The sequence below is a fragment of the Embleya sp. NPDC059237 genome (genome assembly GCF_042754105.1).
In the GTDB taxonomy this organism is placed as follows: Bacteria; Actinomycetota; Actinomycetes; order Streptomycetales; family Streptomycetaceae; genus Embleya.
This window is the reverse complement of sequence record NZ_JBHZAE010000008.1, coordinates 284,922-325,355: the sequence shown is the minus strand read 5'-3', so window position 1 is coordinate 325,355 and position 40,434 is coordinate 284,922. Positions and strand designations below refer to the sequence as shown.

General features: G+C 68.4%; 38 protein-coding genes, 1 tRNA gene and 1 pseudogene (1 of these 40 cut by a window edge). 20 read left to right on the top strand and 20 right to left on the bottom strand.

All coding sequences use genetic code 11. The annotated features are described in order from the left end of the window. Positions 1 to 161: 161 nt before the first annotated feature. From ACFXKZ_RS26250 to ACFXKZ_RS26230, 5 genes are all read right to left on the bottom strand, one after another. A complete protein-coding gene (locus ACFXKZ_RS26250) occupies positions 162 to 563 on the bottom strand; it encodes a hypothetical protein (protein WP_380003421.1) in 402 nt (133 codons plus the stop codon). Between the two features lie 353 nt (positions 564 to 916). Further along, a complete protein-coding gene (locus ACFXKZ_RS26245; RefSeq protein ID WP_380003420.1) occupies positions 917 to 1,879 on the bottom strand; it encodes a hypothetical protein in 963 nt (320 codons plus the stop codon). A 1-nt stretch (position 1,880) separates the two neighbouring features. Beyond that, complete coding sequence (locus ACFXKZ_RS26240; protein ID WP_380003419.1) at positions 1,881 to 2,738, bottom strand: hypothetical protein; 858 nt, start codon at positions 2,736 to 2,738, stop codon at positions 1,881 to 1,883. Positions 2,739 to 2,841: 103 nt separating this feature from the next. Further along, a complete protein-coding gene (locus tag ACFXKZ_RS26235; protein ID WP_380003418.1) occupies positions 2,842 to 3,828 on the bottom strand; it encodes a hypothetical protein in 987 nt (328 codons plus the stop codon). Further along, positions 3,825 to 4,880, bottom strand: coding sequence for a hypothetical protein (locus ACFXKZ_RS26230; RefSeq protein ID WP_380003417.1), 1,056 nt, complete (start codon positions 4,878 to 4,880; stop codon positions 3,825 to 3,827). The genes ACFXKZ_RS26235 and ACFXKZ_RS26230 overlap by 4 nt, the downstream gene beginning before the upstream one ends. Before the next feature lie 348 nt (positions 4,881 to 5,228). Between ACFXKZ_RS26230 and dnaK the strand changes: the two genes are divergently transcribed. The 5 genes from dnaK to ACFXKZ_RS26205 all read left to right on the top strand — a co-directional run bounded on the left by dnaK (position 5,229) and on the right by ACFXKZ_RS26205 (position 11,401). Further along, entirely contained in the window at positions 5,229 to 7,076 is a 1,848-nt protein-coding gene (gene dnaK / locus ACFXKZ_RS26225; RefSeq protein WP_126636603.1) for a molecular chaperone DnaK, read from the top strand. Continuing rightward, positions 7,073 to 7,666 carry a nucleotide exchange factor GrpE gene (grpE, locus tag ACFXKZ_RS26220; RefSeq protein ID WP_380003416.1) on the top strand — a complete coding sequence of 198 codons (594 nt, stop codon included), beginning with the start codon at positions 7,073 to 7,075 and terminating at the stop codon, positions 7,664 to 7,666. The genes dnaK and grpE overlap by 4 nt, the downstream gene beginning before the upstream one ends. 121 nt (positions 7,667 to 7,787) lie before the next feature. Beyond that, a complete protein-coding gene (gene dnaJ / locus ACFXKZ_RS26215) occupies positions 7,788 to 8,960 on the top strand; it encodes a molecular chaperone DnaJ (RefSeq protein WP_380003415.1) in 1,173 nt (390 codons plus the stop codon). Between the two features lies 1 nt (position 8,961). Next, positions 8,962 to 9,432: a heat shock protein transcriptional repressor HspR gene (locus tag ACFXKZ_RS26210; protein WP_380003414.1), complete on the top strand. Its 471-nt coding sequence runs from the start codon at positions 8,962 to 8,964 to the stop codon at positions 9,430 to 9,432. Between the two features lie 139 nt (positions 9,433 to 9,571). Then, a complete protein-coding gene (locus ACFXKZ_RS26205) occupies positions 9,572 to 11,401 on the top strand; it encodes a TIGR03767 family metallophosphoesterase (RefSeq protein ID WP_380003413.1) in 1,830 nt (609 codons plus the stop codon). Between the two features lie 54 nt (positions 11,402 to 11,455). Here ACFXKZ_RS26205 and ACFXKZ_RS26200 read toward each other — a convergent pair whose 3' ends face one another. Further along, positions 11,456 to 12,121 (bottom strand): nucleoside/nucleotide kinase family protein, encoded by a 666-nt coding sequence (locus tag ACFXKZ_RS26200; RefSeq protein ID WP_380003412.1) that lies wholly within the window; start codon positions 12,119 to 12,121, stop codon positions 11,456 to 11,458. Positions 12,122 to 12,286: 165 nt separating this feature from the next. Here ACFXKZ_RS26200 and clpB point away from each other — a divergent pair, with 165 nt between their 5' ends. The 4 genes from clpB to ACFXKZ_RS26180 all read left to right on the top strand — a co-directional run bounded on the left by clpB (position 12,287) and on the right by ACFXKZ_RS26180 (position 19,527). Continuing rightward, positions 12,287 to 14,905 carry an ATP-dependent chaperone ClpB gene (clpB, locus tag ACFXKZ_RS26195; RefSeq protein ID WP_380003411.1) on the top strand — a complete coding sequence of 873 codons (2,619 nt, stop codon included), beginning with the start codon at positions 12,287 to 12,289 and terminating at the stop codon, positions 14,903 to 14,905. Between the two features lie 372 nt (positions 14,906 to 15,277). Beyond that, a complete protein-coding gene (locus tag ACFXKZ_RS26190; RefSeq protein ID WP_380003410.1) occupies positions 15,278 to 17,506 on the top strand; it encodes a (Fe-S)-binding protein in 2,229 nt (742 codons plus the stop codon). A 469-nt stretch (positions 17,507 to 17,975) separates the two neighbouring features. Continuing rightward, positions 17,976 to 18,641: a Yip1 family protein gene (locus ACFXKZ_RS26185; protein WP_380003409.1), complete on the top strand. Its 666-nt coding sequence runs from the start codon at positions 17,976 to 17,978 to the stop codon at positions 18,639 to 18,641. A 283-nt stretch (positions 18,642 to 18,924) separates the two neighbouring features. Continuing rightward, positions 18,925 to 19,527 carry a bifunctional DNA primase/polymerase gene (locus ACFXKZ_RS26180; RefSeq protein ID WP_126636613.1) on the top strand — a complete coding sequence of 201 codons (603 nt, stop codon included), beginning with the start codon at positions 18,925 to 18,927 and terminating at the stop codon, positions 19,525 to 19,527. Positions 19,528 to 19,560: 33 nt separating this feature from the next. On the opposite strand, the gene ACFXKZ_RS26175 is transcribed toward ACFXKZ_RS26180, so the two are convergent. Both ACFXKZ_RS26175 and dcd read right to left on the bottom strand, forming a co-directional pair. Next, positions 19,561 to 20,058, bottom strand: a complete 498-nt coding sequence (locus ACFXKZ_RS26175; RefSeq protein WP_078976193.1) for a phosphoribosyltransferase — start codon at positions 20,056 to 20,058, stop codon at positions 19,561 to 19,563. 125 nt (positions 20,059 to 20,183) lie between these two features. Next, a complete protein-coding gene (gene dcd / locus ACFXKZ_RS26170; protein WP_020557430.1) occupies positions 20,184 to 20,765 on the bottom strand; it encodes a dCTP deaminase in 582 nt (193 codons plus the stop codon). Positions 20,766 to 20,892: 127 nt separating this feature from the next. On the opposite strand from dcd, the gene ACFXKZ_RS26165 reads away from it, so the two are divergent. Next, a tRNA-Gly gene (locus ACFXKZ_RS26165) sits at positions 20,893 to 20,963 on the top strand. A 65-nt stretch (positions 20,964 to 21,028) separates the two neighbouring features. On the opposite strand, the gene xerC is transcribed toward ACFXKZ_RS26165, so the two are convergent. The 5 genes from xerC to ACFXKZ_RS26140 form a co-directional block, all read right to left on the bottom strand. Next, on the bottom strand, positions 21,029 to 22,183 hold the full coding sequence (xerC, locus tag ACFXKZ_RS26160; protein ID WP_380003408.1) for a tyrosine recombinase XerC: 1,155 nt from the start codon (positions 22,181 to 22,183) through the stop codon (positions 21,029 to 21,031). After that, on the bottom strand, positions 22,183 to 22,398 hold the full coding sequence (locus tag ACFXKZ_RS26155) for an excisionase family DNA-binding protein (protein WP_380003407.1): 216 nt from the start codon (positions 22,396 to 22,398) through the stop codon (positions 22,183 to 22,185). Before ACFXKZ_RS26155 ends, xerC begins: the two co-directional genes overlap by 1 nt. 213 nt (positions 22,399 to 22,611) lie before the next feature. Next, the gene (locus ACFXKZ_RS26150) at positions 22,612 to 22,788 is read right to left on the bottom strand and encodes a hypothetical protein (protein ID WP_380003406.1); all 177 of its coding nucleotides are present in this window, start codon (positions 22,786 to 22,788) and stop codon (positions 22,612 to 22,614) included. 143 nt (positions 22,789 to 22,931) lie between these two features. Beyond that, positions 22,932 to 23,174 carry a hypothetical protein gene (locus ACFXKZ_RS26145; protein WP_380003405.1) on the bottom strand — a complete coding sequence of 81 codons (243 nt, stop codon included), beginning with the start codon at positions 23,172 to 23,174 and terminating at the stop codon, positions 22,932 to 22,934. After that, on the bottom strand, positions 23,167 to 23,703 hold the full coding sequence (locus ACFXKZ_RS26140; protein ID WP_380003404.1) for a hypothetical protein: 537 nt from the start codon (positions 23,701 to 23,703) through the stop codon (positions 23,167 to 23,169). The genes ACFXKZ_RS26145 and ACFXKZ_RS26140 overlap by 8 nt, the downstream gene beginning before the upstream one ends. 169 nt (positions 23,704 to 23,872) lie before the next feature. Between ACFXKZ_RS26140 and ACFXKZ_RS26135 the strand changes: the two genes are divergently transcribed. Continuing rightward, on the top strand, positions 23,873 to 25,252 hold the full coding sequence (locus ACFXKZ_RS26135; protein ID WP_380003403.1) for a hypothetical protein: 1,380 nt from the start codon (positions 23,873 to 23,875) through the stop codon (positions 25,250 to 25,252). A gap of 7 nt (positions 25,253 to 25,259) precedes the next feature. Here ACFXKZ_RS26135 and ACFXKZ_RS26130 read toward each other — a convergent pair whose 3' ends face one another. Then, a complete protein-coding gene (locus ACFXKZ_RS26130) occupies positions 25,260 to 26,117 on the bottom strand; it encodes a phosphotransferase enzyme family protein (protein ID WP_380003402.1) in 858 nt (285 codons plus the stop codon). Positions 26,118 to 26,553: 436 nt separating this feature from the next. Between ACFXKZ_RS26130 and ACFXKZ_RS26125 the strand changes: the two genes are divergently transcribed. After that, positions 26,554 to 27,369 carry a DUF4231 domain-containing protein gene (locus ACFXKZ_RS26125; RefSeq protein WP_380003401.1) on the top strand — a complete coding sequence of 272 codons (816 nt, stop codon included), beginning with the start codon at positions 26,554 to 26,556 and terminating at the stop codon, positions 27,367 to 27,369. Positions 27,370 to 27,454: 85 nt separating this feature from the next. Here the strand turns inward: ACFXKZ_RS26125 and ACFXKZ_RS26120 are convergent. From ACFXKZ_RS26120 to ACFXKZ_RS26110, 3 genes and pseudogenes are all read right to left on the bottom strand, one after another. Beyond that, positions 27,455 to 27,673: pseudogene (locus ACFXKZ_RS26120) on the bottom strand (ISNCY family transposase); the annotation flags it as partial. Between the two features lie 1,427 nt (positions 27,674 to 29,100). Further along, complete coding sequence (locus ACFXKZ_RS26115) at positions 29,101 to 29,652, bottom strand: YceI family protein (protein WP_380003400.1); 552 nt, start codon at positions 29,650 to 29,652, stop codon at positions 29,101 to 29,103. A 426-nt stretch (positions 29,653 to 30,078) separates the two neighbouring features. Then, positions 30,079 to 30,429 carry a hypothetical protein gene (locus ACFXKZ_RS26110; RefSeq protein WP_380003399.1) on the bottom strand — a complete coding sequence of 117 codons (351 nt, stop codon included), beginning with the start codon at positions 30,427 to 30,429 and terminating at the stop codon, positions 30,079 to 30,081. A gap of 173 nt (positions 30,430 to 30,602) precedes the next feature. On the opposite strand from ACFXKZ_RS26110, the gene ACFXKZ_RS26105 reads away from it, so the two are divergent. The 6 genes from ACFXKZ_RS26105 to ACFXKZ_RS26080 all read left to right on the top strand — a co-directional run bounded on the left by ACFXKZ_RS26105 (position 30,603) and on the right by ACFXKZ_RS26080 (position 36,830). Beyond that, on the top strand, positions 30,603 to 31,529 hold the full coding sequence (locus tag ACFXKZ_RS26105) for an alpha/beta hydrolase (protein ID WP_380003398.1): 927 nt from the start codon (positions 30,603 to 30,605) through the stop codon (positions 31,527 to 31,529). A 1,003-nt stretch (positions 31,530 to 32,532) separates the two neighbouring features. Next, entirely contained in the window at positions 32,533 to 32,823 is a 291-nt protein-coding gene (locus ACFXKZ_RS26100) for an MTH1187 family thiamine-binding protein (RefSeq protein ID WP_078976209.1), read from the top strand. A gap of 180 nt (positions 32,824 to 33,003) precedes the next feature. Next, positions 33,004 to 33,519, top strand: coding sequence for a SigE family RNA polymerase sigma factor (locus ACFXKZ_RS26095; protein WP_380003397.1), 516 nt, complete (start codon positions 33,004 to 33,006; stop codon positions 33,517 to 33,519). Positions 33,520 to 33,675: 156 nt separating this feature from the next. Then, positions 33,676 to 34,992 (top strand): hypothetical protein, encoded by a 1,317-nt coding sequence (locus tag ACFXKZ_RS26090; RefSeq protein ID WP_380003396.1) that lies wholly within the window; start codon positions 33,676 to 33,678, stop codon positions 34,990 to 34,992. A 457-nt stretch (positions 34,993 to 35,449) separates the two neighbouring features. Beyond that, positions 35,450 to 36,280, top strand: coding sequence for a hypothetical protein (locus ACFXKZ_RS26085; RefSeq protein WP_380003395.1), 831 nt, complete (start codon positions 35,450 to 35,452; stop codon positions 36,278 to 36,280). A 76-nt stretch (positions 36,281 to 36,356) separates the two neighbouring features. Then, entirely contained in the window at positions 36,357 to 36,830 is a 474-nt protein-coding gene (locus ACFXKZ_RS26080) for an RrF2 family transcriptional regulator (protein WP_380003394.1), read from the top strand. Here ACFXKZ_RS26080 and ACFXKZ_RS26075 read toward each other — a convergent pair. Then, on the bottom strand, positions 36,760 to 37,752 hold the full coding sequence (locus ACFXKZ_RS26075; protein ID WP_380003393.1) for a LysR family transcriptional regulator: 993 nt from the start codon (positions 37,750 to 37,752) through the stop codon (positions 36,760 to 36,762). The genes ACFXKZ_RS26080 and ACFXKZ_RS26075 overlap by 71 nt on opposite strands. 134 nt (positions 37,753 to 37,886) lie before the next feature. On the opposite strand from ACFXKZ_RS26075, the gene ACFXKZ_RS26070 reads away from it, so the two are divergent. After that, positions 37,887 to 38,885 carry a nitrilase family protein gene (locus tag ACFXKZ_RS26070; protein ID WP_380003392.1) on the top strand — a complete coding sequence of 333 codons (999 nt, stop codon included), beginning with the start codon at positions 37,887 to 37,889 and terminating at the stop codon, positions 38,883 to 38,885. Between the two features lie 35 nt (positions 38,886 to 38,920). Here the strand turns inward: ACFXKZ_RS26070 and ACFXKZ_RS26065 are convergent, their stop codons facing one another. Next, a complete protein-coding gene (locus ACFXKZ_RS26065; protein WP_380003391.1) occupies positions 38,921 to 39,130 on the bottom strand; it encodes a hypothetical protein in 210 nt (69 codons plus the stop codon). Positions 39,131 to 39,273: 143 nt separating this feature from the next. Continuing rightward, a complete protein-coding gene (locus ACFXKZ_RS26060; protein ID WP_380003390.1) occupies positions 39,274 to 39,798 on the bottom strand; it encodes a PadR family transcriptional regulator in 525 nt (174 codons plus the stop codon). A 101-nt stretch (positions 39,799 to 39,899) separates the two neighbouring features. On the opposite strand from ACFXKZ_RS26060, the gene ACFXKZ_RS26055 reads away from it, so the two are divergent. After that, positions 39,900 to 40,434: the 5' portion of a hypothetical protein gene (locus ACFXKZ_RS26055; RefSeq protein ID WP_380003389.1), read on the top strand. It continues 8 nt past the right edge of the window; the window shows 535 of its 543 coding nt (coding positions 1-535); it begins with the start codon at positions 39,900 to 39,902; its stop codon lies off the right edge, out of view.

Here is a 40,434-nt window from a genome sequence, read left to right as displayed (position 1 = left end):
CGCCGCCCCCCCGCCACCCCGCCCCCCGGGCGGCCCCCCCCCCCCCGGGGCCCCCGCCCCCCCGGGGGGGGCGGGCCCCCCCCCCACGACGTGCTCAAGCAGAAACCGCTCTCAATCGAGCGACAACCACGCCCCTTTGCTGCAGGGGCGCACAGGCTCGATCAGTGGGACCGCGACAAATCGTCGGCTTCGATGAGTTGGTATCGCGCACTGTCCTCGGCAACCATCGCGGCCTCACGTTGCCATGAGGAATGCAGATCACCGGCTTGTTCCAAAGAGTGGCGAGCCGCCCAGAAAGCATCGCCGGCCTCTTCGGGGCAAGTCCCCTGTGTGACGGCAACGTAATTGGCCAGGTCGTATGCAGCACTCGCCATCGAACCGCCGGATGCCCCATTGACGCTATTGGAATGCAGCTGCGCCAATTCGAATTGGCGATCCGCTATGCCACTGAGACACTGAGGGGTACCCGCAGAAGCGGATGGAGCCAGAACCAGTATTCCGGAAGCCGCCAAAATAATACCGCCGGAAAGCATGGAGAGCTTGAATGTCAGTGTGCGCTTCATTCGTCCTCGTTCTTGAGTTCGGAATCTCGCATCCAACATTCGACACGGTACGCGACTTCAGCAAACCAACCAGGTATATTTCCAGCCATACTCCGGGCGATTAATTTTCGGAGAATATGCGGATAAATGACGGCGGGGGTTTCCCACGACTGCCACGATGTGTTGTGAACAGGTGCGAGACCAGCCAACGAGACTCAGCGGTCGGTCACGCGGACAGCCCGAAGCATGGTGTCCGGGCTGCCCGCGTGCGCGTTTCACCGCCGCAGCAAAGTAGGCGCCTCCCGAGTCGGCTCACGCCACGCGCCCGACCGAGAGGATTCCGCCCGCTGCGGCACAGCACCCGGTGCTCGAAATCAAATCTTGGCAGCAATACCGGGAACGACCTTGGGCAGTGCGGTGGGCAGCCAGTCGCTGCCCTTGACAAATTTTCCGGAAGCATCGGTCCCGCTGCCGCCGCCGGTCCTGGTGAACTGGAGGTAATACCCGCCCTTGCGCATGTACAGGCCATCACCCTTGTAATGGGCGGCATCCATGCCGAGCGTGGCCCCGTAGTCCTTGAATTGCATGAAGGCCGGGCCCTTTTGTCCACTGGACAACTCACTCGCGTATTGGCTTTGGGCATACGCAGGGTCGCCGGCGAAGGAAAGTCGCACTTCCAGCTTGAGCGGACTCAGCTCGTCATTGAGCGCGTCATCGTCCACCGTGTACTGGCAAATCGTACTGCGGATCGGCGGGTTTTCCTGCTTCCAGTAACCCTTGGAAGCGATCGTGCCGTACTTCTCGATTTTCCCGGCCTTCGGTACCGCGAGCTTGATCTGCTCGTCCGTGACGAGGTCGCACGCGTCGGGCCAGGTCTTCGGGTCGTCGGTGGCGGCGAACTTGCCGCCGGACTTTGGCGCCGGCGGCGCCTCCGGCCGCGAGGGGGCCTGGGATGGCGCCGCCGTCGAGGTGTTGTTCACCGCGTTCGGGTCGAAGCTTTCGAGCTTTCGGGCGCTCTCCGTGGGAGGGAGCTTTACCGCCTCGTTCTTCTTGCCGTCCGTGCCGTTGATCAGCAGGGCCGCGACCACCGTTGCCGCCGTGCCGCCGGCAACCACGGCCACCCAGCTGAAGATCTGCTTGCGGCGGTTGGGGCGCGGCGGCTGGGGCGGGGGGTATCCGGGCGGACCATAGCCGGGCGGCGGGCCGTACTGCCCCGGCGGGGGGCCGTACTGGCCCGGCTGTCCGCCACCGTACTGGCCGGGAGGCGGGTAGCCGGGGCCGGGACCCTGAGGGCCGGGATACTGGCCGGAGTTCGGGCTGTTGTATTGGCCGGTCATCTCAGTCGTCCGTCATCTTGATGTTGAGGACGCGCACCAGCGCGGGTCCGGACTTCTTGGTCCACTCCTCGCGCGGCTCGGCGGCACCCGCCGAGTCCTTGGTGCTCTGCATACCGGCGTCCACGTCGAGCACCACGTAGTAGGCCGGCGAGTCCGGCTTCGTGCCCTGCTTGAACAGGTTCAGCTTGGTGCCCTGCCGGAAGGAACTCTGCACGAACAGCTTGTTGGCCAAATCCTCGTAGCCGGTGAACGGGGCCGCCTCGCTCTTCGCCTTCTCGTACATGTCCTTGACCGGTCCGGCGTCGCCGATCGCCTTGATGGTCATGGTGAGCTTGGCCGGCGTCGCGGGATCCGCGAGATTGGGCAGCTTGATGTTGACCGTGCACTCGTAGTTCTTCGGAATCTTCGAGGCCTTCCGGCCCTGGCGCCCGCCCACGATGCTCGAGTCGGGGATCGCGTTCTGGATCTCCTTGTCGGAGAGCATGTCGCAGGCGTCCGGCCAGGTGCCGGTGTCCCCGCTGGCCCGGAACTTGGCGCCGTCGCTGTAGGCCACGCCCGGCGGCGGGGTGTAGCCGTCGGGGAACGCGACCCCGTTCTCCGCCACCGGCTTGTCGCCCTTGTCGTTCTTTTTGTTGATCTCGTCGACGATGTACGACCCCGCCACCGTCGCCAGCACACCGCCCACGACCACGCCGATCCAGCCGAGCACGGGCTTGAGCTTGCTGCGGCGCGGCGGCTGGTGGGGCGGCATCGGGCCACCGGGGTACTGCTGCTGGTACATGCCGGGCTGACCGTACGGCTGCTGCTGATGCGGCCCGCCGCCGTACTGGTTCCCCCCGGGGTTCCCGATTCGTACCATCCCCGTGCTCCTCCTGATTACCTGATCCGACGCGCTGTTCCGATGCGCTGTCGCCGCTGCTGCCGTGCCGCGCGGACCGCGGTTACATCCGTTGCATCCGTGTCTACATCCGGGCCACGAGGTAGCCGATGAGCGTCGGCCCGTACTGCTTCACCCCGTCGTCGTCCGCGAGCTTCGCGCCGCCGGGACCGGTCAGCCCGGAGTGGACGTACAACTCCACGTAGTACGGCCCCTTGTAGAAGTAGATGTAGCTGTCGTCACGGAACGCGTCGTCGGTGCCCAGCTTGGTGCCCAGCTCCTCGAACTCGCCGAACGGCTTGCGTGCCCGGTTCTTCTTGGTGTCGCCGTAGTGGCCCTTCGCGATCGCCGGGGTGCTCACCTCGTGCAGTGTGAGCTCGATCTTGGCGTACGACGGATACTTCGGATTGTTCGGGTCCGGTACGGCCAGGTCGAAGTCGCACTGGTTGTCGGCCGCGCCCGGGAAGTCGTACTTGACCGACACGGTCGTGTCCGGCTTCCTGGTCTTGACCGTGGCGCCCCTGATCACCTTCCCGATCTGCGCGTCGGACAGCATCTCGCACGCCTTCGGCCAGCTCTTGCCGTCGTTGGTCGCATTGAATCCTGGCCCGGCGTCGGCCGGCGGCGCTGCGGGGAAAACCATCGGACGGCTGAGCGGCGCCGCGCTCTGGCCTCCCGGGCCGCCGCTCTTGCCGCCGCCGGAGGCTCCCGGCGCTACGGGACCACCGGACGACGACGCGCCGGGCTTCGCGGTGTCCTTCGAGTCGTCGTCCTTCTTCAGGAACAGGAAGCCGCCGACCCCGGCCGCGATCAGCACCAGCACGACCGCGATCCACAACACCGGTCGATTGCCCCCGCGTTGCGGCCCCTGCGGTCCATAGGGCTGTCCGGGCGGGCCATAGCCGCCGCCCTGCGGCGGGTATCCGGGCTGCTGGGGCGCGTACCCCTGCTGCTGCGGCAAGCCCTGCTGCCCGGGCGGGTATCCGGGGTGTTGCGGATACTGCCCGGGTTGGCCGTAACCGCCGCCGTGTTGCCCGGGTTGTTGCGGCTGCTGCTGCCATCCCCCGCTCACAGCTTCTGCCCGACGATCGCCGCCACGGTCGGGCCGTACTGGCGCGCCAACGTGTTGTTCTTGAGCGGGTTGCCCTGCGAGTCCTCGAGTTGGGCGGAGAGAATGATCCAGACCCGGAAGCCGTTCTTGGAGATCTGCACCGTGCGGTTGTCCCGGAACGCCCCGTCCACACCGATCTTGTCGGCCGGGATGTCGTCGTACTGATCGGGGAACTGCTTGGACGTGCGCTCCTGGCTGGTCTTCTCCTTCGCGAAGGAAGCCTTCTCGTCGGCCAACGTCTTGTATCCGTACGAGGTGATGCTGATCGAGCCCGGGTAGTCCGAGGACTGGAGGTTCGGCAGGTCGAGCGTGATCTCGCACTCGTTGTCGTTGACGTTGTTGCCGAACATGTTCGAGATCCGACCCATGCGGCTCTTGCGCTCGCGGATTGTGGCGTCGGGGATGGCCGTCTTGATCTCTTCGTCCGTCAGCAGGTCGCAGGCCTTGGGCCAGGTCTTCGGATCGACCGTGATGCCGGTGATCTTCGGCCCGGAGATCGGCGGCAGCGCCGTCGGGATCTTCAGCTCGTTGGACATGTCGGCCTTCTTCGGCGCGACCGCCGCGCTGTTGCTCGGCGCGGCCGTCTTGCCGACCACGATCGGCGCCGGCTTGCTCGCCTCGGCCGCCGGGTCCTTCTTCTCGGTCGGGTCGTCGAAGCCGACCATGGCGACGACCACGGACGCGACGACGGCTCCGGTGATGCCGGCGATCCAGGTCCCGATCACCTTGCGGCTGCGCGCCCCCCGCGGCGGACGGCCGTTTGCGTCGAGCTGGATCGGGTTCTGCGCGTACTGCTGGTAGTGGCCGTACTCGCTGTACTGCGGGTACGGGTAACCGCCGGTCTCCTGGAAGCCGCCCGGCTGCCCCTGCTGCTGCGGATAACCTCCCGGCTGCTGCGGATAACCGTCCGGCGGCGGTGGGTAACCCCCCTGCGGCGGTCCGGACTGGCCCGGTTGGCCCGGCGGGCCGGGCGGCATCGGAGGTACGGGCGGATAGCCCTGACCATCGCTCATGGGGGTCCCCCTGGGATCTCGGATTTCGCCCGCCGTCGGCGCGGCAGGCAGCAGGCGCGCGAACATGCTGCCATGTGCACCCGGAGGCCGCAGAGGTCAAGGGTGTCGTTTGTGGCGACATTCACCTGAATAAGTCTCCCGAGGCGCACAACGTTTCGATGACGCCAAGCGTCCGAGCCGTTCGGCCGCGTGACATCGCGTGGACACGATCGATGCGCGGAACCCGCCCCTCACAGCCTCCGAGGCACTAAAGTTGAGCGAGGAATACTCAAGCGATTTGACCCGTTGAACCGGGCAGTTCATGCTTGAGTGACAAGCGCTCAACTCTTCCCGTGGAGGAACCGAATCATGGCACGTGCGGTCGGTATCGACCTCGGTACGACGAACTCCGTCGTCAGCGTTCTGGAAGGCGGCGAGTCGACCGTCATCACCAACGCGGAGGGGTCGCGGACCACACCGTCCGTGGTTGCCTTCGCGAAGAACGGTGAAGTCCTGGTCGGCGAGGTGGCCAAGCGCCAGGCCGTCACCAACGTCGACCGGACCATCCGGTCCGTCAAGCGCCACATGGGGACCACCTGGTCCGTGGCGATCGACGACAAGAAGTACACCGCGCAGGAGATCAGCTCCCGCATCCTGATGAAGCTCAAGCGCGACGCCGAGGCCTACCTGGGCGAGAAGGTCACCGACGCGGTCATCACCGTGCCGGCGTACTTCAACGACGCCGAGCGCCAGGCCACGAAGGAGGCCGGCGAGATCGCCGGTCTGAACGTGCTGCGCATCGTCAACGAGCCCACCGCGGCCGCGCTGGCGTACGGCCTGGACAAGGCCGACGAGCAGACCATCCTCGTCTTCGACCTCGGCGGCGGCACGTTCGACGTGTCGCTCCTGGAGATCGGCGACGGCGTGGTCGAGGTCAAGGCCACCAACGGCGACAACCACCTCGGTGGCGACGACTGGGACCAGCGGGTCATGGACCACCTGGTCAAGCAGTTCCAGAACGCCCACGGCGTGGACCTGTCCAAGGACAAGATGGCCCTCCAGCGCCTGCGCGAGGCGGCGGAGAAGGCCAAGATCGAGCTGTCCTCCTCGATGGAGACCTCGATCAACCTGCCCTACATCACCGCGTCGGCCGAGGGCCCGCTGCACCTGGACGAGAAGCTCACCCGGGCCCAGTTCCAGCAGCTGACCCAGGACCTGCTCGACCGCACCAAGGTGCCGTTCCAGAAGGTCATCGAGGACGCGGGCATCCCGCTCTCGGCGATCGACCACATCGTCCTGGTCGGCGGCTCGACCCGGATGCCGGCCGTCGCCGACGTCGTGCGCGAGCTGACCGGCGGCAAGGAGCCCAACAAGGGCGTCAACCCGGACGAGGTCGTGGCCGTCGGCGCCGCGCTCCAGGCCGGTGTGCTCAAGGGCGAGGTCAAGGACGTCCTGCTGCTCGACGTCACCCCGCTGTCCCTCGGTATCGAGACCAAGGGCGGCATCATGACCAAGCTGATCGAGCGCAACACCACGATCCCGACCAAGCGTTCGGAGATCTTCACCACGGCCGAGGACAACCAGCCGTCGGTGCAGATCCAGGTGTTCCAGGGTGAGCGCGAGATCGCCGCGTACAACAAGAAGCTCGGCATGTTCGAGCTGACCGGCCTGCCGCCGGCCCCGCGCGGGTTGCCGCAGATCGAGGTCACCTTCGACATCGACGCCAACGGCATCGTGCACGTGTCCGCGAAGGACCTGGGCACGGGCAAGGAGCAGTCGATGACCATCACCGGCGGCTCGGGCCTGCCGAAGGACGACATCGACCGCATGATGCGCGAGGCCGAGGCGCACGCGGAGGAGGACCACCAGCGTCGCGAGGCTGCGGAGACCCGCAACCAGGCCGAGCAACTGGTGTACACCACCGAGAAGTTCATCAAGGACAACAGCGACAAGGTCCCGGCCGACGTGAAGACCGAGGTCGAGACGTCGCTGACCGAGCTGAAGGACGCGCTCAAGGGCGAGGACCTGGCCGCCATCCGCGACGCCGCGGAGAAGGTCAGCACCACGAGCCAGAAGCTGGGCACCGCGATGTACGCGAACGCCCAGCCGGGCACCGAGGGCGCGGCCGGCGCGGGTGACGCCTCCGCCAACACCGCCGACGACGACGTCGTGGACGCCGAGATCGTCGACGAGGACCGCAAGGGCGGTGCTGCGTGACCGAAGGGAACGGCTCGAACCACGGCGCCGTCCCGGGCGACGCCCAAGAAACCGAGTCGAAGCCGGAAACCGGGACCGCCGCCACTGCGGCGGCCCCGGCCCCCGGGGCGGCCGAACTCGCCGAGCTGCGCAACCAACTCGGCGAGCGCACGGCCGACCTGCAGCGGCTTCAGGCGGAGTACGCGAACTACCGCAAGCGGGTCGAGCGGGACCGCAACGTGGCGGGCGAGTCGGCCGCCATCAAGGTGCTGAGCGAACTGCTGCCGGTGCTCGACGACATCGGTCGGGCCCGGGACCACGGCGAACTGGCGGGCGGCTTCAAGTCGGTCGCCGAGTCGCTGGAGTCGATCGTGGCCAAGATGGGGCTGCAGAGCTTCGGTTCGAAGGGCGACCCGTTCGACCCGACGGTGCACGAGGCGCTGCTGCACTCGTACGCGACCGATGTCACCGAACCCACGTGTGTGGAGATCCTGCAGCCCGGTTATCAAGTGGGCGAGCGGATCATCCGTCCGGCACGGGTGGCGGTCGCGGAACCCACGGCGGAGGCCGAGGGCGGTCCGGAGGAGTCGGGCGAAGCGGCCGGCAGCTGAACCGTCACCGGGAACGAGACGACGAGAAGCGGAGAGGAGGGACGCCGATGCGCGGGTGGTGTGAATCCGGAAACGGGCGCTCGGAGCACGAGGGCACCCCGACCCGATCGGCGAGGGGCGCATGAGTACGAAGGACTACCTGGAGAAGGACTACTACAAGGTGCTCGGCGTCCCCAAGGACGCCGGCACCGCCGAGATCAAGAAGGCGTATCGCAAGCTCGCCGTCGAGTTCCACCCGGACAAGAACAAGGGTGACACGAAGGCCGAGGAGCGCTTCAAGGAGATCTCGGAGGCCTACGACGTACTGGCCGACGACAAGCGGCGCAAGGAATACGACGAGGCCCGGACCCTGTTCGGCAGCGGCGGCGGCTTTCGCGGCACCGGCGGCGGACAGTCCGGCACCGGCGGCTTCCCGTTCGACCTCGGCGACATCTTCGGCGGCCAGCAGGGCGGCGCGGGCAACACCGGCGGTCTGGGCGACATCTTCGGCGGCCTGTTCGGCGGCGGTCGCCAGACCGGGCGCCAGCAGCCCCGGCGCGGTACCGACGTGGAGTCCGAGGTCACCCTCGGCTTCGCCGACGCGGTCGACGGCGCGACCGTGCCGATCCGGCTGACCAGTTCGGAACCGTGTCGGCACTGCAACGGCACGGGCGCGGCCGCGGGCACCACCCCGCGGATGTGCCCGACCTGCGCGGGCTCCGGCAACGTCAGCCGGCCGCAGGGCGGTTTCGGCTTCTCCGAGCCGTGCCGCGACTGCAAGGGCCGCGGGCTGCTCGTGGACGACCCGTGCATCGTGTGCAACGGCAGTGGCCGGGCCAAGAGTTCGCGCACGATGCAGGTCCGGATCCCGGCCGGGGTCCAGGACGGGCAGCGCATCCGGCTCAAGGGCAAGGGCGCGCCCGGCGAGCGCGGCGGCCCGGCCGGCGACCTGTACGTCGTGGTGCACGTCAAGGCCCACGCCGTCTTCGGACGCAAGGGCGACAACCTCACGGTCACCGTGCCGGTCACCTTCCCGGAGGCCGCGCTCGGGGCGGACGTCACCGTACCCACGCTCGGCGGCATCCCGGTCACGCTCAAGCTCCCCGCGGGCACGGGCAACGGCCGCACGCTGCGGGTGCGCGGACGCGGGGCGGCACGCAAGGACGGCACTCGGGGCGACCTCCTGGTCACCATCGAGGTGACGGTCCCTCAGCAGCTGAACGACAAGGCGCGCGAAGCGCTGGAGGCGTTCCGCGAGGCGACCGTCGCGCACGATCCCCGAGCCGATCTGTTGGACGCGGCGAAGGGGGCATGACATGCGACCGGGCGGCTTGGGCGGTGGCGGTATCGGTGGTGGGCACGGCTTCGAGATCGACGAGACCTCTCCGGTCTACGTGATCTCGGTCGCCGCCCAGCTGTCCGGCCTGCACCCGCAGACGTTGCGACAGTACGACCGCCTCGGCCTGGTCTCGCCGGACCGTACGGCGGGCCGGGGGCGGCGCTATTCCGCCCGCGACATCGTGCAGTTGCGCGAGGTGCAGCGGCTCTCCCAGGAGGCCGGCATCAACCTCGCCGGGATCAAGCGGATCCTGGAGCTGGAGAACCAGGTACTCGCGCTGCGCATGCGCGTGGCCGAGATGGAGCACGCGCTGCACGAGGCGACGGACGCGAGCGCCCGGCGCGAGGCGGCCGTACACGCGTCCTACCGGCGCGATCTGGTCCCGGTCCGGCCGCAGGCCGGCACCGCGCTCGTGGTGTGGAAGCCGCGGCGCGGGCGTTCGGACTGACGGCCGCGACGACGGCGAGGAGGCGGTACGGCCCCGGCCGTGCCCCCTCCTCGCCGTTTTTTGTGCGGTCTCGGCGCTTCTTCGACGCAGCCTCGACGCTTCCTTGATGCGGCTCGCTACGCGTCAGTAGGGTCGCCGCATGAAGCCGAATCGTCGGGACGTCCTGAAGTACTCGGCCGCGAGCGCGGCACTGCTCGGAGTGGCCGCGTGCTCCGACGACGACAAGGACAAGCCCGACGGGAAGTCGAGCGACGCACCCAAGTCGGGCGCGCCCAAGCCGGCCGGCGCGGCCGGCACCACGCTGGAGCGCACCCTCGTGCTCGGCCCGCCCGGGCCGGGCGGCTACCGCAAGATCGTCGCCGGACCCGGTGAACCACACCTGCTGCGCAGCGAGTTGATGCCCGGCGGCAGCTCGGGCGACAAGGCAAAGCGACGCTCCCTGGTCGCGTTCACCCAGTTGACCGACATCCACATCCAGGATTCGCAGTCGACCGCGCGCGTGGACTTCCTCGACCGGCACAGCGACAAGGACCAGCCGTTCGCCAAGCTGCTGCCCTTCCAGTCGGCGTACCGCCCGCAGGAGGTGCTGACCGCGCAGATCGCCGAGGCGATGGTGCAGTCGCTCAACCGGATCGGCAAGGGTCCGGCCCTGGGCGCGCCGCTGGCCTTCACGATCTGCACCGGCGACAACACCGACAACATCCAGTTCAACGAGCTGCGCTGGTACATCGACGTGCTCGACGGCGGCAAGAAGGTCACGCCCGACTCGGGCGATCGCAACAGGTACGAGGGCCCGATGGACGCGGTGGCGTACCACGAGCGCTACTGGCACCCCGACGGCACGCCGCCCGGGCAGAAGGACGACGTGCCGCGCGCCCAGTACGGCTATCCCACCGTGCCGGGCCTGCTGGACGCGTGTCGGCGGCCGTTCGAGGCGACCGGCCTGAAGACCCCCTGGTACAGCGCCTACGGCAACCACGACGGCCTGGTCCAGGGCAACCTGCCGGTCAGCGAACTGCTGGGCAAGGTCGCGGTCGGCGACGAGAAGGTGCTCGACATATCCCCCGGGCAGACCGTGGCCGCGCTGGCCCTCGGACTGCAGAGCGGCAAGCCGGACGCGCTGGCGGCGCTGCTGGCCGGCCCCAAGCGCAAGGTCACGGCCGACCCGGATCGTCGCCTCGTCGACCGCGCGGAGACGATCAAGGAGCACTTCAACACCACCGGCCTGCCCAAGGGCCACGGCTTCACCCAGCAGAACCTGGACACCAGGACCGCGTACTACACCTTCGACCAGGGCCCGGTGCGCTGCCTGGTCCTGGACACGGTGAACTCGTACGGCTCGGACTCGGGATGCCTGGACCCGACCCAGTTCGCCTGGCTGGAGGACCAGCTGGTCAAGGGCAGTTCGAGCCATCTCGACGAGCAGGGCAAGGTCGTCCAGGGCACCGGTCAGGACAAGCTGTTCGTGCTGTTCAGCCACCACACCATCGAGACGATGACCAACAAGACCGTGCCGGCCGGGGAGCCCGCGCGGATCCTGGGGCCGCAGGTGCAGGCGCTGCTGCTGCGGTTCCCGAACGTGGTGTTGTGGGTCAACGGGCACACCCACGACAACTACGTGAAGCCCTACCCGCGACCGGCGGGCAGCGCGGTCCCCGGCGGGTTCTGGGAGGTCAACACCGCGTCGCACATCGACTGGCCCTCCCAGGCGCGGATCGTGGAGATCGCCGACAACACGAACGGGACCCTGTCCATCTTCGGCACGATCATCGACTCGGCCGGCCCGGAATCACACGGCAACAAACTCGACTCCCCCCTGGCCCTGGCCGCCCTGGCCCGCGAACTCGCCGGCAACGACTGGCAGGAGCGAGACCGCCCCGACCCGAAGGTCGACGGCCGCCGAGGCCGCCTGGAGGACCGCAACGTGGAACTCCTGGTCCCGGCCCCTTTCAGCCCGTCCGGCGTTTGAGGACGGCGGGCCGCAGGCCGGCCGCGTCGACCCACGCCGACGAGCGCCGCGGGTTCACCACACCACCGTCACCACTCGGGCGCAGCGCGACTTCGAGCGTTTGACGAGTTCGCCGTTGGGGCGGTCGCTGCCCGCGACCCAGGCCATCGCCTCGCCGGGGCTGCGCCCGCCCCGGCGTTGGCGCCTGGTCAGCCGCTCGTCGCGGACCCGGTCCGAGGCGTGTACGTACCAGACCTCGGTCATCAGGCAGTAGGCGTCGGCCCAGCCGGGCGCGTCCAGCGCCAGGTAGTTGCCCTCGGTCACCACGATCCGCGTCCCGGGCCGCACCACGTGCCGCGCGGCCACCGGCTCGTGCAACGTCCGGTCGTAATCGGGCACGTACACGTCCCGATCCACCTCCCGCACCACCCGCGCCAGCGTGGTCGCGTAGCCCCACACGTCGAACGTGTCCACCGCGCCCTTACGATGCAGCCGCCCGATCCGCTTGAGCTGCACGTTCGAGAGGTGGAAGCCGTCGAGCGGCACGTAGGCGGCGGTACCGGACCCGACCCGCTGCTCGATCGCGCGCACCAGCCGACCGGCGAGCGTGGACTTCCCGGCTCCCGGCGGACCGGCGAGACCGAGCACGACCCGATCGGCCCCGGGCGCCGCCGGAATGAGCCGTACCGCCTCATCCGCGAGCGCGTCGAGTGTTTCGAGAGCACCGGACACATCTGGCATGTCCGCAGTGTAAGCATCCCGGGCAACGCATGGTTGAGTGGAATAGACTCAACTTAGTTGTGGTTGCGATAGTCAACGAACCGTTCGGGTGCGGTACACGCGCGGCACGGACGGGATGATGGCCGTGACAGCGCGTGCCCGAAGCGAAGGAGACGCACACCTCACATGGATGCACAGAAGCTCACCACCAAGGCCCAAGAGGCCCTTTCGGTCGCCATCCGCAAGGCTGCCGCGGCGGGACACCCCCAGGTGGAGCCCGCGCATCTGCTGCTCGCCCTGCTCGAACAGCCCGAGGGGATCGCCGTCCCGCTGCTCGGCGCCGCCGGTGTGGATGTGCCGCTGCTGAAGGTCGCGGTCGACCGGATCGCGGATCGTATGCCGAGTGCGTCCGGCTCGACCGTGGCCGCCCCGCAGCTCGCCCGGGAGACGATGCTCGCGCTGGACGAGGCGGAGAAGCAGGCCGACAAGCTCGGCGACGCGTTCGTTTCCACCGAGCATGTCCTGGTCGGCCTCGCCTCCGGCCGCTCCGGCGCGGTCGCCGAGGCGCTGCGCGAGGCCGGGGCCACCCCGCAGGCACTGCTCGACTCCTTCAAGGCCGTGCGCGGCAGCACGCGGGTCACCTCGCAGGACCCGGAGAGCACCTACCAGGCCCTGGAGAAGTACGGCCGCGACCTGACCGAGGAGGCCCGAAACGGCAAGCTCGACCCGGTCATCGGCCGCGACTCGGAGATCCGCCGGGTGGTCCAGGTGTTGTCACGGCGGACCAAGAACAACCCGGTACTGATCGGTGAACCCGGCGTCGGCAAGACCGCCGTCGTGGAGGGCCTGGCCCGGCGGATCGTGGCCGGCGACGTACCCGAGTCGCTGCGCGACAAGCGGCTGATCGCGCTCGACCTGGGCGCGATGGTCGCGGGCGCGAAGTATCGCGGCGAGTTCGAGGAGCGGCTGAAGGCCGTCCTGAACGAGATCAAGTCCAGCGACGGCCAGGTCGTCACCTTCATCGACGAACTGCACACCGTGGTCGGCGCGGGCGCCACCGGCGACGGCTCGATGGACGCGGGCAACATGCTCAAGCCGATGCTCGCGCGCGGCGAGTTGCGCCTGGTCGGCGCGACCACGCTGGACGAGTACCGCAAGCACATCGAGAAGGACCCGGCCCTCGAGCGCCGGTTCCAGCAGGTGTTCGTGGGCGAGCCCAGCGTCGAGGACACGATCGCGATCCTGCGCGGGCTCAAGAGCCGCTACGAGGCGCACCACAAGGTGCAGATCGCCGACTCCGCGCTGGTGGCCGCGGCCACCTTGTCCGACCGCTACATCACCGCGCGCTTTTTGCCCGACAAGGCGATCGACCTGGTCGACGAGGCGGCGTCGCGGCTGCGGATGGAGATCGACTCCTCCCCCGTCGAGATCGACGAATTGCAGCGCTCGGTGGACCGGCTGCGGATGGAGGAGATGGCGCTCGCCAAGGAGACCGACGCGGCCAGTCGGGACCGGCTGGAGCGGCTGCGCAAGGACCTGGCCGACAAGCAGGAGCAGCTCAGCGGGCTGACCGCGCGCTGGCAGCAGGAGAAGGCCGGGCTGAACCGGGTCGGCGAGCTGAAGGAGCGCCTCGACGCGGCGCGCGGTGAGGCGGAGCGGGCCCAGCGCGACGGGGACTTCGAGACGGCGTCGAAGCTGATGTACGGGCAGATCCCGACCCTGGAGCGGGAGCTGGCCGAGGCCGCGGCGACCGAGGGCGATCGGGGCACGGACGGCACGGCGATGGTCAAGGAGGAGGTCGGCCCGGACGACGTGGCCGACGTGGTCTCGTCCTGGACCGGCATCCCGGCGGGGCGGCTGCTCGAGGGCGAGCGCGGCAAGCTGCTGCGGATGGAGGACGAGCTGGGCCGGCGGCTGATCGGGCAGCAGACGGCGGTGATGACGGTGTCCGACGCGGTCCGCCGGGCCCGGTCCGGCATCGCCGACCCGGACCGCCCGACCGGCTCGTTCCTGTTCCTGGGTCCGACCGGCGTGGGCAAGACCGAGCTGGCCAAGTCGCTGGCCGACTTCCTCTTCGACGACGAGCGCGCGATGGTGCGCATCGACATGTCGGAGTACGCGGAGAAGCACTCGGTCGCGCGCCTGGTCGGCGCGCCGCCCGGCTACGTGGGCTACGAGGAGGGCGGCCAGCTGACCGAGGCGGTGCGCCGGCGGCCGTACTCGGTGGTGCTGCTCGACGAGGTGGAGAAGGCGCACCCCGAGGTCTTCGACGTACTGCTCCAGGTGCTCGACGACGGGCGGTTGACCGACGGCCAGGGCCGCACGGTGGACTTCCGCAACGTGGTGCTGATCCTGACCTCGAACCTGGGATCGCAGTATCTGGTGGATCCCATGCTCTCGCCGGAGCGGCAGCGCGAGATGGTGATGGAGGTGGTCCGCAATTCGTTCAAGCCGGAGTTCCTGAACCGGCTCGACGACATCGTGCTCTTCGACGCGCTCGGCACGAACGAGTTGGCGCACATCGTCGGCCTCCAGGTGGATCGGCTCGGCGCCCGGCTCAAGGACCGGCGGATCACCCTGACGGTGACCGACGCGGCGCGCGATTGGCTCGCGCTGACCGGCTACGACCCGGCGTACGGCGCCCGGCCGCTGCGCCGACTGATCCAGACCGCGATCGGCGACAAGCTCGCGCGCGCCCTGTTGGCGGGCGAGGTGGGCGACGGCGACACGGTTTTGGTCGATCTCGACGAAGCCGGCGACACGCTGGTCGTGCAACCTCGGAAGCAGGCCGTCAAGACACTGTGATCGGCCGCCTCGGCGGTCGGTGGACGCGGGCGAAACACACGGCGCCGGGACCTCTTGCGGGTCCCGGCGCCGTGGCATGGCAGCATGCATGTGTACAGATCTGACGGTGCGTCACACAACTGGCGAGCCGGATGGATCGGTGCGCCGCGTTCGGATCGGCTCGGGAGCCGGTCCGGAGTGGAGTGTGGGGTCCGACAAGATCGTCCGGCGTGGGATAAAGCGGGCAAAACCTGCGAAGCCGATAGCGTCCGGCGTGACAGATATCATCGACGCAGTGGTTAAGTTACCAGTGGGTAAGATGCCCGCACGGCCGTACGCTGTCGGCCGATACACGCCCCGGAAGGGACGTCCCACCGGAGGAGCCGAACGCCCATGCAGCTCGCAGCGATCGTGATCTCGCTGTTCATCAGCGTGATCGGGTTCGCCCTACTCGGGCGCACCGCCGCATACATCTACTCGTTCGTCAAACTCGGACAGCCCGTCCGCGGCCGGACCAATGCGGCCGGCAAGCGTCTGGGCACGATGCTGACCGAGACCGTCGGGCACACCCGGATGCTCCGTTGGGGCATCGTCGGCGCCGCGCACTGGTTCGTCATGGTCGGCTTCGGCGCGCTCATCCTGACCCTGGTCAACGCGTACGGGCAGCTCTTTACGCCCGAGTTCGCGCTGTGGGGGCTCGGCCACTGGGACCCGTTCGAGGTCTTCACCGAGTTCATGGGCCTGATGACCGTGCTCGGCATCCTGGTGCTGATCGTGATCCGCCAGCTCAGCCACCCGCGACGTGCGGGCCGCAAGAGCCGGTTCGGCGGGTCCAACTTCGGCCAGGCGTACTTCGTCGAGTTCGTGGTCGGTTCGGTCGGCGTGTGCATCATGCTGCTGCGCGGGCTGGAGGGCGCGCTCGCGGGGGTGGACTCGTACGAGCCCGGCTACTGGGTCAGCTACCCGCTGGTCTCCGCGTTCGGCGGCCTCTCCGAGAACTCGCTGGAGAACCTGGTCTACCTGGTCGCCACGATCAAGATCGTCATCTCGATGACGTGGGCGATCACCATCGGCCTCACCCCCACCATGGGTGTCGCCTGGCACCGGTTCCTGGCGTTCTTCAACATCTACTTCAAGCGCAACGCCGACGGCACGGTCGCGCTGGGCGCGCTGCAGCCGATGACCTCCGGCGGCGAGCCGATCGACTTCGAGGACCCCGCCGACGACGCGGTGTTCGGCGTCAGTCAGGTCGAGCACTTCTCCTGGAAGGGCCTGCTCGACTTCTCCACCTGCACCGAATGCGGTCGGTGCCAGTCGCAGTGCCCCGCGTGGAACACCGGCAAGCCGCTGTCCCCGAAGCTGCTGATCATGTCGCTGCGCGAACACGCCTACGCCAAGGCGCCGTACCTGCTCGCGGGCGGCGGCAAGGACGAAGAGGGCAACGAGAAGGCCACGCCCGAGCAGCTGGCCAAGGTCCCGGCGGCGGCGCTGGCCGAGGCCGAGCGGCCGCTGATCGGCACCGCGGAGGAGAACGGGGTCATCGACCCCGACGTGTTGTGGTCGTGCACCACGTGCGGCGCGTGCGTCGAGCAGTGCCCGGTCGACATCGAGCACGTGGACCACATCGTCGACATGCGCCGCTACCAGGTGCTGATCGAGAGCGCGTTCCCGTCCGAGGCGGCGACGATGCTCAAGGGCCTGGAGAACAAGGGCAACCCGTGGGGCGTGGCCACCAAGGCCCGGCTCGACTGGGTCAAGGAGCTGAAGAAGACCACCGGCATCGAGGTCCCGATCGTCGGGCAGGACATCGAGCCCGCCGAGCTGGAGTACCTGTACTGGGTCGGCTGCGCGGGCGCGCTGGCGGACGGTCCGAAGAAGACCACCAAGGCGTTCGCCGAGCTGCTCGACATCGCGGGCGTCAAGTACGGGATCCTCGGCAAGGAGGAATCCTGCACGGGCGACTCGGCGCGCCGGCTCGGCTCCGAGGTGGTCTTCCAGATGCTCGCGGCGCAGAACGTCGAGACGCTGAACGCGGCCCTCGAGGACGCGCCGAAGAAGCGCATCGTCACCACCTGCCCGCACTGCTTCAACACGCTGGCGAACGAATACCCGCAGCTGGACGGGCACTTCGAGGTCATCCACCACACCCAGCTGCTCCAGCACCTGATCGACGAGGGCCGGCTGCTGCCGGTCGGGCCGGTCGACGGCCTGGTGACGTACCACGACCCGTGCTACCTCGGTCGGCACAACAAGGTCTACACGCCCCCGCGCGAGATCATCGCGAGGGTGCCGGGCCTGCGGAACGAGGAGATGCACCGGCACAAGGAGCGCGGCTTCTGCTGCGGCGCCGGCGGTGCGCGCATGTGGATGGAGGAGCGCATCGGCAAGCGCATCAACAACGAACGCATGGACGAGGCGCTCTCGCTCAAGCCGGACATCGTCTCCACCGCGTGCCCGTTCTGCCTGGTGATGTTCACCGACTCGATCAACGCCAAGAAGCAGGCGGGCGAGGCGAAGGAGGAGCTGCAGGTGGTCGACGTGGCGCAGCTGCTGCTCCAGTCGGTCAAGCTGCCGGAGCCGCCGGCCGAGGAGGGGGTCCTGGAGGACGCGGGGGCCAAGTAGCCATTTCGGGGCGCGCTTCGGCGCGCTCGGTGTGCGGCGAGCGCCGTCGGTTCCCTCGGGGCCGGCGGCGTTCGGTTTTGTGCCCGAATTACCACCGTCCCGCGACGACGGAGGGGGGTGTGGTGCCGGTACCGTCAGGGGTGTGACTGGCAATGGACCCTACGACCCGTACCGGCAACAGCCCCCGCCTGCCGGCCAGGGTTACCCACCACCTCAGTACGGCGGGGCTTACGGCGATGGGTACGGGGGGCAGCAGGGGCAGCCCGGGCAGCCCGGGTATGGGCAGCCTGGGCAACAGGGGCAGCCCGGGTATGGGCAGCCTGGGCAACAGGGGCAGCCCGGGTATGGGCAGCAGGGGCAGCCTGGGTACGGGCAGCCGGGGCAGCAGGGGTATGGGCAGCCGGTTCCGCCGCCTCCGCCGCAGGGTGGGCAGGGCGGGTCGGGGGACTCGGGTTATGGGCCGCTGTCGTTGCCCGACGAGACGAGTCTGTACATCTACGGCGCGCCGCCGGAGGAGTACACGACGGTGACGCCGTCGGTGCCGCCTCCGCAGCCGCAGCAGTACCAGCCGCCGCCGTACGGTGGGCCGCCGAGGTACCTGCACTGGAAAGAGCTGCTGAGCGGCCTCGTGTTGCGGCCGCTGCGCACCATGAACGAGGCGCGCGACCAGGCGGTGTGGTGGCCGGCGCTGATCATGTCCGCGCTCGGCGGTGTGCTCGCGGTGCTGGCCAACGACGCGTCGCGCAAGGAGATCGTGCACTCGACGCTGAGCACGAGCGTGCCGGCGCTGGGCATCGTCGTGGTCATGGTGCCGGCGTTCTGCGCACTGCTCGGCCTGGTCTCACACGCCCTGGCCACCCAGTTCGGCGGCAACGGCTCGCCGACGCCGTTCATCACGCTGTCGATGATCGTGGTCTGGATCGCGGACGCGCCGCGCCTGGTGGTCGCGATGTTCGCGCCGGACAAGAACTCGATCGTGACCGGCGTCGGGCTGCTCTCGTTCGTGCTGACGGCGTGGATGTTGACGACGTTGATGATGCGTGTGCACGAGCTGGCGTGGCCGCGTGCGCTCGGGTGTGTGGCCGTCGAGTTGATTGCGCTGTTGTTGGTGTTGAAGCTGCCGTTGACGTCGTGACGTCGGGGCGGTCGGGGGCGTCGGAGCGGTCGGGGGCGTCGTCGCTTCGTTGCTTCGCGACCTCGTGAACCGGGTTCGGGGCGGGTGCGGGGGCTGACGCCTGGTCAGGCCGGCGGCGAAGCGTGCCGGCAGTGGACCAAGCGGACCGCAAGCGGCACGGTCGAGCCGCGTTGCGGATCTGTTCCGGGGCCGTTTCGGGCGGTGTACTCGTAGGAGTACCGGGAGTACACCTGCCGGACCACGACACTTCGTCGTGATCACGGTCGCGAGGAACGGAACGGACATGCTTGTGCGGCAACGCACCCGGGCTGCGCTCCAGGCCGCCGCCCTCTTCTACGTCGTGGATCGGGGTTGGCCCGTGCTGCCCGGAGCCTACGTCGAGGACGGCCGATGTTCATGCGGCGACACCGAATGCCCCGACCCGGGGGCACACCCCGCCGCCGAACCGGGGTTGACCCGGGCCACCCGGTCGACGGACGACGTGTGGGAGTGGTGGAGCGGCAAGCCGTACACCGTCCTGCTGGCGAGCGGGCTGGAGTTCGACGTGCTGGACGCGCCGGCGCAGGTCGGCTATGCGGCGATCCGCCAGTTGGAGGTGGTCGGATTGCCGCTGGGGCCGGTGCTGCAGCTGCCGGGCGAGCGGTTGTTGTTCCTGGTCGATCCGGGCGCGCGCAACCTGTACTGGTACACGGTGGACCACAACGACACGGCCCGGTTCGACGTCCGGCACCACGCGGTCGGCCACTTCGTACCGGCTCCGCCCTCGTCCACGGCGTGCGGGGGGCGGACCCGGTGGGCGGTGCCGCCGGACCCGATCGAGCGGGGGCTGCCGGGGGCGGTGGACGTGCTCGGGGCGTTGATGCGGTTCAGCACGCAGGCGCGGTGACGCGGGCGGAAGTCGTCCCGCACCGCTCGTCGCTCAGGCGTCGAGGATCTGGCCCTGGCGGGTGACCACGGGCGGCTCGACGGACCACGGGAAGTTGATCCAGTCGTCGGTGTGCTTCCACACGTATTCGCACTTCACCAGCGACTGCGGCTTCTCGTACACCACGGCGCAGCGCACCTCGGCCACGTTGCCCTCGCAGAAGTCGCGGACCAGGAGCAGCGTCTTGCCGGTGTCGGCGACGTCGTCCGCGATGAGCACCTTCTTGTTCGAGAAGTCCACCACGTCGGGCACCGGCGCGAGCATGACCGGCATGTCCAGCGTGGTGCCGATCCCCGTGTAGAACTCGACGTTGACCAGGTGCAGGTTCTTAACGTCCAGCGCGTACGCGAGCGCGCCGGCCGCGAACACGCCGCCGCGGGCGATCGACAGGATGATGTCGGGCTCGTACCCGTCCGCCGCGACCTGCATGGCCAGCTCGCGCGTGGCCTGGCCGAAGAGCGGCCAGGTGAGGTTTTCGCGCACGTCACTCATGTCCGGGGATGCCTATCTTCTGTTCGGGGGCGTCGGTCGCGGGGGTGCGGGCCGGAGTCGAGGTCGGGATCGGGGTCGGATCGTCCTTGACGGTCGTCCCGGACCACCCTCGCTCCCTCCCCCTCCTAATCGCGGACGTTCGTGCGGTGGAAGTCCTTGAACGACCGTGAGGGGGTTGGCCCACGCTGTCCCTGATAGCGCGACCCGTACACCGAGGACCCATACGGGAACTCGGCCGGCGACGACAGCCGGAACATGCACAGCTGGCCGATCTTCATCCCCGGCCACAACTTGATCGGCAGGGTCGCGACGTTGGACAACTCCAGCGTCACATGCCCGGAGAAGCCCGGGTCGATGAACCCGGCGGTCGAGTGCGTCAGCAACCCGAGCCGCCCCAACGAACTCTTCCCCTCCAGCCGCGACGCGACATCGTCCGGCAGGGACACGACCTCGTAGGTCGAACCGAGCGCGAACTCGCCCGGGTGCAGAATGAACGGTTCGCCCTCCGGCGGCTCGATCATCCGCGTGAGGTCGGGCTGCTCGACGGCGGGGTCGATGTGCGGGTACTTGTGGTTCTCGAAGACCCGAAAGAACCGGTCGAGTCGAACGTCCACACTCGACGGCTGAACCATGGCCGGCTCGTAGGGATCGATCCGAACCCGACCGCAGTCGATCTCCGCGCGAATGTCCTTGTCCGATAGAAGCACGGGCAAAGCGTAATCGCAGCCACCCGCATCCACCCAAACGCTCCCGCACCCACCGCCGGAACGATGCTGCGACCACACTCGACCATCCGGTAGAGTGACGGTGCAGCGCTCCAAGGAGCCCTGTATTGCGGGCGTAGTTTAATGGTAGAACATGAGCTTCCCAAGCTTAGAACGCGAGTTCGATTCTCGTCGCCCGCTCGTGAGGCTGAGGCCCAGGTCACGGACAAGATCCGAGACCTGGGCCTTCGTCGTTTCCGGGGTTCCTACGCCTCGCGTGCCAGATCCGTGCCAGATTGGCGATGATCTTGGGGCCGAGACTTCTTGATCCGCTTCGCGATCGAATCCGCGATGGCTTGGTCCCGGCCGGCGCGGGCGTGCTGGTAGATCAGGGCCGCGCGAGAGGTGGACTGGCCCATGCGGTCCATCAGCTCGCGGAGAGTGGCGCCGGTCTCGGCGGCGAGGACGTTCCCGGTGTGGCGTAGATCGTGGAAGTGGAGATCGGTCACGCCGAGGTGAAGGGTCCCGCGTCGCCACACCCGGGTGAAGTTGCACCGGCGCAGGGCCGCACCCTTCGGGCCGACGAAGAGCAAGCCGTCATCCTCCTTCTCGGCGAACCACTCCACGTGCCGACGGAGGTCAAGCAGAATCGGCGCGGGGATGGTGACGGTTCGCTTGCCGGCGGCCGACTTCGGCGGGCCGGTGATGCGCTTGCCGTTGCTCATCTCGATGGCGGAGACGTCGATGCGGATGGTGCCGGCGTCGAGGTCTACGTAATCGCGCCGGAGGGCAGCGAGTTCGCCCCAGCGCAGCGAGCCGAAGGCGGCGAGGAGGACGAGCGCCCGGTAGCGAGGGCCGACACCGTCCGCGAGCGTAAAGACCTGTTCGAGGGTGAGGATCGGCCGCTCCGGAGCCTTCTCGTCGCCGCCGCCCTTGATACGGCAGGGGTTGCGGCGGATCAGACCGTCGTCCACGGCGGTGTTCATGATCGCGCGCATGAGTCGGTACGCCTTGGCTGTGGTCGACAGGCCGAGACCGCCTTCCAGGCGAGTAGCGCGCCAGCGGCGTACATCCGCTTCCTTGATCGCCGGAATTGGCGCGTCGCCGAACGTGGGCTTCAGATGGAGACGAAGCAGGATGCTGTACAGCTCCCGTGTGCGCGGCCGGAGGTTCGGCCTCTCCTTGATCCAGGCCGTGGCAAACGTGCCGAAGACCATGTCGCCGCGCGGGTCGATCCAGTCGCCGCGTCTCATCTCCGACTCGGTGTCGGTCAGCCACTCTTCGGCGGCCGTCTTGGTGGCGAAGGTCTTGTCAGCCGTCCGCAGTTGGCCATCCGGCCCGGGGTATCGCGCCTGCCACTTCTTGGACGGAAGTTGACGGACCGCCCCGAAACGGCGACGCCGTCCCTTGCTGTTGGCCATCAGGCCACCTTTCCGCATGTCCGGCTGGGCTCGACAAGTCCAGCGCGAATGAAGGCGTCGGCCGCGTCCTGTGGAATTCGAACGTGGCGGCCGATCCGAATGAAGGTGATGCGCCGCTCTGCCATGAGGCGACGGACGAAGCGCTCGCCGACGTTGAGCCGGTCGGCGGCTTGGGGGACGGTCAGGAGCCGTCCGGGAGTGCTCTTCTCGCTCACGGGAGCAAGTCCCCTCGCAGGTCTGGACTGGTCAGGTCGCGTCCTGTTGAGGCCCGTCTGCGTGGGGACCTCGGCTGGTTGTCTCGACACCGTTGGGCGTTTGGTCGGTGCGAGCCGGCCTGTAGCGGCCGTTGCCGAATATCGGTCGGGTGGTGCGTTGGTCCGGTCGGGTGCGCGGGGAGCCGTCTTGCGCACCCGACCGGGGTGTGTGGGTCAGGCTGCTTCGTCGTGCGCGGCGAGGTGATCCAGCTCGGCACAAAGGCCGTTGGCGAGGAGCGCGGCCAGGCGGTGGACTGCGTCGGCGGGGACGGGGCCGAGGTTGACCAGGCCGTCACCGTGGACGTTCACTTCCGCCTTGAGCGCTCCGAAACCATCGTGCAGGCTGGCCATGGCGAGGCGTGCGGCGAGTTCGGTCGTGGCGTTGTTCGCCTTGCTCCAGCCACGAACGTAGGGGATGCCGCGTGCAGAACCTCGGCATGTGGCGCGCAGGTTCGCGCGTTGTCGGCGGCAGAACGCATGGCGATACCTCCTTGTCAGGTGGGGTTCTTCTCGGCTGCGGCGAGAAGTTCGGCGAGCCGGGTAGCGGCTTCCGGTGTGGTGCGGCCGAGTTCGACGAACCCGTAGCCGAAGGCGTTGACGTCGGCCCGGAGATAGGGGAAGTGCTCGGCGAGGCCGGCGGCGATCAGAACATCCCGCAGAGCGGCGACGGCGGTTCGCGCTTCGTACCACGCCGTGGTGTCGATGGGCGACCAGGAAGCCGCGTCCGGATCACTCATCGCCCGTGCCCGCGGCTGCGGCAGTCAGGTTGCGCAGCGCGATGAGGAGATGGACGGTGAGCACCGCAACCGCGTCCCGATCGAGCGTGGATTCCTCCGTGGGCTTGCTGAGCCACTGGTAGCGGTCTCCCGCTTCGGCGTCCCGCCCGGGAACCACCAGGTACCCGCCTGTCGAGAGGTAGCGGTACGGCACATCCCCACGCAGAACCGTCAACGCGCCCGCGAAGAAGGGCTCCCCGACCGGCGCGATGAGGAAAGCGACCTTCCGCGCCTGGTGGTCGATGACGGACGGCGGAGCCAAGGAACCGAGACGCCGATACCAGTCGACCGCTTCGATGCCCAGCCGGTCCGCCACGATGACCGCGTCCACGACGTGGCCGGTCGCCCACAGCCGAGGCGCCCGGGGGTGTCCGGTCCCGGCAGAGGTGCCAAGGGCTGCGAGCAGCCAGCCACCGGCGGATTCACTCGCCTGATGAAGCGTCATGTTCATCTCCCGAAGCCCGCCGGTCGTTCCGCCGGGCATCACCACGATGCGACGGCGGCACCGGTCCGAGGCAGACGGCAAGGGATGACAAGGGGTGACACAGCTTGTCACCTAAGCGCGCGTCAGCAAGATCAACTCACTGCGATTCTTTGACGACGCTTCGTGTGCGCGAGCATGATGGCTTGATCTGGCTCCGCTTCCGGGGAGGCGATTCGTGGTGTCGGCCACCACGCCGTATCAAGCCGATCTCCTACGCGCGGCCCGAACTCACCTCGGCTGGAAGAAGCCCCGTCTCGTCTACGCCCTCCGCCAGGCCGCCGCGCAGGAGGGTCGCTCTCTACCCACCGACACATCACTCCTGCGAAGCATCGCCCGCTGGGAGAACGGCCAGACCTACCCCGCCGACTACGTCGAGCTGCTGGTGAAGGTCTACGGCCAGCCGGCACACCAACTCGGGTTGGGCAACGCCCCGGCCGCTCCAGAGGCCCCTGGCACTGTCTACCCCAGCACTCCCACGGACGGCATCGAAGCACTTGCAGCGCTGTGGCATGCCGATCTCGCGCCTGGTAGCGACATGCAAGCGATGGCCCCGGACCCGACCGCCTGGAACGCGGCACCGCTCGCGTGGCTCGTTTCTGGGCAGCAAGAGCAGTTGCCGAATTCACGAGCCCGAACACAGGTGGGGGCGTCGGACGTCGAAGCCGTTCGTGCAACGGTCGACGTCTACGCCGACTTGGACAACCGCTTCGGGGGAGGGCACGGCCGCCGAGCCTTGATCCAGTACCTGAACGACGACGTCGCCGAATTGCTGACCGCACGCAGCACGGAGCCCGTGAGCCGCGCCCTGTTCGGCACGGTCGCCGAAGCCACGCTCCTCGCCGGGTGGATGAGCTACGACAGCGGCTACCACGGCTTGGCCCAGCGCTACTTCATCCAGGCTCTCCGCTTGGCCCAGGCCGCCGAGGATCGCCGTCTCGCGGGAAGCGTCCTGTCCGCGATGAGCCATCAGGCCACCTACTTAGGCCGCTTCACCGAGGCAGCCAACTTGGCCCGCGCCGCCCAGCTCGGTACCACGGGCCATGCAACCCCAACGCTGACTGCACAGTTCCTCGCGATGGAGGCCCGAGCGCTCTCCCGAGTCGGCGACCACGCCGGATGCAACACGGCCTTGACCCGGGCAACGACGATCTTCGAACGCACCAACCCGGGTGAAGACCCGGAGTGGATCGGCTACTTCGACCAGGCGGAGCTGTCCGCCGAACTCGGCCACTGCTTCCGCGACATGCGCCAGGCCCAGCAAGCCACCACATACGCGGAACTGTGTCTCGGCGGCACGGACGGCCGCTACGTCCGCAGCGACTTCTTCGCGACCATGGTCCTGGCCGAAGCCCACCTGACGGCCGGAGAACCCGAACTCGCCTGCCGCAGCGCCCTCACCGCACTGCAACTCGGGCGACAGCTCAAGTCCGCCCGATGTGTGACGTACCTGTCGGAATTCCGCACGAAGTTGGTGGTGTTCGTAACCTCAGCTCCAGTTGCCGAATTCCTGGAGGAGGCGGAGAGCCACCGCATGTGGCAGCAGACCGCGAGTTGATCCGCCCTCAGAACGGCTTCCACCCGTGCCGGTCGGCACCGGTCCGCAGGTCCGATATACGCCGCGCGACCTCCGCCGTCACCCCAGCATTGCCAGCCATGTTCTGCGTCAGCCACACCGTCATCATCAGCTCGCGCATGTCCGCCAGGACCGGGTAGCCGTACCAGTTCATGACGTCGAAGCCGTACGCGTTCACGAACGCCTCGTACTCGGCCCGGGTATGCCACCCGTACCGCTCGTAGTACATCGCAGTCAGCACCAAGTCCCACTCACGCGGCCCGAGCGCGAACCCGTCCAGGTCGATGAGGACAGCCCGCCCCGCTTCGTCGACGAGCGCGTTCCCGACGTTCGCGTCCCCGTGCACGAGCCCGAAGGGAAGCACGAACTCCAGAGCGTCGTATCGCTTCCGAAGCTCCTCAGCCCGCTGCCGCAGAAACCCACGGTCCTCATCGCCCAACACCACCGCGGCATCGATCCGCCCCCAGGTCGCCGCCAACGGCTCCAGATACGGCACCCCCAGCGACTCCGGCTCCTCCAACCAATGCAACCGCCGCAGCAACTCGGCCAGCGCAACCACACCCGCGAACCGCTCCTCGTCGGCGACAAGCTCCCAGAAGGTCACCACCCGCCCATCAACCACGAGCGGCTGCCGAATCCGCGAAACAACCCGCACCGCCGGGAACCCCACCTCGGCAAGCCACCGAGCAGCAGCCACGGTCCGCTCATGCTCATCGACCCGGTCCGCCGACCGAGCCACCCGCACCACAACCGGATCACCCAACCGGAAAACAGCATTCTCCCCAAGCCGCAGCAGAGCTGCCCCCTCAGCGCTCAGCCCGGCCACAGCACAGGCCGAGCCCAACACGTCCCGAGCATGCTCCGCAGTGAACGCCCCACCGGCCCCAGACACCCCGCCATCCGCCATACCGCGAAGCTACCCGCATCCCGAGCCCTGCCGCCCCACCAACGGCGCCCAATCGACCATTGTCGAATTTGGCTCTACTTGATCAAGGGCGCGCCCGCCGAGCTGGCCCGGGCCTGCCGCGCGTGCGGCGTAACCGCCGGTCACGTCGGGCTCCGGGCCAGCTCGACAACAAACGCCCGAGGGAGGGCCGACTGTACCAATGACCTGCCGGGCTCTGCGTTTTTCGTCCGCCTGTGCGGCAGGTTGTGGTCCCAGCCCTCTTCTGAATCTCCAGACGTGCATCAACACGTATGCGTACCCTGCCAGCAGCAGAATCATCGCAAAAACACAGACACCCGCCGCCGCAGATACAACTACCCCACAGGAGGAGGATTCAATGACATCCCCGACCAGCGCGGGACCAATCGAACTTCTTTTAAGCTACAGTCGAGAGATCGTCGAACTCCAGCACAAAGTGCACATGAAGCGATTGCAGTTGCGATTCATGTACGGCTCTGGGGCCCTTTCTCTAGCAGTCGGAATTTCCTCCTTTGGGGCAACGGCAGTTACGTGGCGAAAAGTTGATCTGGGGCCAATCAATGCCGCAATGATCCCACTAGCGCTGATATTGGGGGCCGTATCGTTTGGCTTCTATATTTACATGAGCGACCATCCATTGCCAAAACTCAAGGCGCTACTACTCAACCTTGACATCGCAGAGGAACGCAAACGACTCAGCGCCTCACAACTCCACCTTGACACATCCATACGGCAATTTTCATACAAAGATTCCATCCCAGGAGATCTGGAATCACTCCGCAAAGAAGCTACGCATTACCGCCGAATCCATAATTTCTTTCAAAGCATTATCATACTTGGATCTCTTGGGACGACAACCGCCGCCGCCCTCACTGATGCCCCATCTCCATACAAAGAAATAACCATCGGGCTAAGTTTCCTCGTTGGCATGTCTGCCGGCTTCACTGGATATTTTAAGTACAAGGAGCGCGGATTTTACCTACAGCAAACAGCTGACGCCATCGAACAACACACAACCGCCTTTGACCTCGGAATTCCTCCATATGCTAACCAAGATCCGGCGGCTAATTTAGGCGCGCTCGTGCGCGAGGTAGAGAACTTGCGCGTAGAACAACGCAAGCGGCAGCAACAGCTAGACCAGCCCCACGAGGGGGCTCGGCCGGCAGCAAACTGACGCTCACCGTTCACGCCGAGTCGGCGTTGCTCGCATGCTCAGTTCGATGTTCTTCCCGTCGATTCAATCAGTATCTCTAGCTACTTGCCAAGGAGTCCGTGACCTCGCGACACGGCGTCTCGTAGCCGAGTTGGTAACGGTGCTTCGGATACAACAGACGTAACAGCGTCTCGACCGGCACGGAGGGACGGCCCGGTCGTTCGGCGAACACCGCCCGAAACGGTGCGATGAACCGCTCGTCGTCCAAGAAGACGTCGATTCGGGCGAGTTCGTCGGGAAGCTGCCGGGCTTACTCCGGCAGCATCTCCCACCACGGGTCTTCCCACGGCAACACGCAGCACCGTCACCACCCCCGAGCGTCGTCCCACCTCCACTGTGACGGCTACGCAGAACAGGCACCAGCAGTTCCCCAGGTCACCGCAGCACAGACCCGGACTTCTTCAGGGGAAAATAGCTAAATCTGGCCACGGATCACATTAACCGACATGGAAGGAATTCACAGCCGTGCTGGGCGCCTGGGGACGGTCCACAAACCTTCGGCCGCGATCCGGGCGCGCTCGATGCGCAGGCCCCCGTTGATACTGGGCTTGGAAACCAAGCCCAGTATTCGAGTATCTAGGTTATTGGTCGGGTTGCGTAACCCGCATGCATGAATCACGGGATGCCGCACGAGCCCCGACAGGCACCGGTTCGGGTGCGTAGGTCGGGTCTCGGGACAGCTCACTGGGTGTGCAACATGCGTATAAATGATCTTGGAATTGGGCAAACTTCCAGTGCGTTCCGTGTGGGTAGACGCCATTTTAGGAAATGTGCTCACATCCGGTTCGAATCCGTATGCGCTTCGAACGACGGAGCGGGGTTCTGCCCCGGACTCCAGCCCTCTCTCAGAGGGGTTGGGCAGAGCAATCACGCTGCGGTTCGAGGTTGGTCTTGAGGTCTGGGGTTCCCTCCTCGATCGGGCACCGGAGGCGTACCCGGAACCCCGGAGGGGGCAACGGCCGAGCGCAAGTGTCACAGTGTGAGCCGTTGCGCCCCTCCGAGAACCAGGGTGCGTGCAGGCATGCCCGATCGAGGAGGGAACCCTCGGACCGACCACACACTTGTTGAACGAGGCAGGCCCGGCTTGCGCACCGAATGCGAACCGGAATGGGCCCGGCTCAGGGGCTCTCCCGGGCACTCGCGGGATGAACGAACGCCCCGCCGCCAGCGGGCGGTTGCGCCGGTCAGCTCCTGGATCACGGGTGAGCCTTCCGAACTGGGAATCCGCTGCCGTCGCTTCGGGCGGGACGATCTCTACAAGCGGGAAGCGTGCGCTCCTCGCCGTGCCAGATGCGTGCCAGAACAGCCGGGGAATCGTGGTCAGCGTGGGACACTGGCGGACAATCGAGCCGTAGGTGCCAGCCAGGACGCGGGGCTGGTCACGGGCGTTTCGAGGTGCAGCTGGAACGGCGCTTCCCAAGCTTAGAACGCGAGTTCGATTCTCGTCGCCCGCTCCGTTCACGAAGGCCCAGGTCACGGACATGATCCGTGACCTGGGCCTTCGTCGTTTGCGGATCCGCTACATCGGGGTGCGTCCTTCGGCGGTGGATGTTGCGTGGGTCGCCGGCAACAGGTGTGGGGTGGCTTTGGGCCGGGACGGCGTTGCGGGCCCGGGGGTGCGGGTGGCGTGTCGTCCCGGCGGTGTTGTGTGTTGTGGCGCCGCCGGATGGGTGTGTCGGTTGGGAGGGCGGGTCAGGGCTGCTTGATGGCGGAGATGTCGAACTCCAGGACGACCTTGTCGCCGACGAGGACGCCGCCGCCTTCCAGGGCCGCGTTCCATTTCACGCCGAATTCCTTGCGGGAGATGGTCACGGATCCCTCCAAGCCGACGCGGAGATTGCCGTAGGGGTCGACCGCGTTGCCCGTGTACTCGAAGTCGATGGTCAGGGGGCGGGTGACGTCCTTGACGGTGAGGTCGCCGGTGACGCGGTACTCGGTGTCGGAGTTCGCCTCGATGGAAGTGGTCCGGAAGGTGATGTCGGGGAAGTTGGGGATGTCGAGAAAGTCGTTGGTGCGCAGGTGCTGGTCGCGCTGTTCGACGCCGGTGTGGATGCTCTCGGCCTTGATGACCAACTGTGCGCTGGACTTGGTCGGGTCGCTGCCGTCCAGGTGGGCGGTGCCCTCGAAATCGCTGAACGAACCGCGGACCTTGGTCACCATGGCATGGCGGGCGACGAAGCCGATCCGGGTGTGGGCGGGGTCGAGGACGTAGTCCCCGGTGAGCTCGGGGAGGGTGGCGGTCATGGTGAGCGGATCTCCCTGGGTCGGTCGGGATCCCGGCGGCGTTTCGCCGGGATTGTCTCCTGACCCACGCTAGGCGTGATGGGCGCCTGGGCCGCCCGGACGCGCGGGGAGTGCACTCCGAATGATGACCACGGGCCGCCGCCACCACTGCGGCTCGTGGTCGGCACCGACGCGAACAGCTCGCAGGGGTGGGTCGTTTCCGTTGAAGGTGGGTTGGGGCTGGGAACGGCTGGAGGTTTCTGGATGTCTCTTGGTATTTGCTGTCTACGCGGTGCGGTCGAAGTGCGGTGACCGGCGGACGGAGGTCGATGCCGAAGGGCACGCGGGTGTGGTCCGTGGTCGAGGTCTTTGGGGTTCTGTGGGTGGCAGCCCTGGAGGGGCCTACGACCCGATGCCGCTCGGGTGGCGGGGTGGGTGGGGCTTGGGCTAGTGGAACTCGTGGATCAGTTCTATTTGGCCGACTATGTGGTTGTTGAATTCTGGGAGGTCTTCGGCTGGGACCCAGAGTTCGAGGATGGATTTACCGCCTGCTTGGCGGACCGGGTAGCGGATTACGTATTCGGTTTCGATCTGGAAGCGGGTTACGTAGCCGGAGCCGGAGGCGGGGACGTTCCAGTCTCGGGCGATTTTGATTGCGTAGTCCTCGTTGAGGACCGGGTAGAAGATCGGCTGGTCGGGCAGCCGGGCCGGCCACGCGGTCCAACCGGACTCGCGTACGAGCTCCAGCTCGGCCGGTCCGGTCGGCCGCCAGAGGGTCGTCGTGGGGATGGCGTTCATGGGGTTATGGTGCGGCCGCGGGTGGGTGGGGTGGAAACGGATTTCGCAGGTGGGATGGGGCGGGGCGGCGTGGGACCCGGGTGGGCCGGCGGGCGAGTGACTTGCGCCTCGATCGGGTGGGATCTGACGGGGCGTCATGGAAGTTGGCGGCGGGCGCTGCTAGCTTCCGCGGCATGGATCACCGCATAGACCCCGAATTGCTCGCGGTCCTCCCGTACCTGCCGACCGTGGACATCGCCGAGCCGGCGGCGTTTCGGGCGGCGCAGCGGGCTCGGGCCCAGCCTTTGCAGCGTCCGGCCGGGCTTTTGGTCGAGGATCGGGTGGTGGCCGGGGGTGTGCCGGTGCGGATCTATACGCCGACGGCTGCGGTGGAGGCGGCCGGGGCGGGTGGGGCGCTCGGGGTGCTGGTGTGGTTCCACGGTGGTGGGTTCGTGTTCGGGGACATGGACAGTACGGATGGCAGCTGTGTGGCGACCGCCCTGGAGGTGGGCTGCGTCGTGGTGAATGTGGAGTATCGGCTTGCGCCCGAGGATCCCTTTCCGGCGGGCTTCGACGATGCGTGGGCGGCGCTTCGGTGGGTGGCGGAGCACGCGGCGTCGATCGGGGCGGATGCGGGGCGGATCGCGGTCGGCGGGGTGAGCGCGGGTGGCGGGTTGGCTGCGGCGTTGGCGCTGCGGGCTCGGGACGAGGGTGGGCCGGCGCTGGTGTACCAGGTGTTGGACACGGCGGTTTTGGATGATCGGCTGGACACTCCCTCGATGCGGGAGTTCGATGCGACGCCATTGTGGAGTCGTCCGCAGGCGGAGTTGAGTTGGCGGTACTACCTGGCGGGTGCGGAGGCGAGCGCCTACGCGGCGCCGGCGCGGGCCGAGGATGTGGCGGGTTTGGCGCCCGCGTACATCACGGCCAACGAGTTCGATCCGCTGCGTGATGAGGCGATCGAGTATGCGGTGAGGTTGATTCGGGCGGGTGTTCCGGTCGAGTTGCATCACCGGCCGGGTACGTTCCATGGCTCCAACGCGATCCCGTCGGCGGACGTCTCGCGGCGGGCCCTGGAGGACATCCGCCGCGCCCTGCGGGCGGCTTTTCGGGTCGGGTAGGCGCACGGCGGGGCCGGGCCGTGGAGTGCCGGGTCTCCGGCGACGGCGTCGGCACCGGGGCGGGGCCGGCTCGGGGCTGCGGCATCGATCTCGGCCGTGGGATCGCGGGGGCGGGGCAGCCTCGGGAGCCGAGATTCGGGCTGCCTGTCACCCGAGGCCAAGGCACGGGCGCCGGTTCTGCGGCGGGAGGCCGCGTCACCGGCATGGTCGCGCACGAACCGGCCGGGGCTCCCGCCTGGGCCCGTGACGAGTTCCCGGGTCCGGTCTCCGTCCGGTGTCGGACGGTGTCCTCCGGGCTCATCGGGACCCGGAGGCCGGGGCGTAGCTGCCGGCGTCGTCGGAGGTCAGGGCTTGGCTCCGTTTGCCGGAAGCCGAGCCGGGGCCGCCGGCGGCCGCGCGAGCCAGGGCACGGAGGCCGGTCATCCGGGGGCTGGGGCTCCGCGGCCGGACATCGAAGGCTGCGGCATGGTCGCCGATTGCGAAAGCGAGGGGCCACCGGCCGTCGAACGCCAAGCACAGCCGCCGACCGCAGAAGACGAAGGCATGACCGCCGGGTGCCGAAGGCGGAGGCTCGGTCGCCGAAACCAAAGGCATGACCGCCGATCGCCGCAGGTCGGGGCTCGGCCGCCGGTCGCCGGAGCCCAGGGCTCAGCCGCCAACCGTCGACGGTGAAGGCACGGCCACCGGCCGTGGAAGGTCACGGCGCAGACGCCGATCGCCGCGGCCAAGGCTCGGCGGCCGACCGGCGAAGTTCGATACACGGCCGCTGACCGCCGAAGGCCGGTGTGCCGCCGCCGGTTGTCGGAGGCGGAGGTGTGGCCGCCGGGCCTCGTTGTGGCCGGCTCTCGGGGTGGGCTGGGTTGGTCCCGGGCGCGGGTTGGGGATTGGGGCGGGTGGTTTGGGGGTTGGGGCGGGTGGTTTGGGGGTGGCTGGGGTTTGGGGAGCGGCGTGTGGGGCGTTCTACGCTGGGGGTGTTCGGGGTTGGGATGTGGAGGGTGTTGTTGTGATCGTTGCGTTTTCGGTTTCGCCGTTGGGTGTTGGTGAGGATGTGGGGGAGGCGGTGGCGGCTGCGGTGCGGGTGGTGCGGGCCAGTGGGTTGCCGAATCGCACCGATGCCATGTTCACCTCGATCGAGGGCGAGTGGGACGAGGTGATGGCCGTGGTCAAGGAGGCCGTCGAGGCGGTCAAGGCGCACTCGAATCGGGTGAGTCTGGTGCTCAAGGCGGACATCCGCGAAGGGGTCGTCGATGGGCTGACGGCCAAGGTCGAGACGATCGAGCGCTACCTGGCCTAGCCGGCCCGATCGACGCGCCGCCGATGGGACGTGGTTTTCGGTTCATCGGAGCGCTGTGGGCTGTCCGGATCCGGGCATCCGGCCGGCTTCCCGGACTCCGCGGGGCCGCGCGGGGTGCGATGTAACGTTTTTGCCGGCCGGTCCATTTCCCCTGGTGACGTCGACGAACGGGGGACATCGATGGCCGGCGGAAGCGATGCGGACTTCCGAGAGTTCGCCGCCACGCACAGCCGCAGGTTGTTCCGTACCGCGTGTCTGCTTACCTCTGGTGACTGGCACGGTGCCGAGGACCTGCTTCAGGAGACACTCGGCAAGCTCTATCCGAAGTGGCGCAGGATCGGCCGGATGGAGTGGCCGTTCGCCTACGCGCACACCACGTTGGTTCGCACCTACCTCGAACAACAGCGCCGCAAGAGTTCCACCGAGCGCGCCACCGACAACGTGCCGGAGCGTGCGGCCCGCCCGACGGGCGATCCCGAGTTGCGGCTCACCCTGCTCGACGGCCTGGCCGAGTTGGCTCCGGGGGATCGGGCGGTGTTGGTGCTGCGCTATTGGGAGGACCGCTCGGTGGAGCAGGTCGCCGAGATGTTGCATCTGTCGGCGGGAGCGGTACGGGTTCGCTCCCATCGGGCGCTCGATCGGCTGCGGGCGGTGCTGGGCGATCAGTTGCCGGATCTCGCCCTCGATCGCAGTTGAGTCTCGACTGATATCGGTGAGCGCCGATGGCACCGGTGACACCCGCGACGCCGAGGGCGCACTTGAGCGCGCATCGGCGCGGCTCTGCGGCGCCGGCGCTCCGTTCGACCCCCTGCATGCTTCCGCATTCCTAGTGAAAGGACCGGTGATCTCACCGTGCCTCCTGCCGGTTTTGAGTACCACGACCCCGACTTCGAGCAGGCGCTGCCGGGGGCGCTGAATGCCGTGGTCGATACCTTCCCGGCGTACGACCCCGAGGTGATCGCGCGCGGCGTCGCGCACGGCAAGCGGATTCGGCGGGTGCGGCGCATCCGGATCGGGGCCGCCGCGTGTGCGATGGCCGTCACCGTGGTGGGCGTCGGGGTCGTCCTCGATCGGGCGCTGGAGACCGATGCGTCGGCGGCCTCACGGCGCACGCTGCCGGACGGCGAGATGCCCTCGGCCGGGCCGGTGACGGGCGATCAGATGATCGCCGTCCTGGAGAGCCTGCTGCCCGCCAAGGGGAAGATCAGCGAGGTCTCCGGTGGCGGGTCGCAACTGACGCCCCAGGATCCGCCGTTGATCAGTCGGAATCCGTTCGCACAGCTCGTCTACACCGACTCGGGCGGCTCGACCGGGGTCCGGGTGATGCTGGCCCGCCCCGCGCCCGACAGCCCGGAGAGCCGCATCGCGGACTGCGGTGCCGTCGACGGGCGCAGGCCCTACGACGAGTGCACGAGCAGGCGGCAACCCGACGGATCGAAACTGAGCGTGGCCAAGACCGTCAACGGCATCACGGGCGCGCCCGGGCAACGGCACTGGCGGGTGATCCTGGACCGACCCGACGGCGGCCGGGTCTCGCTCGACGCCTTCAGCGGTGGAGCGCGGGACCAGTGGACGGGTGACAACCCGGACGGCGTCGGCGTCGGCCGGGATCCGCGATTGACGCTCGACCAGCTGACCAGGATCGCGACGGACGCACGCTGGGTACGCGGGATCGACGCCCTGCCGACACCGGATCGACGGATGCTCAGCGTCTTGCAAAGCGTGCTTCCCGCCGGTACCGACGTCACCGCCAAGGGTGAATCGGGGCAAGGTGCGACGGTCGTACTCCGGGACGGGAAGGGGCTGACGAACCTTTCCGCGAGCGTCCGGATGACCGCCGGGCCCCTGGAGTCCTGTGCGGGAATTGCCGATTGTCGGACCAAGACCCTGCCCGACGGCTCCACGACCTTCGCCGCCCGGCAGCCGGTGGGCAATGCTCCTCCGGAGTTCGTCCAGTGGCGGGCGGCGATACGCCATCCGGACGGGCGAACGGTCCAGCTCAACGCCGAGAACGACGCCCATCCGGGGTTGGTCGTCATCGATCACGACGACTACCCGGGGATCGTGATGGAGGCGAACATCGAACGACCGAAAGCATCGCGCACCGAACCGGGACTGACTCTCGACCAATTGGAGGCAATCGCCGCCGATCCGCGCTGGACGCGGTGAGATCCACGCAGAGGGCGCGCAACGCGTACGGCCGGCGAGCCGGGCGTACGCGCCGCGTCGGGTCCGGGCCGGACAGGCCGTCTACTCGCGCCCACACCCACACTCCCACCCGCCGAGTGGGCCCTCCGAAGTGCGTGAAACCCGCTGTACGGCACAGGACTTCGTCGACGATGCGTTTGTGCCGGTGGGACCGTCGATGCGGTTTTTCGTTGTGCGGACACGGCGCCCTCTAGGACCCACTAGGCCGGCCGCCCCTTCGGGGCGGCGGCCGGCCCCAGGTGGAAAACCGCCCAGGAAAACGTCACTCGGGTGGGTGATTGACGGCAACTGCCACAGCACTGTGTGCTGTTCCGTGTCCGAAGCGTGAGTCATCCGGAACATGAGTCGGCCCCCGCTGGTGCAACGAACACCGGTGCGAGGGCCTGACCACTCAACGAGAGGCAACACCCTCATCGTCATGGCTAATTCCCAGCGTACTGATGTCCCCGTCCCTGTCGAGAACCCCGCCGCCGCCGTGTTGGCCCAATTCGGCGGCCTCTCCGGATGGGCGTTCGAAGCCGCCATCCGCTACGAGGCCGCGCCTCCCGGCACCCCGATCTCCGTCGAGAGCATCCGCGAACTCCTCGGCGTGGGCACCCACATCGCCCGCCGCGTGCTCCAGGAACTCACCGACGCCGGCATCGCGGTGGCCAGGCGCTTAAGGGATTCGGCGACCGGGCGCCTGCTCGGTCGTCTCACGGAGTGGTCCGGGCCGCGCGCGGTCCGGGGCGCTCCCGAGGCAGGTTCACCCTCCGCCCCGAAGGCCGCCCCGAAGGTCGCGCCCCACACCGCGTCGAACACCGCGCCGACGGCCGGTCCCGAGCCGGATCCCGCCGTACGTGCCCTCGATCTGCTCCGCTCGCTGGCCGACATGGACGAACGATTGGCCTTCAAGGACCGGGAGTTGCGTACCCTCGTGCCGTTCGTCCAGGCCCGCTTCACGGCCGGCGCCACGGATGACGAGGTCTTCCGGGAGTTGACCGACGACCTACCGCCACCGAGTCGCGAGCTCAAGACCGGCCTGCTGCACTTCCGCCTCACCCGTACCCCGCCACCACCGACGACTCCGGTGATCCCGGCCCAGTCGCGCCGTCCGCGCCTGGTCGAGTGTGCCGACTGCGGGCGCCCCGGACCCGACCTCGTCCCCGGCGATCTGTGCCGCCACTGCCGCACCGGCACCACGCCCGTTCCGCTCGACGGCTTCGCCCGCGCGAAACGGCTGATGCAACTCGCCGGCCTGCCGCTGTGACCGTCGAGGATGGAGCCATCCGAGGGAGCGGGGGTTGTCCCGGATATTCTGGATGGGTAGCGTCCAGCATATGCAGATGAGCGAAGGCGTGGAGTGGGCGCTGCACAGCTGCCTGAACCTGGCGTGGGCCGAATCGGGCACGGCGGTGACGGCGACCAAGCTGGCCGCGTTCTACGGCCTGCCCGCCGCCTACCTCAACAAGCAGCTCCAGGCTCTCGCCCGCGCCGGCATCGTCACCTCGACCTCCGGCCCACGCGGCGGATTCCGGCTGGCCAAGGCCCTGAAGGACATCACCCTGATGGACGTGGTCGTCGCCATCGAGGGCCCCGACGCGGCCTTCCGCTGCCAACAGATCCTGCGCAACGGCCCCGACGCCGACCCGACGGCCGACTACCGCACCACGTGCGTCATCGCGCAGGCGATGTCCCGCGCCGACCTGGCCTGGCGCCGCGAACTCGCCGCGCAGACGCTCGCCGACATCAGGGCGACGGTGGAGTCCCGCTCCCCCGACACCCCGGAGCTGACCCGGAACCGGCTGGCCGCGAAGTAGCCCCGCGCCGCCGGACAAGATCGCGCACGACGGCGAGGAAGTTGTCCCGCACCCGCGTGCCCCGCGCCGGATCCCAGACCGCGCCGATCCGCCAGGAGACAGCGGCCGAAACCACATCCGAGACCGCGCCCGAAGCAGCACCGCCCTCGATCGCCGTCACCTCGACCGTCGACGACGCGATATCGGCCGCCCCCGCCGGCACCAGCGCCACCCCCACCCCCGCCGCGACCAGCGCCAACACCGTCTGGAGGTCGGACGCCTCCTGAACCGGCTCCGACCGAGCATCGAACTCTCGCTCGAACAACTCGATCTGCCGCACCAGCCCCGGCCCCTTCGCCCGGGTGAGCCGCACCACCGGGCGCCCCCGCAACCACGCGGCGACCCCCACCGGATCCGTCGGCGGCGGATCCGCGTCCCGGGGCGCCGCCACCGCGAGCGTGTCGGTCAGCACCACCAACCGGGCCAGGTCGTCCGGCGCCGGCAGCCGTACGAAGCCCACATCGAGGTCGCCCCCGCGGACCGCCTCGATCTGACTCGCGGAGGACATGTCCTCCAACGAGATCTCCACCCCCGGAAAGCGCCGGCGAAAGGCCGCGACGGCCTGCGGCGCGAGATCGATCCCGGACAGCCCGAACCCGACCGCCAGGCTGCCCGCCTCCCCACGCCGGAACTGCCCGGCCCGCCGGGTCAACTGGTCGGCCCGGCGCACCAGTTCGCGCGCCTCCGGTAGCAGCGTGGCGCCCAGCCGGGTCGGCTCGGCACCGTGCCGCCCCCGGGTGAACAGGGTGCCGCCGACCTCCACCTCCAGCGCGCGGATCTGCTTGCTCAGCGCGGGTTGGGTGATCGACAACCCCCGCGCCGCGACCCCGAAGGCACCGCAGTCGGCCACCGCGACCAACGCGCGCAGCAGCCGAATGTCCATGTCGGGAGTCTAGGCGGCGATCCATTCCGTTTGGTTATCGAAGTACCCCGAAGTTTCATTGGACCGGAATGCCGAGGTACGGCTGTGATGGAGGTCGGAACGACCATCAGCCACCCCACGGACAGGAGTCGTCGATGTCGACGGAGCAACTGCGCTGCGCGTCGGTACAGTTCGAGCCGCGCCCGGACGACAAGGCGTACAACCTGGCCCGCGTCGAACACTTCACCCGCCGCGCCGCCGCCGACGGGGTACAGCTCGTCGTGGTCCCCGAGATGTCCCTCCTGGGCTACTGGCACCTGCGCCGGCACCCCGCCGAGCGGCTGCGCGAACTCGCCGAACCGGTCACCGGCCCCTCCGTCACCCGCGTGCGCGAGCTGGCCGTCGAGCTGGGCGTGGCCGGCGGCCTGGGCTTCCTGGAGCGGGACGAGGTCGACGGGCGGCTGTTCAACTCGTACGCGGTGTGCCTGCCCGACGGTCGGGTGCACCGCCACCGCAAACTGCACGCGTTCGAGCACGGGGCCGTCTCCAGCGGCGACCGGTACACCGTCTTCGACACCCCGTGGGGCGTGCGGGTCGGCATCCTCGTCTGCTGGGACAACAACCTCGTCGAGAACGTGCGGGCCACCGCCCTGCTCGGCGCCTCGATCCTGGTGGCACCGCACCAGACCGGCGGTACCGACTCGCGCAGTCCGCACGGCATGCGGCCGATCCCGCCGGCCGTGTGGGAGAACCGGCATCGGGACCCGGCCGCCGTCGAGGCCGCGTTTCGCGGCGACAGCGGCCGGGGGTGGTTGCTGCGCTGGCTGCCCTCGCGGGCCCACGACAACGGCCTGGCCCTGATCTTCAGCAACGGGGTGGGGCGCGACGACGACGAGGTCCGCACCGGCAACGCGATGATCCTCGACCCGTACGGCCGCATCCTCGCCGAGACCTGGGCCGCGGCGGACACGATGGTCACCGCGGACGTCGACCTGTCCCTGATCCCGCTGTCCACCGGCCGCCGCTGGCTCAAGGGCCGCCGCCCCGACCTGTACGGCGTCCTCACCCACCACTTCGGCGACGAACGCGACGCCGTGACCGCCCGCTTCTCGCCGGACCCGGCGGCGGTGACCCCGACGGTGCTCCCGGACTGAACCCGGGGCCGGCTCGGCGCTCGACCTGCCCTCGATCAGCCCTCGGTCAACCCGACGAGTTTGCCGACCGTACGGCCGAGTTCCATGTCGGTGTGAGAACGGTTCAGCCCGAACGCCTTCGCCGCGATCCGCACCCACCCCGGCCGCACCTCGGGCACGGTCGGGTCCCGCAGCACCAGGTTCTCCACCGGCCCGGGTCCGGTCAGCACCACGGCCCGCATCGTCGCGGCCACTTCCACCTCCATGGCGAAGGATCAGGGCACCCGTCGCAGGCGTAACGGGGCGGGGGGATCCCGGCATTCCGCGAGCGACGGCGCGTCGACCGTTCGCCACTCGGCCGCGGTCCATCGGTAGGCGCCCGCCCGTCGGAGACACCCACCGCACGCCCTCACGTCGTGGGCGGCGCCACCTGTTCCGCCGCCCACTCCGCCCAGTCGCGCTGCATCTGCGACAGGCGCAGGCCGTACTCCAAGGCGACGCGGCCGTACACCGACAGCGGGCTGTCGTCCCACGGCACGTTCGCCTCCACCTCGCGCAGCCCCGCGTTCCGCTCGGCCGCGACCTCGGCCTGGGCGGCCAGGTATGCCCGGGCCTCCGCCGGGGCGAGGGTGTCGAGGAAGAAGACACGCAGGAGCATGCTGCTGCGCCTGACCCGCTCGGGCTCGACCTCGACCAGCCAGTGGCGCAGTTCGGCCCGGCCGCTCTCGGTGATCGAGTATTCCTTGCGGCCGCGCGGCCCCTCCGCGGTCACGTCGAGCAGGCCCTCGGCGGAGAGTTTGCCCAGCTCGCCGTAGACCTGGCTCTGGGTCGCGGGCCACGCGTTGGCCAGCGACGTTTCGAAGGACTTCAGCAGGTCGTAGCCGCTGGCCGAGCGATTCGCGAGGAGTCCGAGGAGTGCGTGGCGGAGGCTCATGACGCGAACTTTACCACTCAGGATTGACATGTCGAAGTTGGAACGTCAAAGTTTGACCTGTCAGCAGCGGAGTGTCGAACAGAGGAACCCCGAGAAATCCCATGAACTACGTCCGCAACTTCGCTCCGTGGATCGTCTTCGCCGTCATCCCCTCGACGCACTGGCAGTGGGGCGCGCTCGCCGCGCTGGCCGCCACCGTGCTGATCGCCGCCCAGGACCACCGGGCGGGGCGCGGGGTCGACCTGCTCGCCTACAGCACGGCGGTCTTCTTCCTGGCGCTGACCCCGGTCGCGTTCGCCGTGCCGGACTCCGGCTTCCACCGCTATGTCGGGGCGGCCTCGTTCGCCTGGCTGGCCCTCACCGCCTGGGGCTCGATCGCCGTCGGCAACCCCTTCACCCTCGTGATCGCCCGGCGCTCCACCCCGCGTGAGATCTGGGGCTTGCCGCTGTTCCGCCGGGTCAACGTCGTGATCGCCGGCGTGTGGGCCGCGAGCTTCACCGTCACGGCGGTCGCGCTCTACCTGATCAAGGCGAACGACCTGGCCGGCGGGGTGGCCATCGCCGCCCAGGCGGCCGGATTCGTGCTCCCGGCGATGTTCACCGCCCGCTACCCCGCGCTCGTCCAGGCCCGGTACG

What these genes read in the sequence shown, in the direction of transcription:
- ACFXKZ_RS26180 (WP_126636613.1), top strand. Translation starts at nt 18,925, where the DNA reads ATGCTTGTGCGGCAACGCACCCGGGCTGCGCTCCAGGCCGCCGCCCTC.
- ACFXKZ_RS26065 (WP_380003391.1), bottom strand. Translation starts at nt 39,130, where the DNA reads ATGGAGGTGGAAGTGGCCGCGACGATGCGGGCCGTGGTGCTGACCGGA.
- ACFXKZ_RS26080 (WP_380003394.1), top strand. Translation starts at nt 36,357, where the DNA reads ATGAGCGAAGGCGTGGAGTGGGCGCTGCACAGCTGCCTGAACCTGGCG.
- ACFXKZ_RS26125 (WP_380003401.1), top strand. Translation starts at nt 26,554, where the DNA reads ATGACATCCCCGACCAGCGCGGGACCAATCGAACTTCTTTTAAGCTAC.
- ACFXKZ_RS26115 (WP_380003400.1), bottom strand. Translation starts at nt 29,652, where the DNA reads ATGACCGCCACCCTCCCCGAGCTCACCGGGGACTACGTCCTCGACCCC.
- ACFXKZ_RS26175 (WP_078976193.1), bottom strand. Translation starts at nt 20,058, where the DNA reads ATGAGTGACGTGCGCGAAAACCTCACCTGGCCGCTCTTCGGCCAGGCC.
- ACFXKZ_RS26070 (WP_380003392.1), top strand. Translation starts at nt 37,887, where the DNA reads ATGTCGACGGAGCAACTGCGCTGCGCGTCGGTACAGTTCGAGCCGCGC.
- ACFXKZ_RS26150 (WP_380003406.1), bottom strand. Translation starts at nt 22,788, where the DNA reads ATGGCCAGCCTGCACGATGGTTTCGGAGCGCTCAAGGCGGAAGTGAAC.
- ACFXKZ_RS26240 (WP_380003419.1), bottom strand. Translation starts at nt 2,738, where the DNA reads ATGGTACGAATCGGGAACCCCGGGGGGAACCAGTACGGCGGCGGGCCG.
- dnaJ (WP_380003415.1), top strand. Translation starts at nt 7,788, where the DNA reads ATGAGTACGAAGGACTACCTGGAGAAGGACTACTACAAGGTGCTCGGC.
- clpB (WP_380003411.1), top strand. Translation starts at nt 12,287, where the DNA reads ATGGATGCACAGAAGCTCACCACCAAGGCCCAAGAGGCCCTTTCGGTC.
- ACFXKZ_RS26110 (WP_380003399.1), bottom strand. Translation starts at nt 30,429, where the DNA reads ATGAACGCCATCCCCACGACGACCCTCTGGCGGCCGACCGGACCGGCC.
- ACFXKZ_RS26200 (WP_380003412.1), bottom strand. Translation starts at nt 12,121, where the DNA reads ATGCCAGATGTGTCCGGTGCTCTCGAAACACTCGACGCGCTCGCGGAT.
- ACFXKZ_RS26190 (WP_380003410.1), top strand. Translation starts at nt 15,278, where the DNA reads ATGCAGCTCGCAGCGATCGTGATCTCGCTGTTCATCAGCGTGATCGGG.
- xerC (WP_380003408.1), bottom strand. Translation starts at nt 22,183, where the DNA reads ATGGCCAACAGCAAGGGACGGCGTCGCCGTTTCGGGGCGGTCCGTCAA.
- ACFXKZ_RS26095 (WP_380003397.1), top strand. Translation starts at nt 33,004, where the DNA reads ATGGCCGGCGGAAGCGATGCGGACTTCCGAGAGTTCGCCGCCACGCAC.
- ACFXKZ_RS26205 (WP_380003413.1), top strand. Translation starts at nt 9,572, where the DNA reads ATGAAGCCGAATCGTCGGGACGTCCTGAAGTACTCGGCCGCGAGCGCG.
- ACFXKZ_RS26245 (WP_380003420.1), bottom strand. Translation starts at nt 1,879, where the DNA reads ATGACCGGCCAATACAACAGCCCGAACTCCGGCCAGTATCCCGGCCCT.
- ACFXKZ_RS26105 (WP_380003398.1), top strand. Translation starts at nt 30,603, where the DNA reads ATGGATCACCGCATAGACCCCGAATTGCTCGCGGTCCTCCCGTACCTG.
- ACFXKZ_RS26060 (WP_380003390.1), bottom strand. Translation starts at nt 39,798, where the DNA reads ATGAGCCTCCGCCACGCACTCCTCGGACTCCTCGCGAATCGCTCGGCC.
- ACFXKZ_RS26250 (WP_380003421.1), bottom strand. Translation starts at nt 563, where the DNA reads ATGAAGCGCACACTGACATTCAAGCTCTCCATGCTTTCCGGCGGTATT.
- ACFXKZ_RS26075 (WP_380003393.1), bottom strand. Translation starts at nt 37,752, where the DNA reads ATGGACATTCGGCTGCTGCGCGCGTTGGTCGCGGTGGCCGACTGCGGT.
- ACFXKZ_RS26145 (WP_380003405.1), bottom strand. Translation starts at nt 23,174, where the DNA reads ATGAGTGATCCGGACGCGGCTTCCTGGTCGCCCATCGACACCACGGCG.
- dnaK (WP_126636603.1), top strand. Translation starts at nt 5,229, where the DNA reads ATGGCACGTGCGGTCGGTATCGACCTCGGTACGACGAACTCCGTCGTC.
- ACFXKZ_RS26210 (WP_380003414.1), top strand. Translation starts at nt 8,962, where the DNA reads ATGCGACCGGGCGGCTTGGGCGGTGGCGGTATCGGTGGTGGGCACGGC.
- ACFXKZ_RS26085 (WP_380003395.1), top strand. Translation starts at nt 35,450, where the DNA reads ATGGCTAATTCCCAGCGTACTGATGTCCCCGTCCCTGTCGAGAACCCC.
- ACFXKZ_RS26230 (WP_380003417.1), bottom strand. Translation starts at nt 4,880, where the DNA reads ATGAGCGATGGTCAGGGCTATCCGCCCGTACCTCCGATGCCGCCCGGC.